The following is a 55,494-nucleotide window of genomic DNA, read 5'->3' as shown; positions in this document are numbered from 1 at the left end:
ATCAGCGATGACGTAGGCATCGCGGGCGTCGGTCTTCGCCGCACCCGGATGCAGATCAGCGATGCGCCGCATCGCCAGGCCGGGCAGGTAAGCAACCTGATGACCACACGCCCGAGCCACCGCTACCGGCAAGGCGCCGATCGAGGCCGGCTGGTCGACCACCACCAAGACCGTGCCGTGGCGGGCCAGCTTGTCGAACAGCTGCCGCAGGCGGGCCTCGGTGTTCGGCAGCGCCGCGTCATGCAGCCGCTTTCCGCCAGGAGCTAACCCGACCGCGTGGTGACCCTCTTTGCCGACGTCCAAGCCGAGGTAGACGCCGTATCCGTCGTGCACCGCACCTGCCTCCACGTATCTCATCGTGGCCTCGGCCGCTGGTCTGAGCGTCGGACTGCCGGCAGCCACGTTACGAAGAGACCTACCCCAACACGGGTGGCCGTGTCCCTATCAGCGGTCCGCCAACGCCACCCGACCCGGCGACAACACCCCCCGGATCATCGAAACGACAGGGGCAGGAAGTCATACCGGGCCGGGCAACCGAGGGTCCCCGGCTGGGGACGATCAAAAAGGTAACGGGCGGGGCGTTGTTGGGGATCTTGGAAGATTAGGGCCCCTCTGGCAGCCCCTCTGGCTGCCATTTCCTTCCAAGATCTCGCGTGGACGCGCGTCGGGCGACGCGCGTCCACGCGGGTGCGGGTGGCGTGCGTAGCCGAAGAAGTGCGCGCGTGTGCTGAGAAGAGCGTCTGAGCCGGGCAACTCGCGTGCGGTGGAAGCCACGCCCCTGTCCCCGAAGCTGCTGGTGTGCCCGAATCGGCACGTGCACCCAGAAGCCGTGCGCGTGCCCGGAACGCGCGCGCTCGTGTCTCCGACCCGGCAGGGGCGTGCCCCGCGAGGAGGCGCTGTCCCGCGAGGAGGCGCTGTCCCGCGAGGAGGCGCTGCCCTGCGAGAGGGCGCCGCGAGCGGGAGGAACGCGTCAGGGGGTGGCGCTGGCGTTGGCGGCGATCTCGGGCAGGTCCGCCGGGCCCGGGTCGGCCGCCGGCGCCGGCGTGGCGGCCGGGTTCTGGGCGGCGGCCCGCACCGCGGCGGCCACCGCCGGGGCGACCCGGGAGTCGAAGACGCTCGGCACGATCACCGTTGGGTTGATCTTGTCTTCGCCGACCACGTCCGCGATGGCCCGGGCGGCGGCGAGCGCCATCTCCTCGGTGAACTCCTCGGCGTGCGCGTCGAGCATGCCGCGGAACACGCCGGGGAAGGCGAGCACGTTGTTGATCTGGTTGGGCTGGTCGGAGCGGCCGGTGGCGACCACGGCGGCGTACTTGCGCGCCTCGCGCGGGTCCACCTCCGGGTCGGGGTTCGCCAGCGCGAAGACGATCGAGTCCTTCGCCATGGCGGCGACGTCCTCGCCGGTGAGCAGGTTCGGCGCGCTCACGCCGATGAACACGTCCGCGCCGCGTACCGCACCGGCCAGGTCACCGGAGTAGTTCTCCTTGTTGGTGTTCTCGGCCAGCCACTGCCAGGCCGGGTTGAGGTCCGGCAGGCCGCGGTGCAGGGCGCCCTGGCGGTCGTACGCGATGATGTCGCCCACGCCCTGGCGCAGCAGCAGCTTCATGATCGCGGTGCCGGCCGCGCCGGCGCCGGAGACCACGACCCGGACGTCCGCGAGCTGCTTGCCCACGACGCGCAGCGCGTTCGTCAGCGCGGCCAGCACGCAGATCGCGGTGCCGTGCTGGTCGTCGTGGAAGACCGGGATGTCCAGCGCCTCGCGCAGCCGGGCCTCGATCTCGAAGCAGCGTGGCGCGGCGATGTCCTCCAGGTTGATCCCGCCGTACGCGGGCGCGATCGCCTTGACGATCGCCACGATCTCGTCGGTGTCCTGGGTGTCCAGCACCACCGGCCAGGCGTCCACCCCGCCGAAGCGCTTGAACAGGGCGGCCTTGCCCTCCATCACCGGCAGCGAGGCGGCCGGGCCGAGGTTGCCCAGGCCGAGCACGGCGGTGCCGTCGCTGACCACGGCGACGGTGTTGCGTTTGATGGTGAGCCGGCGCGCGTCGGCCGGGTTCTCCGCGATGGCCATGCAGACCCGGGCCACGCCCGGGGTGTACGCGCGGGACAGCTCGTCGCGGGTGCGCAGCGCGACCTTCGGGGTCACCTCGATCTTGCCGCCGAGGTGCAGCAGGAACGTGCGGTCGGAGACCTTGCGGACGTCCACCCCGTCGAGCGCGGTGAGCGCGTCGACGACCTGGTCGGCGTGCCCGGCGTCGGCGGTGTCGCAGGTGAGGTCGACGATCACGTGCGCGGGGTCGGAGTCGACCACGTCCAGCGCGGTGACGATGGCCCCGGCCTCGCCGGCGGCGGTGGTGAGCCGGCCGATGGAGGAGGCGTCGGCGGGTACCGCGATCCGGATGGTGATGGAGAATCCGGCACTCGGCAGTCGTGTGTTGGCCACGAGAAACTCCTCCGTCGGCGCTGAGCGGCTCGACTGGCATTTCTACTCGCCCGCGCAGGTCGCCCGGCATCCGCCCCCGCTACCGGTCAGTAGCGTCACGGGCATAAGGCAGGTGCGCCGGGCGTTGTCACATGTCAGGATTGCTGTCACGCGCCGAAAATTCTCGGCGATGCACATAACGGACAGGAGACGCAGTTTGCGCGAGCAGGAGACCTTCCATCCCTACACCGACGACGAGCTCGAGGCCACCACGGGCGAGTACGAGCTGTCGGAGCGGCAGGCGCTGCGGCGGGTCCCCGGCCTCTCCACCGAACTCACAGACATCACCGAGGTCGAATACCGCCAGCTGCGGCTGGAGCGGGTCGTCCTGGTCGGCGTCTGGACCGAGGGCACCCAGACCGACGCCGACAACAGCCTCACCGAACTGGCGGCGCTGGCCGAGACGGCCGGCTCGCAGGTGCTCGAAGGGCTGATCCAGCGCCGGCACCGGCCCGACCCGGCCACGTACATCGGCCGCGGCAAGGTCGACGACCTGGGCGCGGTGGTGCTGTCCACCGGCGCCGACACCATCATCTGCGACGGTGAGCTGTCGCCGTCGCAGCTGCGCAACCTGGAGCAGCGCACCAAGGTCAAGGTGGTCGACCGGACCGCCCTGATCCTCGACATCTTCGCCCAGCACGCCAAGAGTAAGGAGGGCAAGGCGCAGGTCGAGCTGGCCCAGCTCGAATATCTGCTGCCGCGCCTGCGCGGTTGGGGCGAGACGCTGTCCCGGCAGACCGGCGGTAGCGGTCGCGGCGGTGGCGCCGGCGGCGGCGTGGGCCTGCGCGGTCCCGGTGAGACCAAGCTGGAGACCGACCGTCGGCGTATCCGCCACCGCATCGCGCGGCTGCGCCGCGAGATCAAGAGCATGGCGACGGTACGCCAGACCAAGCGCTCCCGGCGCACCCGTAACGCGGTGCCGGCGGTGGCCATCGCCGGCTACACCAACGCCGGCAAGTCCAGCCTGCTCAACCGCCTCACCGGGGCGGGCGTGCTGGTGGAGAACGCGCTGTTCGCCACGCTGGACCCGACCACCCGCCGCGCCACCACGTCCGACGGGCGGCTCTACACGCTGTCCGACACGGTCGGCTTCGTCCGGCACCTGCCGCACCAGATCGTCGAGGCGTTTCGCTCGACGCTGGAGGAGGTCGCCGACGCGGACCTGGTCGTGCACGTGGTCGACGGCACCCACCCGGACCCGGAGGAGCAGGTCCGGGCGGTACGCGAGGTGCTCGCCGAGGTGGGCGCCGACCGGCTGCCGGAGCTCCTGGTGGTGAACAAGACCGACGCCACCGACGAGGAGACGATGCTGCGGCTCAAGCGGCTGTGGCCGGACGCCGTGTTCGTCTCCGCGCACAGTGGCCGCGGGATCGACGAGCTGCGCGAGGCGGTCGAGCGCCGGCTGCCCCGGCCGGCCGTCGAGGTGCGCGTCGTGCTCCCGTACGACCGGGGTGACCTGGTCGCCCGGGCGCACCGGCAGGGTGAGGTGCTCAGCACCGCTCACCTGCCCGAAGGCACGCTGCTGCACGTACGGGTGGGCCAGGGGCTCGCCGCCGAGCTCGCGCCCTACCGGGCGGGGGATCGGCTGACCAGCGACGAGCGGGTGGGCGCCGGACGGTGAGCCGTCCGGCGTCACCCGCCGGAAACCCGCGTCGTGCGACACTGAGCGTCATGCGGCACGTTGTCTCCTCGGTCACGCTCGCGCTCGGCCTGGTCGGCGCGGTCGTGGCGCCGGCCGGGCCGGCCCCGGCGGCTCCCGCCGCGGCCCCCGTGCTGGCCGCGGCTCCCAAGAAGAAGTGCACGGTCGAGGACAACCGCCTCCGCGAGCTGTCCGGCCTGATCGCCACCAGCAGCGGGTACGTCGTGATCAACGACGGCACCGACGACCCCAGCCGCAAGCGGGTCTTCTACCTGGACGCCAAGTGCAAGGTCGAGAAGGAGGTCCGGTACTCCGGTGACGGGCCCTTCGACACCGAGGACCTGGCGCTCAGCCCGGACCGCAAGACGCTCTGGATCGCCGACACCGGCGACAACGTGGAGAAGAAGACCCGCCGGGAGCGGGTCGCGGTCTGGACGATGCCGCTCAGCGGCGCGAAGCAGCCGGTGCTGCACCGGCTCAGCTACCCGGGCAAGGAACCGCACGACGCGGAGGCCCTGCTCGTCGGCGACGACAACATGCCGCTGGTGATCACCAAGGACCTGTCCGGCAAGTCGGAGATCTTCACCCCGACGGTGAAGCTGAAGACCGCCGGCGACCCCGAGCCGATCCCGATGAAGAAGGTCGGCGAGGTCACGCTGCCGAAGACCGACACCGAGAACAAGCTCGGGTCGCCCGGGCGAGCGCTGGTGACCGGCGCGGCCCGTTCACCCGACGGCAGCAAGGTCGTGCTGCGCACGTACGCCGACGCGTTCGAGTTCGACGTGTCCGGCGGCGACATCGTCAAGGCGCTGACCACAGGTAAGCCCCGGATCACCCCGCTGGCCGACCCGTTCGGCGAGGCGATCTCGTACACGCCCGACGGCAAGTTGTTCGTCACCGTCTCCGACGGCGGGACGCTGGACGACTCGGATCCGATCGACATTCTCAGCTACACGCCGTCCACCAGTGGCGCGGAGGCGCTCCCGAACGGCGGCAAGGCCGAGACGAAGGCGGCCGCCGAGAAGTCCTGGCTCGAAGGGCTCTCACTCGACGAGATCACGTACCTGATCGCGGCGGTCGGGGTGATCGGCGCGCTCCTGGTCGGCGCGGGCGTCTTCGGGATCCTGCGGTCGCGGCGCAAGCCCGCGCCGCGGGCCGAGGAGCCGGAGCGCAGCGGCGAGTTCCCGGTGAACGGCGGGTTCCCGTCGGCGGAACGGCCGGAGGCACCGCGCGGCGGGGTCTACGGCGGGGGCCAGGGCGGCGTCTACGGTGGCGCGGCGAACGGCGACCGTCCGCCCTCGGGCGGCGTCTACGGCGGTGGCCGGCCGGGTGGCGGCGTGTACGGCGGCGGCCCTCAGGAGGGCGGCCGTGGCCAGGGCGGTGGCCGTCCCCCGGGCGGCACCCGTCCGCAGGGTGGTGGGGTGTACGGCGGTGGCGCCCCGGCCGGCGGCGGAGGTCGCGGTGGCGGTGTCTACGGCGGTGGCCAGGGCGGCGGCGGCCAGGGCGGTTCAGGTCGTGGCGGTCAGGGTGGCGGCTACGGCGGCGGCCCGGGCGGGCCCGGTTACCGCGGGCAGCCCGGTGGCGGGCCGCGCGGAGGCGGCGGCCGGGCCGAGCCGCCGCGTCGCGGCCAGGACCCGCGTGGCGCGCGCCGCGACGACGGCTACGACGACCGGGGCCAGTACGGCCCGGTGTCCGGTGGTGGCCGGGAGTACCGGGGCGACCGCTACTGAGACGACATGGAAAAGGGGGTGACCGCGACGGTCACCCCCTTTTCGCGCTGCTGTGGGGTCAGATGCGGCGCAGCACCGCCACCACGCGACCCATGATGGTGGCGTCGTCGCCGGGGATCGGGTCGAAGGCCGGGTTCTGCGGCATCAGCCAGACGTGCCCGTCCCGCCGCCGGTAGGTCTTGACCGTCGCCTCGCCGTCGAGCATCGCGGCGACGATGTCGCCGACCTCGGCGTTGGGCTGCTGCCGGACGACCACCCAGTCGCCGTCGCAGATCGCCGCGTCGAGCATCGAGTCGCCCTTGACCTGGAGCATGAAGACCTCGCCCTCGCCGACCAGCTCGCGGGGGAGGGGGAAGATGTCCTCCACCGCCTGCTCGGCCAGGATCGGCCCACCGGCGGCGATGCGGCCCAGCATCGGCACGTACGCCGGGGTGGGGCGCTGCGCGCGGGCGGCCTCGTCGTCGGCCTCGCCCGGGGCCCGGACGTCGACGGCGCGTGGCCGGTTCGGGTCGCGGCGCAGGAAGCCCTTCTTCTCCAGCTCCTTGAGCTGGTAGGCGACGCTGGACGGGGAGACCAGGCCGACCGCCTCACCGATCTCGCGCACGCTCGGCGGGTAGCCGTGCCGCTCGACCCAGGTGCGGATGAACTCCAGGATCCGCCGCTGCCGGGCGGTCAGGTCGACGCTCGTCGGGTCGGGGAAGCTGCTCACCACCGGCGTGACCGGGCGTACCGCCGCCGGGGCGGTGCGGCTGCGGGCGGCGCGGGGGCGGCGGGTCGCCGGAGGACCCGCCCCGTCGTTCGGCTGCGGGTTCTTCTGCCGGCTGGCCCGGTCCTCGGTCACGTCCGTCCCTCCCTGGTCGGCGCTGGGGTGCCTCGTCGGCTCGTGGTGCGTGTGGTCTGACCGTATAGGTGAGATCGGTCATTTTCAAACATCTGTACGACCTGCTGTCGGCGTGTCGTGCCGAATTCCTGGATTTCCGAACTGTTGTTCTGATAGAAGAGTACGCCGCTCGTACAGATGTTCCATTGCGGCGGGCCGTGTCCAGCGCGGGAGGCCGTCCGTTGGGCTCCTCGGCGGGGTCGCGCCGACCGTGATTCTGATGACGCGCCGGACACGCCCGCCAACTTGACCTCGCTTGGGGTTCGGCATACGGTCGACCCCTAGATGTAGTAGTCACACGGGCGTAAGTCGCCCACAGGTTGGGTTCAACTACCGAACGCACTCCCGCACCGCGCATCCGGCGACGGTCATCGGACGATGACTCCGCCGTGCCGACGTGTGCCCGGGGGCCGGTAGGTGTGCCCGCGATCGACGGAGGAGGTCGGGCCCATGCGCTGTCCGTACTGCCGGCACGCCGACTCCCGGGTGGTCGACTCGCGGGAGGCCGACGACGGCCAGCTCATCCGGCGGCGGCGGTCCTGCCCGGAGTGCGGCAAACGGTTCACCACCGTCGAGGAGGCGGTGCTCGCGGTGGTCAAGCGCAGCGGGGTGACCGAGCCGTTCAGCCGTACGAAGATCATCGGCGGGGTGCGCAAGGCGTGCCAGGGGCGGCCGGTCGACGACGACTCGATCGCGCTGCTGGCACAGAAGGTCGAGGAGACCGTACGGGCCAAGGGGGCGGCCGAGATCCCCAGCCACGAGGTGGGCCTGGCCATCCTCGGCCCGTTGCGCGACCTCGACGAGGTGGCCTACATGCGGTTCGCCAGCGTCTACCGGTCCTTCGACTCGCTCGCCGACTTCGAGCGGGAGATCGAGACGCTGCGGGCCGCCGCGCGCGCCCGGGAGGGCGCCGGTGCCGGTGCGGCGGACGCCGCCGGCGCGATCAGCTGACATTTTCGGGTTTCTGACAGGTACACGAGGCGCGGTGGGTGACCGTGCCGACGAGGGGGGCGAGGGCGTGACGACCAGCAGGTCACGGAACAAGGCCGGGGCGGGGCTGAAGATCGAGCGCGTCTGGACGACCGAGGGGGTGCATCCCTACGACGAGGTCACCTGGGAGCGCCGCGACGTCGTCATGACGAACTGGCGGGACGGCTCGATCAACTTCGAGCAGCGCGGGGTGGAGTTCCCCGAGTCCTGGTCGGTGAACGCGGCGAACATCGTGACCACCAAGTACTTCCGGGGCGCGGTGGGGACCCCGGAGCGGGAGTGGTCGCTGCGGCAGCTGATCGACCGGGTGGTCGACACCTACCGCACCGCCGGTGAGGAGTACGGCTACTTCGCCACCCCGGCCGACGCCGAGGTGTTCGCGCACGAGCTGACCTGGATGCTGCTGCACCAGGTGTTCAGCTTCAACTCGCCGGTGTGGTTCAACGTCGGCACGCCGTCGCCGCAGCAGGTCAGCGCCTGCTTCATCCTGTCGGTCGACGACTCGATGGACTCCATCCTCGACTGGTACAAGGAGGAGGGGCGGATCTTCCAGGGCGGCTCGGGCGCCGGGGTGAACCTGTCCCGCATCCGTTCCTCGAAGGAACTGCTCTCCTCCGGCGGCACCGCCTCCGGCCCGGTCAGCTTCATGCGCGGCGCGGACGCCTCCGCCGGCACCATCAAGTCCGGCGGCGCCACCCGGCGCGCGGCCAAGATGGTCATCCTCGACGTCGACCACCCGGACATCGAGGAGTTCGTGGCGACCAAGGCGCGCGAGGAGGACAAGATCCGCGCGCTGCGCGACGCCGGGTTCGACATGGACCTGGGTGGCGCCGACATCGTCAGCGTGCAGTACCAGAACGCCAACAACTCGGTCCGCGTCTCCGACGAGTTCATGACCGCCGTGGAGAACGGTGGCGGCTTCGACCTGCGCGGCCGGCTCGACGGGCAGACCATCGAGACGATCGACGCGAAGAAGCTGTTCCGCACCATCTCCCAGGCCGCGTGGGAGTGCGCCGACCCGGGCCTGCAGTACGACGACACCATCAACGACTGGCACACCTGCCCGGAGACCGGGCGGATCACCGCGTCGAACCCGTGCTCGGAGTACCTGCACTTGGACAACTCCTCGTGCAACCTGGCCTCGCTGAACCTGATGAAGTTCCTGCGCGCCGACGGCGGCTTCGAGGTGGAGAAGTTCGTCAAGTCGGTCGAGTTCGTCATCACCGCGATGGACATCTCGATCTGCTTCGCCGACTTCCCGACCGAGAAGATCGGTGAGACCACCCGCGCCTACCGGCAGCTCGGCATCGGGTACGCCAACCTGGGCGCGCTGCTGATGGCCTCCGGCCTGCCGTACGACTCGGAGCAGGGCCGGGAGGTGTCCGCCGCGATCACCTCGCTGATGACCGGCACCGCCTACCGCCGGTCCGCCGAGCTGGCTGGCATCGTCGGCCCGTACGACGGCTACGCCCGCAACGCCGAGCCGCACAAGCGGGTCATGCGCAAGCACGCCGCCGCCAACGACGCGATCAAGCCGACCGGCACCGTGGGCACCGCCGTGCAGCGCGAGGCGACCAAGCAGTGGACGCTGGGCAACAAGCTCGGTGACAAGCACGGCTGGCGCAACTCGCAGGCCAGCGTGCTCGCCCCGACCGGCACCATCGGCCTGATGATGGACTGCGACACCACCGGCGTCGAGCCGGACCTGGCGTTGGTGAAGTTCAAGAAGCTGGTCGGTGGCGGCTCGATGCAGATCGTCAACCAGACCGTGCCGCGCGCCCTGCGCAGCCTCGGCTACCCCGAGGAGCAGGTCGAGGCGATCGTCGAGCACATCGCCGACCACGGCCACGTAGTGGACGCCCCGGGCCTCAAGCCGGAGCACTACCCGGTCTTCGACTGCGCCATGGGCGAGCGCTCGATCGCGCCGATGGGCCACGTGCGGATGATGGCGGCCGTCCAGCCGTTCATCTCCGGCGCCATCTCCAAGACGGTGAACATGCCGGAGCAGGCCACCGTCGAGGACGTCGAGAAGATCTACTTCGAGGGCTGGAAGCTCGGCCTCAAGGCGCTGGCGATCTACCGGGACAACTGCAAGGTCGGCCAGCCGCTGTCGGCGGCGAAGAAGAACAAGAGCACCGTCGAGACCCAGGCCCCGGCCGCCGAGCCGGAGAAGGTCGTGGAGAAGGTCGTCGAGTACCGCCCGGTGCGCAAGCGGCTGCCGAAGAAGCGCCCGTCGGAGACCATCTCCTTCTCGGTCGGCGGCGCGGAGGGCTACCTCACCGCCTCGTCGTACCCGGACGACGGTCTCGGCGAGGTCTTCCTCAAGATGTCGAAGCAGGGCTCGACCCTGGCCGGCGTGATGGACGCCTTCTCGGTGGCCATCTCCATCGGTCTCCAGTACGGCGTCCCGCTGGAGACGTACGTCAGCAAGTTCACCAACATGCGCTTCGAGCCGGCCGGCATGACCGACGACCCGGACGTGCGGATGGCCGCCTCGGTGATGGACTACATCTTCCGTCGCCTGGCGCTGGACTTCCTGCCGTACGACCGCCGCGCCGAGCTGGGCATCTTCACCGCCAAGGAGCGGGCCGCCCAGCTCGCGGCCGAGGCGGAGGCGGAGGCGAGCGGTGCGGACCTCACCGCGATGGCCGCCTCCGCCCCGGTCGAGGCGCCGGAGCCGAAGACCGGCCCGGTCGCGCAGCCGGCGCAGGAGATGGCCGACGTCGCCGCGGTCAAGCCCGCTCCGGTGGTGGGTTCCAGCACGGAGCTGCTGGAGGCCGTGATCGGCAAGGCCGCCGACGCGCCGCTCTGCTTCACCTGCGGCACGAAGATGCGGCCCGCCGGTAGCTGCTACGTCTGCGAGGGCTGCGGCTCCACCAGCGGCTGCAGCTGACGACCGACCGAAGACGCGAGCGCGGCAGGGACCTCCCTGCCGCGCTCGCGCGTGCTTTGGCGAGTCGGGCTCAGCGCAGGGTACGGAGGAACACCTGCCACGGCTGACGCCCAAAGCGCAGAACCGGGCCGGACGCATCCTTGCTGTCGCGGATCAGGATGCTCCCGTTGACTGCGGCAATCTCAACGCACGCTCCGCCGTTGTTGTCGCTGCGACTCGATTTGCGCCACTTGATGCCGATCCGGTCTGTCATGCCACCTCCATTTCCTGCCAGCGCCTGGCACGAGCACCGCCGAGGTGGGCGCTCAGCGCAGGGTGCGGAGGAACGCTTGCCACGGCTGACGCTTGAAGCGTAGAACCGCGCCGCCTGCATCCTTGCTGTCGCGGACTTCTACTGCCTGGTCGGCGTATCTCGCTTCGACGCAGGCTCCGTTGGTGCCGCTCCGGGTGCTCTTGCGCCACTGCGAGTCCACGTCCGCCTCCTACTCCACGGGCAGCGCGCCTCGGATTGCTTTGATCATTGCCGCCGAGTCGGTTGGCGACAGGGCCGCGGCGCGCAGGCTGTTGAACACCACCGTACAGCGGCGCACATCCTCGCCCTCCGCGTAGAGATCGCCCGTCAAACCCTCGATGTACACCACGCTGGGGCCGTCAGCGAAGTTGAGGATGTGGAAGCTCGACAGCATGGAAGCGTAGGCACCTTCCCGGAACGGGATCACCTGGACCGTGACGTTCCATCGGCTGCCGGCGTCGAGCAAGGCGGTGAGCTGGTCGGCCATGACGGCTGCACCACCGATCTGGCGGTGCAGGACTGCTTCGTCCAGTACAGCTACCAGGCGGAGCTTGCCCGACGAGATCAGCTCCTGGCGGTGCGTCCGGACGGCGACTCGCCTCTCGACCGCCTCGGGTGAAGGTTCGAAGGCATCCTCCGCCATCATCGCCCGCGAGTATGCCGGTGTCTGGAGCAGGCCCGGCACGACAAGCGTCTCGAAGGTCTGCACCTCCTCGGCTGCGGATTCCAATCCGATGTACTGCCGATACGACGAGGGCAGATCCCCGTACTTCGCCCACCAGCCGCGCTGCTTCCCGGTGCGCGCCATCGACAGCAGCGTGTCGCGCAGCTCGGCATCGGTGACGCCGTAGCGATCAAGCAGCGCGTTGAGCGCAGGGCCTTTGATACCGACCCGACCGGCCTCGATGCGGCGCAGGGTGCTCGCGGTCACCTCGATTGCCGCCGCTGCTTCCTCGGCGGTGACATCGGCCTGCTCTCGCGCTTTGCGTAACTGCGCCCCGAGCTGGAAGCGAACGAAGGTCGGACTTTCCATGCCGGTGATTGTGCCGCCGGCCGGCGTGCGGTGGACACGCGACACGCCCGCACGACATGCGCGCACATCGTTGACTGACTGAAAATGCGCGCGCAAAATTACCCGCGCATGAACAAAGTAGGAGGCGGCATGCGTGCTCGTGTGTCGTACGAGGAGTACGTGTTGGCGGTCGCGCTGACCCTCGCCCGGCGGCACCGTCCGGTGTGGTCCTGGCGACGCTGGCGGTGGATCTGCCGCTGCGGTGCGGAACTGCCGTGCCGCGCACGCCATCGCATCCCGATCCGTCGCGGCCACTGGCCGGGTGAGGAGCAGACGTGACGGAGCCGCAGGTCCGGCAGATCCTGTCGGTACACGTACCCGGCGTCGACGGCTTCTGCGCGGGGTGCCGGGCATGGTGGGCGCGTCTGTGCCCGTACCCCTGTCAGCAGGTCGAATGGGCGGCCCGCAGGCAGGCGTGGACCGCCACCCGGCGCTTCCTGGACGGCCTCCGGTGACCACCCACGGGCCGGTTCTTCCGGTGTGGAGCTGCGGTGGGTGTGGCGCTCCGTGGCCCTGCCCGACGCGGCGTCGCGAGCTGCGGGCCGAGTTCGCCGGAGCGCCGGTGTCGTTGAGCTTGTACATGGGGTCCTATCTGGTGTGGGCGGCGGAGGATCTGACCTGGGTACCGGCCGGGGTGTTGCATCAGCGCTTCCTCGGGTGGGTGCGATGAGTGTCATTCGGCCGGGCGACGAACGGTTCCACTACTGCGACGGCTCGCACCGGTGGGTGCCGCTCGATCCGGACTTTGACCAGGAGGTCTGGGAGGCCATGGTGCGCGAGCACCAACAGCGGCACCTGGAGGGGATCTCCCGAGGGCTTCGTCCCCGTCGGCCCAAACTTCCGTAGGTGCCCACTGTCACAGCCCATCGCGTACGCGAGCTGGAATGCTCGGGGGATGAGCACGACCGACATCTATCGGGTCTTCGCCGAGCGTGAGACGCGCGGCGTGTCCCCGGCGTACGAGCGGTTGTCGCGGGTGGTCGCCGGTGACCCGGAGTTGCTCGCCCTGCTCGACACGCTGCCGCCGGCCAAGCGTCAGCCGAACCTGCTGTTCGGGGTGGTGCGGCTGCGCGGCGGGCCGGTGGACGACCCGGCGGCGTTCCGCGCGTACGTGATGGGGCACTGGCCGGACGTGGCGGCGCAGATGCGGGTGCGGGCGACGCAGACGAACGAGGCGGGACGCTGCGCGGCTCTGCTGCCGGTGCTCGCCGCGTTGCCGCAGCCGCTGGCGTTGCTGGAGGTCGGCGCCTCCGCCGGGCTGTGCCTCTACCCGGACCGGTACGCCTACCGCTACGGCGATCGGCGGATCGGCGACGGCGAGCCGTTGCTCGACTGTGACCTGACCGGCGCCGAGCCGCCGGAGAGGCGTCCGGAGGTGGTGTGGCGGGCCGGGCTGGACCTGAACCCGCTCGACGTCACCGACCCGGCCGACGTGGCCTGGCTGGAGGCGCTGATTTGGCCGGAGCACCGGCACCGCCGGGACCGGCTGCGCGCCGCGGCGGCGGTCGCGGCGGCCGATCCGCCACTGCTGGTACGCGGGGACCTGGTCGACGACCTGCCCGCCCTGGCGGCGCAGGCCCCGCCCGGGGCGACGCTCGTGGTGTTCCACAGTTCGGTGCTCTACCAGGTGCCGCAGCCACGGCGGGACGCGTTCACCGCGCTGGTCCGGACCCTGCCCGGCCACTGGATAGCCAACGAGGACCCGTCGGTTCTGCCCCACGCCGACCTGCCGGAGCCGCCCACCGACGGATTCCACAACGTCCTGGCCCTCGACGGCCGTCCCGTGGCCTGGACGACAGGCCACGGCCAGTCCCTCACCTGGTTCCGCTGACCGCCCACCTCCCGCCCGGCCCGCCGTCCTCGTCGATCATGAAGTTGACGGCGCGACACGCCGATGCGGTGGCCGCTAACTTCATGGTCAACCAAGGCGGGCGGGCGGGGCGCGGGCGGGCGGGGCGCGGGCGGGCGTTGAACTAGGGTCGGCGGGCGTGACCGAACCTGCCTGGCTGGTCGAGACGCGTGCCGCCTACGACGCCGTCGCCGAGGACTACGCGCGGCTGCTGCCCGATGTGGTGGAGCCGCCGCTGGATCGGGCGCTGCTGGCCGCGTACGCCGAGACGGTCGGGCCGGGCCGGCCGGTGCTGGAAGTGGGCTGCGGCACCGGTCGCGTCACCGCCCACCTGCACCGGCTCGGCCTGGACATCGGCGGCGTCGACCTGTCGCCCGGCATGGTGGCGGTGGCCCGCCGCGCGTACCCGGAGCTGCGTTTCGAGGTGGGCTCGCTGACCGAGCTGACCGTGCCCGACGCCTCGCTGGCCGGGCTGGTCTCCTGGTACTCGATCATCCACATGCCACCGGAGCTGCTGCCCGGGGTGTTCGCCGGTTTCCACCGGGCGCTCGCCCCGGGCGGTCACCTGCTCCTCGCGGTCAAGGCCGGTGACCGGTGCGTACGGCTGGAGCGGGCGTACGGCCACGACGTCGCGTACGACGTGCACTGGCTGCCGCCGGAACGGCTGGCCGCGCAACTCGCGACGGCCGGGTTCACGGTCTCGGCGACGCTGGTCCGCGCGCCGGTCGCCACGGAGCGGCAGTCCCAGGCGTTCCTGCTGGCCGAGCGGACCATCCGTGGGGGATGTTAAAAGGGGGCCCCTCCTATGCAGAAAACGTTAAGCAGGGGCCCTTCCTTACACTTCAGCGGTGCGTGACGAGCTGGCGGACCGGCCGCTTACCGAACCGCACCCGTCGCGGCTGTCGCCGGATCATCCGGGGCGGGAACGCATCCTGGCCGCGCACGCGGCCGCCCTGGCCGCCGGGGAGGCCGGCTACCTGGACCCGGAGACCGGACTGTTCGTGCTCAGCGCGGGCTTCCTGGCCCGGCGAGGGACGTGCTGCGGGCGAGGATGTCGGCACTGTCCGTACGTAACCGATTAGGGGCTTCCGTCCCCGCGCGGGCACGCCGTACGGTGTCCGACGGAACTCCGGCGGGTCGGACCCGCCGCCGACCGCGGAGGTCTCCCGTGCGTGCCCGAATCTGGCTGGCCGTGCCGGCCGTCCTGCTCGCCGCCGGCTGCGCCGAGGAAGCCCCGACGGTCGACGTGCCGACGGAGCCGCGCCCACCGGTCGCGGTCGCGGCCGCCTCCTCGGGCGGCGCCTGCCGGCTGCTCGACTTCGCGGTGATCGCCGAGCACACCGGTGGCGAGTTCGACGTGGCCGCCGCCACCGAGCGGGGCGACACGCACACCTGCGTGGTGCGCGCGGCCGGGGCGGTGCTGCCGGAGCTGACGCTGTCGGTCACCGAGACGTCGATCGACGCGGCCACGTTCACCCTCGACGTGCAGCCCAGCGGCGCCACGAAGATCACCAAGCTGGGTAAGGCCGGCTACCGGCGCACGCTGCCCAAGACCGCGAAGGCGGGCCCGGTCGCCGAGGTCGGCTGGCTGGCCACCGAGGGCCGGCTCGCCACCCTGCGCTGGACCGCCCCCACCGGCACCGCCAAGGCGGAGGCGGACAAGACGGCCGGCAAGCTGGTCACGCTGGCCAAGGTGATCGACACCCGCCAGCTCTGACCCGGGTCAGCGGGCCGCGACGAACACCCGGGACGCCACCTCGCGGGGCAGGCGGACCCGGTCGCCGGAGCGGTCGATGGAGACGCCGTCGCGTTCCTGCGCCACGGTCACCGTCGCGCCCGGGTCGACACCGGCGGCGTGCAACTGCCGGAGCACGTCCGAGTCGGTCTGCACGCTCTCGCAGATGCGGCGCACCACGACCTGGCCGGACAGGCCCGGGAAGGCCAGGTTGCGCTCGCTCTCGCCGGCCTCGACCGTCGGCTGGCCCGGGTCGCCCAGCTCCTCCAGGCCCGGGATCGGGTTGCCGTACGGCGAGCGGGTGGGGCGGTTGAGCAGGTCGAAGACCCGCTTCTCCACCGCGTCGCTCATCACGTGCTCCCACCGGCAGGCCTCTTCGTGGGCCTCCTCGTAGGGCATCCCGATCACGTTCACCAGCAGCAGCTCGGCCAGCCGGTGCTTGCGCATCACCGACACGGCGGTGTTGCGACCCGCCGGGGTGAGGCTCAGGTGCCGGTCGCCCTCGACCGTGAGCAGGCCGTCCCGCTCCATCCGCGCGACGGTCTGGCTGACGGTCGGGCCGCTCTGCTTGAGCCGCTCGGCGATGCGGGCACGCAGCGGCGGCACACCCTCCTCCTCGAGTTCGAGGATGGTGCGCAGGTACATCTCGGTCGTGTCAACAAGGTCGTGCTTCACGTCAGCGGCCTCCCGGGCACCGATGGTACCCGTTACCACCGACCATCGACGGCAGGCGAAGCCGGAGGTGGCGGCCCGGATGGTGTTGACTGGACCGCATGTCCGCCACCGCAGACCTGCTGGTCGAGCCCGACCGGCTCGCCGCCGAACTCGATCATGCCGACCCGCCGACCCTGCTCGACGTCCGCTGGCGGCTCACCGGGCCGCCCGGCCGCGCGGACTACGCTGCCGGCCACCTGCCCGGCGCGGTCTTCGTCGACCTGGACACCGAGCTGTGCGGGCGGCCCGGCGCCGCCGGCCGGCACCCGCTGCCGGACCCGGCGGCGTTGCAGGCCGCGCTGCGGGCGGCGGGCGTCCGCGCCGGTCACCCCGTTGTCGTGTACGACGGCGGCGACGGGATGTCCGCCGCCCGGGCCTGGTGGACGCTGCGCTGGGCGGGCCACCGGCAGGTGCGCGTGCTGCACGGCGGCTACCCGGCCTGGACGGCAGCCGGCCTGCCGGTCGACACCGGCGTACCCGCCCCGGCGCCGGGCGACGTGACGGTGACGCCGGGCGCGCTGCCGGTACTGGACGCCGCGCGGGCCGCCCGGCTCGCCGCCGCCGAGCCCGGGGTGCTGCTCGACGTACGGGCCGCGCCGCGCTACCGGGGCGAACACGAGCCGGTCGACCCGGTCGCCGGGCACGTGCCGGGCGCGGTCAACCTGCCCGCCCCGGAGTACGTCACGCAGGGCCGGTTCCCCGGCGCGGACGCGCTGCGGGAGCGGTTCGCCGCCGCCGGGGTGGACGCGGACGCGCCGGTCGGAGCGTACTGCGGCTCCGGGGTGACCGCCGCGCAGGCCGTGCTCGCGTTGCACCTGGCCGGCCGCCCGGACGCCGCGCTGTACGTCGGCTCGTGGAGCGAGTGGGTGGCCGACCCGGACCGTCCGGTCGCCACCGGTGGCACGTCCGGCCGGTGAGCGTACGTCAGGTGGGCGCACCCGGGCCCACGTGCGACGATGGCCGCATGGCCGACGACACGGTGGTGGTGTGGGACGAGGCTCTCCTCACCTACGACATGGGCGACCATCCGCTGGACCCGGTCCGGGTCGAGCTGACCATGGCGCTCGCCCGCGAGCTGGGCGTGCTGGACCGGCCCGGCGTGCGGCTGGTCAAGCCCGAGCCGGCCGACGACGCGCTGCTCACCCGCGTCCACGATCCGGCCTATCTGGACGCGGTCCGGGCCGCGCCGCGCGACCCGCTGTTCGCCGGGTTCGGCCTGGGCACCTCGGACAATCCGGTCTTCGACGGCATGCACGAGGCGAGCGCGCTGATCGCCGGCGCCACAGTGGCCGCCGCCGAGGCGGTCTGGCGCGGCGACGCCCGCCGCGCCGTGAACGTGGCCGGCGGGCTGCACCACGCCATGCCCGCCCGCGCCGCCGGCTTCTGTGTCTACAACGACCCGGCCGTGGCCATCGCCCGGCTGCTCGACCTCGGCGCGCAGCGGATCGCGTACGTGGACGTGGACGTGCACCACGGCGACGGCGTGCAGGAGATCTTCTACCGCGACCCGCGGGTGCTCACCATCAGCCTGCACGAGACGCCGCTCGCGCTGTTCCCCGGCACCGGGTTCCCGGACGAGACCGGCGGGCCGGGCGCGGAGGGCACCGCCGTCAACGTGCCGCTGCCGCCCGGGGTCGGCGACGCCGGTTGGCAGCGCGCGTTCCACGCGGTCGTGCCGTCGGTGCTGCGCGCGTACCGGCCGCAGGTGCTTGTCACCCAGTGCGGCGCCGACGGGCACCGCAAGGATCCGCTGGCCGACCTGCACCTGTCGGTGGACGGGCAGCGGGCCACCTACCGCTCGCTGCGCGCGCTCGCCGACGAGCTGTGCGACGGCCGCTGGATCGCCACCGGCGGCGGCGGGTACGCGCTGGTCGAGGTGGTGCCGAGGGCCTGGACGCACCTGCTCGCGATCGCCACCGGCGAGCCGGTCGACCCGGCCACGCTGACCCCGCCGGGCTGGCGGGACCTGGCCGCGCGGCGGCGACCCGGGCACGAGGTGCCGCTGCGGATGACCGACGACGTCGACCCGTCGTACCAGCCGTGGCAGCCCAGCGGCGAGCCGAACGCGGTGGACCGGGCCGTCGCGGCCACCCGCAAGGCGGTCTTCCCGCTGCTCGGGCTCGACCCGCACGACCCGCGCGACTGAGCCGGCGGCAGGGAGGACCGACCGGTGACCACCGTCGAACAACCGGTGGACGTGCTGCTCAGCGACGGTACGACCGTCCAGCTGCGACAGATCCGTCCCGAGGACGCGCCCGAGATCGTGGCGATGCACGGCCGCTTCTCCGAGCGCACCCGCTACCTGCGCTACTTCTCGCCGTACCCGCGTATCCCGGAACGCGACCTGAAGCGCTTCGTCAACGTCGACCACCGCGACCGGGAGGCGTTCGTGGTGCTGGCCGGCGAGCGGATCGTCGCCGTCGGCCGGTACGAGCGCCTCGGCCCCGCCTCGCCGGAGGCCGAGGTGGCGTTCGTGGTCGAGGACGCCTACCAGGGCCGGGGCATCGGCTCGGTGCTGCTGGAGCACCTGGCCGACGCGGCCGGACGCAACGGCATCGTGCACTTCGTCGCCGAGGTGCTCCCGGCCAACGGGGCGATGTTGCGGGTCTTCGCCGACTTCGGCTACCAGGTCCAGCGCCAGTACGCCGACGGCGTGGTGCACCTGACCTTCCCGATCGCGCCGACCGAGGCGACGCTCGAGGTGCAGCGCGGCCGGGAGCACCGTACCGAGGCCCGCTCGATCGCCCGGCTGCTCGCGCCACGCGGCATCGCCGTCTACGGCGCCAGCACCACCGGCCAGGGCGTCGGCGCGGCGCTGCTCGGGCACCTGCGCGACGGCGGGTTCACCGGCGCGATCGTGCCGGTGCACCCGAGCGCGGCGACGGTGGCGGGGCTGCCCGCGTACCCGTCGGCGGCCGACGCCGGCCAGGACATCGACCTCGCCGTGGTGGCGGTGCCGCCGGACGCGGTGACCGACGTGGTGCACGACGCCGCACGCGCCGGTGCGCACGGCCTGGTGGTGATCTCGGCCGGGTTCGCCGAGTCCGGCCCGGCCGGTGCGGCGGCGCAGCGCGCGCTGGTCCGCGCCGCGCACCTGGCCGGCATGCGGGTGGTCGGCCCGAACTGCCTCGGCGTCGCCAACACCGACCCGGCGGTACGCCTCAACGCCACGCTCGCCCCGGTGCTGCCCGCGGCGGGCCGGGTCGGCGTGTTCAGCCAGTCCGGCGCGTTCGGGGTGGCGCTGCTGGCCGAGGCGTCCCGGCGCGGGCTCGGCCTCTCCAGCTTCGTCTCGGCCGGCAACCGGGCCGACGTGTCCGGCAACGACCTGCTCCAGTACTGGCAGGACGACCCGGCCACCGACGTCATCACGCTCTACCTGGAGACGTTCGGCAACCCGCGCAAGTTCGCCCGGCTGGCCCGGCGCATCGGCCGCAGCAAGCCGGTGGTGGCGCTCGCCTCGCTGGCCCGGCCGCCGGGCGTGGGGGAGGCGCCCGCGCTGGACGCGGCGGCGGTGAGCGCGCTGTTCGCCCAGTCCGGGGTGATCCGGGTGGACACCGTGTCCGAACTGCTCGACGTGGGTGTGCTGCTGGCCCACCAGCCGCTGCCGGCCGGGCGGCGCGTCGCCGTGGTGGGCAACTCGTCGGCGCTGACCGGGCTGGCCGCCACCGCCTGCGCCGCTCAGGGACTGACGGTCGCCGACGGGTACCCGCGGGACGTCGGGCCGAGCGCCGGGGCCGCCGCGTACGCCGCCGCGCTCGGTGACGCGGTCGCCGACGAGCGGGTCGACGCCGTGGTGGCGGTGTTCGCGCCGCCGCTGCCGGGCCAGCTCGCCGACCCGGTGGCCGACTTCGCCTCGGCGCTGCCCGACGCGCGGGTCACCGGCAAGCCGGTGGTGGCGACGTTCCTCGCCGGGCTCGTGCCGGCCGGGGTGCCGGCGTACCCGAGCGTGGAGGAGGCGGTACGCGCGCTGGGCCGGGTCACCGCGTACGCGGACTGGCTCCGGCGGCCCGCCGGCGTGCTGCCGGAACTGGCCGACGTGGACCGCACGGCGGGGCACGCCGCGCTGCGGCCCGACGGGGCCGACGCGGCGGCGTTGCTGCGCGCGTACGGCATCGACGTGGTGGAGTCGGTCCCGGCGACCACGACGGAGGAGGCGCTGGCCGCCGCCGAGCGGCTCGGCTGGCCGGTGGCGCTCAAGGCCGCCGCCCCCGGGCTGCGGCACCGCCTCGACCTCGGCGCGGTACGCCTCGACCTGGCCGACGCCGCCGCGCTGCGCCGCGCGTACGCCGAGATGGCACCGGCGTTCGGCGCGGAGGTCCTGGTCCAGCCGATGGTCGCGCCCGGCGTGGCGTGCGTGGTGGAGCTGGTGGAGGATCCGGCGTTCGGGCCGGTGGTCGGGTTCGGGCTCGGTGGCGTGGCGACCGAACTGCTCGGCGACCGGGCCTGGCGGGCGGTGCCGCTGACCGACCGGGACGCCGCCGAACTGGTCGACGAGCCCCGGGCCGCGCCGCTGCTGCACGGGCACCGGGGCGCCGCGCCGGTGGACCGGGCGGCGCTGGTCGACCTGCTGGTGCGGGTCGGGCGGCTCGCCGACGAGCAGCCCCGGGTGCGGTCGCTCACGCTGAATCCGGTGCTGGCCCGGCCGGACGGCATCTCGGTGCTGCACGCCACCGTGCGCACCGGCGCGGAGGTGGCGCGCCCCGACACCGGCCCCCGCCGCTTGTAAGGAAGGGCCCTTTATTAACGCCTCCGGTAGAGGAAGGGCCCCTTCTTAACAGCGCCCGCCCGCGCGACCCGCAGCGCCCGCCCGCGCGACGGCCGCGCGCCGCAGCGCCCGCCCGCGGGCGCCGCAGCGCTCAGCCGCGGGCGGAGATCTGCTGCACCGACCACCCGTTGCCGTCGGGGTCACGGAAGAAGACGAAGCCGACGTTGTCCAGCGGGTGCGGCACCGGGTGCGGGTTCTGGCCCATCACCTGGATCTCGCTCACCTCGACGCCCCGCTCGACCAGTTCGGCGCGCGCCCGTTCCAGGTCGGCCACGACGAGTTGCAGGCCCTTGAGTGAGCCCGGCGGCATCTCCGGTACGACGCCCCGGCCGAGGACGATCGAGCAGCCGGAGCCCGGGGGAGTGAGTTGCACGATCCGCCCCATCCCGCCGAGATCGGTGTCGTGGTCGACGGCGAAGCCGAGCCGTTGCGCGTAGAACTCCTTGGCCCGGTCCAGGTCGGAGACCGGTACGACCACCACTTCCAGCGTCCAGTTCATGTTGTCGCTCCTGTTGTCGAGTCGGTGTGCAGCACGGCGGTGAGCCGGTCGAACGCCTCGCTCAGGCCGCGGATCATCGGATAGCGCAGGACGGTGTCGCGGCCCTGCGGGGTGGCGTAGCGCAGGTGGGTGACGACTGTCGTCCGGTCCGCCGAGCCGGTGAAGTCGTGCCGCACCAGCGTCTCGCCCGGGTAGGACTGGTCGTCGAAGAGTTCGGTGCAGACCAGCCGCGCCGGCGGGTCGATCTCCCGGTACGTGCCGCCCTGGGCCATCAGGTCGCCGTCCGGCCCGCGGGAGACGAACCGCCAGCGTCCGCCCACCCGCAGGTCCACCTCGCATTCGACGAGATGCCAGCCGCGTGCGCCCCACCAGCGCATCAGCAGTTCGGGGCGGGTGAAGGCGGCGAACACCAGATGCCGGGGAGCGGCGAAGTCGCGGCTGAGCCGGATCTCCCGGTCGCCGTGCAGGGTCACGGTCAGGTCGGTCACCGCTGCTCCTCGGCGGTCAGTTCGGCGAGCACCTCGTCCAGGCGCGCGTAGCTCTCTTCCCAGTAGTCCCGGTAGTTCGCCAGCCACGCCACGGCCTCCCGCAGCGGCCGGGCGTCGAGCCGGCAGGGGCGGCGCTGCGCGTCCCGGCCGCGGGTGACCAGGCCGGCGCGTTCGAGCACCTTGAGGTGCTTGGAGACGGCCGGCTGGCTCATCGCGAACGGCTCGGCCAGCTCGGTGACTGTGGCCTCCCCGGCGGCCAGCCGGGCGAGGATGGCCCGCCGGGTGGGGTCGGCGAGCGCGGCGAAGGTGGCGTCGAGCACATCCGGGGGCACTTTCATAACCTCCTGGCTGTTTAACCATTCGGTTCTATACGCTGGGAGTGCCCGGGTCAAGCGCGACAGGCCCCGGCGAACCGCCGGGGCCTGTCGGGGTAGGGGTGGCTCAGCAGGCGTACGCCTCCAGCCGGTTCGCCCGCTCCGGGTCGCGCAGCTTCAGCAGCGTCACCTTCTCGATCTGCCGGATCCGCTCCCGGGACAGCCCGAACTCGCGGCCCACCTCGTCCAGCGTGCGCTGCCGGCCGTCGTCCAGGCCGAAGCGCAGCCGGATCACCGCCTGCTCCCGCTGGGACAGCGTGGCCAGCACGATCCGGACCTCGTTGCGCAGCTCGCCGTTGGTGGCGGCGTCACCGGGCTCGGTACGCGGGTCGACGGCGGCGACGAAGTCGCCGAGCGCGCTCTCGCCGTCCTCGCCGACGGCCTGGTCCAGGCTGACCGGCTCCCGGTCGTAGGAGATCAGCTCGATCACCTGGAACTCGGGGATCTCCAGCGCCACGGCCACCTCGCTCACGGTGGGCTCGCGACCCAGCGACACGGACAGCTCACGGCGTACCCGGACCATCCGGTTGACCTGCTCGACCATGTGCACGGGGATGCGGATGGTGCGGGCCTGGTCGGCCATGGCGCGGGTGATGGCCTGGCGGATCCACCAGGTGGCGTAGGTGGAGAACTTGTAGCCCTTGGTGTAGTCGAACTTCTCGACGGCGCGGATGAGGCCGAGGTTGCCTTCCTGGATGAGGTCGAGGAAGGCCATGCCGCGACCGGTGTAGCGCTTGGCGATGCTCACCACCAGCCGCAGGTTCGCCTCCAGCAGGTGGTCCTTGGCGGCGCGGCCCTCGGCCGCGATCAGCGCCAGGTCCGCGCGCAGCTCGGCGGAGACGGGGGTGCAGGTGGCCAGCTTCTCCTCGGCGAAGAGGCCGGCCTCGATCCGCTTGCTCAGCTCGACCTCCTGCGCCGCGGTGAGCAGCTTGGTGCGGCCGATGCCGTTCAGGTACGCCCGGACCAGGTCGGTGGAGACGCCGCGCTCGTCGGTGGCGTCGAGGTCCGTGAGGGTGACGTCCATGTCCTGGTGCTCGATCATCTGCTGGGTCATCTCTGTTCTCCCCGTGTCCGACGTGCCTACCGGTCCCGTGCCGCCCACGCGGTGGGGGCCGATGACAAACAGCTTGGCGGTCGGGGCGTGAGACGGGAGTGAGGCGATCGGGGACCCGACAGGAATCCACGTGGGAATCCGGCATTCCCTTGTCCGGCGCGGTTACCGTGCCACCGACCGGCCGTCGGGGCCGGCCCGGCACTGATGATCGGAGAACGTGGTGGTCTTCAAGCGGCTCATGCAGGCGATGGGTGTGGGCGGACCGTCGGTGGAGACGGTCCTGGCCAACCCGAACTGTCGCCCGGGCGGCGTTCTGGAGGGCCGGATCCAGGTGGTCGGCGGCGACCACCCGGTGGACGTGAGCTACGTCGCGCTCGGTCTGGTCACCCGGGTCGAGGTGGAGAGTTCCGATTCGGAGTACGACGTCAACCAGGAGTTCGGCCGCGCCCAGATGACCGGCGCGTTCCGGCTGGAGCCGGGGCAGCGCTACGACGTGCCGTTCCGCTACCAGGTGCCCTGGGAGACCCCGCTCACCGACCTGTACGGCCAGCACCTGCACGGCATGACGATGGGTCTGCGTACCGAGCTGGAGGTGGCCCGGGCGGTGGACAAGGGCGACATGGACGCCGTGTCGGTGCACCCGCTGCCCGCCCACGAGCGGCTGCTGGAGGCGCTGCTGCGGCTGGGCTTCCGCTTCGCGCGCGCCGACGTCGAGCGTGGGCACATCTACGGCGTACGCCAGCAGTTGCCCTTCTATCAGGAGATCGAGTTCTACCCGGCGCCGCAGTACGCGGGCGCGATGAACCAGCTCGAGGTCACCTTCGTCACCGATCCGCAGCAGGTGCACGTGGTGCTGGAGCTGGACAAGCGGGGCGGTCTGTTCACCGAGGGCCGCGACGCCTTCGGCCGGTTCACGGTGGACCACGCCACGGCGGAGCAGACCGACTGGGCCGCCCAGCTCGACGGCTGGCTGCGGCAGTCGCTGTCCCGCCGTGGGCTGTTCTTCTAGAGATCGAGCACGAGGGTCCGGGGACCGACGTTGACGCTCTCCACCAGCATGTGGGCGCGGAAGCGGCCGGTCTCCACCTTCGCGCCCCGGGCGCGCAACTGTTCGACCACCGCGTCCACCAGAGGTTCGGCCACCTCGGCGGGAGCGGCGGCGGTCCAGCTCGGCCGCCGGCCCTTGCGCGCGTCGCCGTAGAGCGTGAACTGGCTGACCACCAGCAGCGGCGCGCCGACGTCGGCGGCGCTGCGTTCGTCGTCGAGGATGCGCAGCTCGTGCAGCTTGCGGGCCATCGTGGCGGCCACCTGCGGGGTGTCGGTGTGGGTGACGCCGAGCAGCACCAGCAGCCCGTCGGTGATCTCACCGGTCACCTCGTCGTCGACTGTCACCCGGGCCCGGCCGACCGTCTGCACCACCGCCCGCATCAGTCGGTCACCGGCTCGATGATGCCGCGCTCGACCAGGTGCGCCACGATCGGCCCGGCCGCCTCGGCCAGCTCGTCCGGCGTCACGTCGTGCGCGGCGGCCAGCAGCGAGAGCTGGTCGCGCAGCGGCAGCCGGCCGTCCGCGCCGCCGACCAGGGCGAGCACCAGCGGGTCGATCTCCTCCGACCAGCGCAGCCCGCGCGGCATGGCCAGGACCTGCCGGTCCACCGCCCAGCCGTCGTCGCCCATGGTGGCCTCCTGCCGGAGCTGGAGCCCTTCGGCGGCGCGGTAGCGGGCGGCGAGCAGGCCCTCGGTGTCCCGGGCGCGCAGCCAGTCCTGCCTGGTGAACCACTCGCCGATCCGGTCGCCCAGCGGCGGCTCGACCCGCTGGCGCAGGTCCTCCACCCGGACGACCGGCTGGGCGTGGCCGGAGCGGCGTAGCGAGACGATGCCGAAACCGATCGCCTCCACCTTGTGCGCGTCGAACCAGTCCAGCCAGGCTGCCATCCGCTGCGGGTCGGCGCTCTCGCCGACGTCGGTCAGCCAGAGGTTCACGTACGCCATCGGGTCGGCCACCTCGCGCTGGATGACCCAGGCGTCCAGGCCGGTGCCGGCGAACCAGCCGGTGACCCGCTCGGCCCAGTCCTCACCGGTGACGTGCACCCAGTTCGCCAGGTACTGCATGGTGCCGCCCTCGGTGAGCAGGTCCGGCGCGGCGGCGGCCAGTTCCGCGCCGATCGCGTCGCCGACCCGCCCGGAGTCCCGGTAGACGTGCGTGGTTGTGCCCGGCCCGACCACGAACGGCGGGTTGCTGACCACCAGGTCGAAGCGGCGTCCGGCCACCGGGGCGACCATGTCGCCGCGCAGCAGTTCCCAGTCCTGTCCGTTGAGGGCGGCGGTGGTGGCGGCGAACCGCAGCGCCCGCTCGGAGACGTCGGTGGCGGTGACCCGGCGGGCGTGGGTGCCCAGGTGCAGCGCCTGTACGCCGGAGCCGGTGCCGAGGTCGAGCGCGGTGTCCACGACCGGGCGTACGGCCGCCGAGATCAGCGTCTGGGTCGCGCCGCCGATGCCCAGCACGTGCTCGGCGTGCAGCGGACGGCCGGGCCGGGCGCTGGCGGGCACGTCGGCGAGCACCCACCAGTCGTCGCCGTACGGCTCCAGGTCGACAGCGGCGCGAAGGCCGTCGCCGTGCCGCTCGACGATGCCCCCGGCCAGCGCCTCGTCCAGCGCCAGCGGGGCCAGCGCGTCGGCGACCGCCGCCTCCGGCTCGGTCTGGTCGCAGATGAAGACGCGGATCAGCGTGGCCAGCCGGTCCCGGTCCTCGGTGGCGCGCAGCGCGGCCCGGTAGTCGTTGCGGGCCACGCCGCCGGTGCCCTGCGGGCCCAGGCGGTCGGCGATCCCGTTGGCGGTGAAGCGGGCGAGTGTCAGCGCGGTGCGCAGCGCGTCGACCCCGGCGGGGGAGAGCAGCATGTCGTGACGGTCCACGTGCTCATCCTGCCTCGGGCGCCGTCCGGCGTGGCGCGCACCCGCCGATCCATAACGTGGACCGTATCTATCGGCAACTATCTCTTTCATGTTTGTCGATCTCTGGTTAGCATTCCTGCCAACATCCGTCGATGGGGTGATCCGGCCACAAACCGGGCTGCCCCGGTAGGGAGCCAGACGATGCCCGACGTGTCCCTTCCCCGGCGCCGCGCGCTGCGTGCGCTCGCCGTCACGGCCGCCGCCGCGGCCTTCGCCGCCGCCGCCTCCACGCCCGCTCTCGCCGCGCCCACCGGGGAGATCCGGTACGCCGGTGCCGCCGACGCCGTCAGCGGCAGCTACGTGGTCGTGCTCAAGGGCGACGCGGTCGGCACCGCGAACACCCTCGCCGCCCGTACCGCCGTCCCGGACCGGGCCGCCGGCCTGGCCAAGCGCTACGGCGGCAACGTCGGCACGGTGTGGAGCTCCGCTCTCACCGGCTACAGCGCGAAGATGACCGCCGCCCAGGCGCGCCGGCTCGCCGCCGACCCGGCGGTCGCGTACGTCGAGCAGGACCGCGTCATGACCACCCAGGGCACCCAGACCGGGGCCACCTGGGGCCTGGACCGGATCGACCAGCGCAACCTGCCGCTGAACAGCACCTTCACCTACCCGAACACCGCCAGCAACGTGCGCGCCTACATCATCGACACGGGCATCCGCACCACGCACAGCGACTTCGGCGGCCGGGCCACCTGGGGCACCAACACGGTCGACACCAACAACACCGACTGCAACGGCCACGGCACCCACGTCGCCGGCACCGTCGGCGGCACCAAGTACGGCGTGGCCAAGGGCGTGCGCCTGGTGGCCGTCAAGGTGCTCAACTGCTCCGGCAGCGGCACCACCGCCGGCGTGATCAGCGGCGTCAACTGGGTCACCTCGAACGCGGTGAAGCCGGCCGTGGCCAACATGAGCCTCGGCGGCGGCGCCAGCACCACGCTGGACAACGCGGTGGCCAACTCGATCAACTCCGGCATCACGTACGCGCTCGCGGCCGGCAACTCCAGCGCCAACGCCTGCAACTCGTCGCCGGCCCGGGTCGCCGCGGCGATCACGGTGGGCGCCACCACCAGCACCGACGCCCGTGCCTCCTACTCCAACTACGGCTCCTGCGTGGACATCTTCGCCCCGGGTTCGTCGATCACCTCGGCGTGGCGGACCAGCGACACCGCCACCAACTCGATCAGCGGCACCTCGATGGCGTCCCCGCACGTGGCCGGCGCGGCGGCGCTCGTGCTGTCCGCCAACACCTCCTACACCCCGGCTCAGGTGGCCAGCTACCTGACCAGCAACGCCACCACCGGCAAGGTGACCAGCCCGGGATCGGGCTCGCCGAACCGGCTGCTCTTCGTCGTCAACTGACGACACGGGTGACCTGACCACACCGTGGGCCGCGGCCCGGTGGACCTCCAGGGGTCCGCCGGGCCGCGTCACGTCAGTGAGCGGACTGACAGATCGGCAGGCTCGTCAGCCGCTGGGAGTAGTGGTCGGCCAGGGCCGGAAAACGGGCATGAGTCTCGTTCATCAGGCCGCTGTGCCACGCCTCGCGGAGGCGGTCCACCGTCCGGGCGACCGTCTCCAGTGTGCGGCCCGGATCACCGCCTGCACCGTCCGCCAGTCGGTGGAAGTGCTCCTGGTCGATGAGCGCCGGGACGGTCTCGGCGCCGAGGCTGAGCGCCAACGGCGACCAGCGGTAACGGGAATAGACCGACAGTGAGTGGAAGTCGTAGACCGGAGCCAGGCGTGGCGTGCGGCCGTCCGGATAGATCAGGGCCCAGTTCTTCAGGTGCCCGTCGGTGTTTCCGACCACCAGCATCGCGACCAAGCGGCTGATGAAGTCGAGGTAGCCGTCCTCTCCGGTGAGTTGGAGGATCGCTGCGGCCAACGTGTCGTAGCTCGCGCCCGACTCGCTGTACTTGAACATCGGCCCGATGTCCGCAACCTGGGCGAAGTCCTCCACGTGGATACGCCCGGTGGTCGACCGGTCGAACCGCCGGATGAGGTAGACGAGGTCACCGGGATCGATCATTCCGTCGGGGAGACCCTTCACGGCATCCGCCCGGATCAGGTCCACCGGCGGCACCGGGAAGTCAGCCGCGCGAAGCCAACTCATCGTGAGGTACTCGTTGACGGGAAGATTTCGCAGGCCCTGGTCGGGCAGCTTCACGATCCACCAGGAACCCTGCCCGCTCACGGGAACAGCCAGGCGGTCTGCGGAGATCGAATACTTGAGCTGCACGCCTGCCAGAGAATGCCGCAGAGGATGGTTCGCTTCATCCAGCGCGTTGGAGATCACGTCATCCGCCGGCTCGACATCGGCGTGAACCGTCACCGCCCCCGGCAGGTTGCCGCCCACACGTAGCAGCAGCGTGAAGTCGCCGATGTTCCCCCCGCCCAGTTCCCGGACGATCTGGCGGCGGAGGGCACCCTCCGGCAGGAGGTTGGCGAACCAGGCGGGCAGGCCCACCCTCGCCCGCCGGATCGCCCGCGGATCGTCCTCGAAGACCTGCCCCAGCACTTGGTGCCGGGGCGAGGCGAGATCGTCGTCGTAGCTGAACTCCGAGCCGCCCTGCCGGAACCTCAGCTCGCCTACCTGTCTACCGTGCAGCCGTACTTCGGCAGTGACGACTGCCATGTCAGGCGACCGGTCGGAGAATGTCAGCCATCGCGCGGCCGTCCCGCGCGCCCCACTCGGCCATGCGGTTGACGTGCTCGGTGATGGTCCGCTCGCACGACCTGCCGCGTAGCTCGAGGAAGGCTGGCCAGTCTTCGCGCGCCAATCGTTCCTGCGCTTGCTCGTCGATCAGGTGGCTGGCGGCGACGGCCGGTTCAGCCGACGCGAGGAGCTGCGGTGACGGGCGTTCCCCGGGCGGCAGGATGAACCGGTTGGCGATCGTTCCGCCAGCGTGTCCACTGACGGCCAGGAGTGGTCTCAACGGGCTCCCTTGGTCGAGCAGGCGGCTGACGTCCAGAATCTCGCCCCGGAACGGGTCGCGAGGTTCGGCAGAGAGCAACCCGAGCGTGTTGAGCTTCGCCATCGCGTGATTGAAGTGGACCTTGTCCAGTTCCGCGACGAAATCCGGGAACTGCTGCACCTGCCGCAGCAGGTTCGTTGCCGCAGCTTGCGCGGTGGAGGTGCCGACTGCCTCGACCTGGCTGCGGATGTCCGCGACGCTCACTGCGCGGGCCCGCGTTCCAGCGACCGCGCTCCGCCAGACCCAGCGTCGAAGCAGAGTCGCCGGCCGGCCGGCCGGTACGCCGTGCAAGCGGATGAAACGGACCAGGATCGGCAGCACGTGGGAGTAGGGCAGCAGCCTGATGTGTGGGATGCCGCAGGTACCGCGGAGGAATTCGACGGCCTCACGCAGTCGTGCGGCGACCTCGCGCAGCGTCTCGCCCGGGTCGTCTCGCGGCCCGAACTCCTGGCGGAAGTCCTCCCGGAAGATGTCTCCACCTCGGTACGCCAGGACGCAGCGGAGGGTCAACCGATCGTCAAGCGCGCCGAATCCCAGGACGGCGGGAACCTGACCCAGTTCGTGCAGGCTGCTCAACTCGTCGCCGACGGCGCCGGCATGCAGAGCCTGGAAGACCTCGGACTTGGTCAGGCGTTTGCCGGTCGAGTTCATCCGCGTGAAGATCTCGAGCAGCGCGTGCTCATCGGCGGAGTGCACCACGTAGGTCGGGATCTGGTACTCGCGGATCGCTTTGGCGGCTTGGTCGGCCAGCGCTAGCTGACTCTCTGACAGCCACGAGTTGTCGCGCATCCAGCGGAGCAGGACCGCGGTGTCGAGCAGGAAGCTGACGGGCACCCAGGTACGTGGGGGCCGTTGACGGGTGCCGGCGGTGTGAAATTCGCCGGTGTCGAGATCGAGGTGGATGCGAAATCGTGGATCGACAGCTTGGTCAGCCATGGTCAGCGCGCCGACGATGGACACGATGCGCTGCTGCCCGTCCACCACCCAGAGGGCGGCGGTTACCTCGGGAGCCTCGATGTCGAGCGGCCCCACCTGGAGCCGCTGGGCCGGTGCGGGGCGTTGCCAGAGAAGCAGATTCCCGATTGGAAATCCGCGCAACAGACTGTCGAAGAGCCGGACGATGTCCGATCCCTCCCACTTGAAGGAGCGCTGAAAGGGGGGAATCCGCACCAGCCCTGCCGTGACGTCCCGGACCAGATCTTCGGGCGTGCGGTACTCGACGCGGGGCCTCTCCAGACTCGGCACGGCAACCTCCGTTGGGACGACGCACCGAGGGTAACCGTTCTGCTCCTCGCGGCTTGTTCAGGCACTCGATGTCTCCTGTCGGAGAGTCGGCACCCACGACCGCCGACCAGAGCGGCAACCCAGGGAGACGTTCACGGGCCGCTGACGCTGTGCCCGTCCGGGCCGAAACTCCAGATGTTGCCCACGGGACGGCCCCCACGGCGGAGAACGGTTCCGAGCAGGGCGGTGAGGTCGGCCTCGACCTCGGCGAGCAGATCACCGCCGAAGACGCAGAGCGATTGGCCCCACGGGTCGCCGAACGTGCCCAGCCGCAGGTCGGCTGTGGTGAAAAGGCGGTGGTCGCCGCGGTCCGGGAAGGCGCAGCGCGGCGTAGGCGGTTGCCCCGGCCCGCCGGTCCGTCGCGGGTCGAAGTGGTATCCCTGGACGAACGGATGAAGGGCATACACGCGCTCGCCGGGGCGAACGGTGGCCCGCAGGCCGCGCTGGACGATCGACTCCAGTGCCGCGATGCCTGCCTCGTCCTCCTCGATCGCGGCGAGGTGCCAGGCCACCGACTCCGGCGGCTCCACCAGCCGAGGATGAGCCTGCGTCGCGGCCGAGAACTCCCACTGAGAGGCGAAGCGCCCCCAGATCTCATCCCCCTGCGGATCGTCGAAGACCAGCACCACCGGACGCTCCCGTGCCGGCGGGTTCGGGGGAGACCAGTGGTAGGAACGGACCGTCGTCACATCATGGAAGCCCACGCCGAGAAGCATCGCCCGGAGATCACCGGTGGCCTCCGCGACAACGTATCGCCATCGGCAGCCATCCGGCGGACGAGAATCCCCCGGGTGCCGGGTACGCAGGTCGATCCAGGCCCGCCAACCGGGCAGGAATGCGGGCTCAGGCAAGGTCATGCCGCCGATGGAGACGAACTCGGTGCCGTCGACGAGGATGGCCCAGCCGGCTGCCAGAGCCCATCCGTCGAGTTCTCGCACCGCCAGGTTTCGGCACCAGCCGATGGCGTCGCCGTCCGCCTCCGACTGCGCCAGCGTCGTCCGGTGCGGGCCGGAGGCCGCAGCCATCGCCTGTACCCGCGCCAGCAGTGGGTGCTCCCCGAACGTGACCTCCCGGACGCGCTGTCCGACGGGAAGCGGAAACGGTGCGGAGGGCAGGGAGTCGATCGGAGCCACCAGCACGTGACGTTCCCAGCCGGGGGTGAATCGGGCGGCGACGAGGTGCTCGGCGAGCTGCGGTGGATCGTACGCGTGGACCTTCCACTCGACCGGCTCGCCGCTTGCGGCGAAGGCTTCTTGCTGCCGCCGGATCAGGGCGCCCAGCCCGGCCCCGGGCAGGTCACGGTGGTCCACCGTGCCGTGGGTGCTGAAATGCGCCCGTACGACGGGTCCGTCCTGCTCGAAGACGACTCCGAGTGGGCCGAGGGCCGGCGGTGTCCAGGCCCGCAACTGAGTGTCGTAGGCGGCGAGCAACTCATCGGCCACGGACGGCACCGGCTGTTCCCCCGTTCCCGTACTGGATCCGTAAGTATTCCTCCTGTGTGCCGTACGCGTGTCCCCGTCGTCGGCCGATGCGGGGTGACAGCATGTTCGCCATGACGCTGTCACTGCCCATCGACCCGCAGGCCAACGAACTGCTGGCGCGCAGCCCGCTGGCCCTGCTCCTCGGCATGGTGCTGGACCAGCAGGTGCCGATGGAGAAAGCGTTCTCCTCCCCGTACGTGCTGGCGCAGCGGCTCGGCCACGAGCCGGACGCCGCGGAACTGGCCGGGTACGACCCGGAGGCGCTGGTGGAGCTGTTCGCCCGACCGCCGGCGCTGCACCGCTTCCCGAAGGCGATGGCGGCCCGCGTGCAGGAGGTGTGCCGGATGCTCGTCGAGCGCTACGACGGCGACCCGGCCCGGCTCTGGTCGGACGTGGCCGACGGGCGGGAACTGCTGCGCCGGGTCGGCGAGCTGCCCGGGTTCGGCCGGCAGAAGGCGCAGATCTTCGTCGCGCTGCTCGGGAAGCGGTTCGGAGTCACCCCGGACGGCTGGCGCGAGGCGGCCGGTGACTACGGCGACGCGGACGCCCACCGGTCGGTGGCGGACGTGACCGATCCGGAGTCGCTGCGCCGGGTACGCGAGTTCAAGCAGCGGATGAAGGCGGAGGCGAAGGCCGCGAAGGGCTGATCCGCCGCCCGCCGCCGCAACCGGCCCGCCGCCCCTGTCGTTTGTTGCCAGGACGGGGGACGGGGGCGGACGATGACCGAGCAGCGGGGCGGGGCGCTGCTGCGTACCGCGTCCAGCCCCGGCCGGGCCACCTTCCTGGAGCTCTTCTTCGACCTGGTCTTCGTGTTCGCGCTGACCCGGGTCTCGCAGCGCCTGATCGACGGGCTCGACGGCTCGGCCGGTGCGGTGGCCGCCGACGTGGGCAAGACCCTGCTGCTGTTCCTGGTGCTCTGGCAGGTCTGGACCCTCACCACCTGGGTGACCAGCCGGTACGAGCCGGAGCGCACGGTCATCCAGGTCGTGGTGGTCGGCACCATGTTCGGCAGCCTGGTGCTGGGGGTGACGCTGCCCCGGGCGCTGGAGGAACGGGCGCTGCCGTTCGCGCTCGCGTACGTCGCGGTGATGGTCGGCCGGCCGCTGCTGATCGCGGTGGCGCTGCGGGGGCATCCGCGCCGCATGGTCCCGCTGCGGCTGGCCGCCTGGGCGGGATTCAGCGCCCCGCTCTGGCTCGCCGGCGCGCTGATGCCCGGTCCGCGCCTGGCGCTGTGGGTCGTCGCGCTGGCGGTGGACCATCTCGGCACGCTCCTGGGCTGGCCGCTGCCCCGGCTCGGGGCCTCGCGGGTCCGGCAGTGGCTCGTCGCCGGGGAGCACCTCGCCGAGCGCTACCAGCAGATCTTCCTCATCGCGCTCGGCGAGTCGATCCTGGTGATCGGCGTGACCTACAGCGGCAAGGAGTTCTCCGGCGACGCCGCGGTGGCGTTCGCGATCTCGTTCGTGATCACGGCGTTGCTCTGGCGGATCTACTTCTACCGGGCCGGCCACCTGCTCGCGCAGGCGCTGCGGACGGCCGGCACGCCGGGACGGCTGGCCGAGTCGGCGGCGCAGACCCACCTCTTCATGGTGCTCGGGGTGATCGGCGCGGCGGTCGGCTACGAGTTGGTCATCGCCCACCCGTACGACACGGCCCGGCCCGACTGGCTGGTCTTCGTGGTGGGCGGTCCGGCGCTGTTCCTGGCCGCCCGCTCCCGGTTCGAGTACGAGATCTTCGGCCGGGTGTCCCGCCCCCGGCTGGCCGGGCTGCTGGCCCTGGTGCTGCTCCTGCCCGCGCTGGTGGCCGTGCCGGCGATGTTCGCGCTCGGCGCGGTGGCCGTCCTGCTGGCGCTCGTCGCGTTCGCCGACGCCCGCCGGGCCTGGCACCGGCCGCCGGAGTCCTCCGCCTCGCCGATCGGGCGGGAGGCGCTCGGCGAGGGTGGCCCCGAGGCGTGAGTTGTCAGGCGGCGGTCGGGCGGGAGAGCGAGGCCAGCGCGCGGCGTACGTCGGCCAGCGAGACGGTGGCCGAGTCGTCCAGGTCGGCCAGGCCGGCCTCGATCCACTGCCGCATCAGCGTGGTCACGCCGATGCCGCGCGCGTCGGCGGCGGCGCGGACGCGCTCGTACGTCTCCAGCGGCAGCCGGACCGACCGGCTGACCATCGGCACGTCGGTGTCGGGGGTGGGCAGTTGGGCCGGTGACGTGTCGTCGATCAGGTCGGCGAACGTGTCGCCCCCGGCGTGGAACCGCTTGGTCGCCTCGTCACGGTGCATCGTGACCGCCTCCTCGTCGGCGTGAGTTCCGCACCGCCTCGTCGTAGCGCTTGGCCTCGACGTCGCTCAGTTCGCGGGCGGAGAGGATGTCCCAGTCGTTGTCGGTGCCGTCGGCCTCGGCCAGCAGCACGGCGAGTCGCCGGCCGCGGTGCTCGGTGGCGTAGACCACCATCACGTCGTCACCGAGGTGCCGGATGACCCGGTGCCTGCTGTGCAGGGCCTCCCAGACTTCCCCGGGTGTGACGTCGTAGACCCGCAGGTTCGCCAGCGCCTCGTCGGTGAAGCTGAACCGGTTGGCCACGGATCGAAGCGTACCACCCACGTAACACGCGACCGCTCGTCACGAATTTCGCCGATCATCCGTCCGGAGTGACAGGATGGGCCGTATCCCCTCGTAGGAGGTCCGTGGTGAAGCGTCAGGCGTACCAGCCGATCCTGATCACCGACGCCCCGCGCAGCCAGGACGACCAGCTCAACAGCCGGCAGAAGCGTTACGTGCTGATGATGGCCATCCGGGTCGCGTGTCTGGTGGCGGGCGCGATCCTGGTCGGCGCGAAGGCACCGCTGCTCTGGCTCTGGCTGCCGCTGTGCGCGCTCGGCATGGTGCTCGTGCCCTGGCTCGCCGTGCTGCTCGCCAACGACCGGCCGCCCAAGGAGGAGCACCGGCTGGCGAACCGGTTCCAGAACCGGCGCCGCGAGGAGCCCGCGCCCACCGCCCTCACCGCCGAGGAGAACCCGCACAAGATCATCGACGCCGAGCCCTGACCGGCCCGGGCGGAGCACCCGCCCGGACCGGCCACCGCGTCAGGGCGCCGGGCGGGCGCCCACCGTCGTCACGGCGAGCGCGCCCAGGTCACCGGCGCGGGCCAGCGCGGCACGCGGGTCGGCCCCGGCCAGCCACGCGGTGAGCAGCCCGGCGGCGAACGCGTCCCCGGCGCCGGTCACGTCCACCACGTCCACCCCGGGTGCCGGCGCGAACTCCACCACACCGCCGCGCTCCACCCACACCGCGCCCGCCGCGCCGCGCTTGACCACCACCCGGTGCGCCACCGCGGTCAGCGCCCGCGCCTGCGCCGCCGGGTCCAGCCCGCCGGCCAGCACCGTCGCCTCGTCCGTGTTGACCAGCAGCAGGTCGACGTCGCGTACCCAGGTCAGGAACGCCCCGCCGACGCGCCGCAGCGGCGCCGCGGACGCCGCGTCGACGCTGACGGTCAGCCCGCGCTCGCGGGCCGTGGCCAGCGCGCGCAGGCCGGCGCCGCGCGACCCGACGTCCAACAGGGTGTACGCGGACAGGTGCAGATGCCCGGCGTCGGGCGCGGCGGCCAGCGCCGCGTCCACGTGCGCGGCGGTCAGCCGCAGGTTCGCGCCCCGCTGACTGATCATCGTGCGCTCCCCGTCGTGGGCGAGCACGATGACGGTGCCGGTCGGGTAGCCCTCGTGCCGCTCCACCGCGCAGTCCACACCGATCCGGGTCAGCTCGGCCACCCGCTCACGGCCGGTCTCGTCGTCGCCGACGGCGGCGACCAGCGTCACCGCCGCGCCCTGCCCGGCGAGCCAGGCCGCGGTGTTCGCCGCCTGCCCGCCGCCGCTGAACCGGATCCCGGCCGCGGTGTCCGAGCCGGTCGCGAGCGGCCCGGACAGCACCGCGAGCACGTCGGTGATCACGTCGCCGACGACGACGATGCGCGGCGTGGCGCTCATGGGGCGCGACGGGTCGCCGCGGCGACCGCGATCCGGGCCGCGAGGTCGGCGTTGCGCAGGATGATCCGGACGTTCACCGCCAGGCTGGCGCCCTCGGTCGCCGAGTGGAAGTGCGACAGCAGGAACGGGGTGACCGCCTTGCCGGTGATCCCCTCGCGGGCCAGCGCGGCCAGCCCTTCGGCGAGCGTCCGGTCGTGCAGCGCCGGGTCGAGCTGCTCGTCGGCGGGCAGCGGGTTGGCCACCACCAGGCCGCCGTGGTGCACGCCGTGCGCCGCGCGGGCGGCCAGCACGTCCGCCACCTGCTCCGGCGACTCGACCGACCAGTCCAGGTCGAAGCCGGCGTCGGTGAGGTAGAAGCCGGGGAAGCGGCGGGTGCGGTAGCCGACCACGCCCACCCCGAGCGTCTCCAGCCGCTCCAGCGTGGCGCCCACGTCGAGGATCGACTTCACCCCGGCGCAGACCACCGCGATCGGGGTCCGGGCCAGCGTGACCAGGTCCGCCGACTCGTCGAACGTCTGCGCCGCCTCCCGGTGCACGCCGCCGAGCCCGCCGGTGGCGAACACGCCGATCCCGGCCGCCGCAGCGACCGCGCTGGTGGCCGCGACGGTGGTGGCGCCGTCCGCGCCGGTGGCCGCCGCCGGGGCCAGGTCGCGGACCGAGAGCTTGCTCACGCCGTCGACGGTGGCGAGGCGGGTGAGCTGGGCGTCGTCCAGCCCCACCCGCAACTCGCCGGCGACCATGCCGATGGTGGCCGGCACCGCGCCCGCGTCCCGTACCGCCTGCTCGATCTCGCGCGCCACGCGCAGGTTGTCCGGCCGGGGCAGCCCGTGCGAGACGATCGTGCTCTCCAACGCCACGACCGGGCGGCCGTCGCGCAGGGCGTCGGCCACCTCACTACCGAGACTGATGTGAAAGTTGGTCACGTCGGCTACCGTACGGCCCGCTCCCGCCCGGGGCCCAGGTGGACCAGGACGGACCGACCTGGAAAACTGGAACGCCGGAGGTGGAGTCGTGAGCACAGAGGTTCTCGAGCGTCCCGAGCTGAAGGACGCGGACACTGGTCCGGAGATGTTCCACTACGTCCGTAAGGAGAAGATCGCTGAGAGTGCCGTCATGGGCACCTTCGTGGTCGCGCTCTGCGGCGAGACGTTCCCGGTCACCAAGGCGGCCAAGCCCGGCTCGCCGGTGTGCCCGAAGTGCAAGGAGATCTACGACTCGTACGCCGAGTGACAGCGGGCGGCTCCGCCGCCCCTCGACGTAACCTGCGGCGGTGACCACCTCCACCGCCCTGCTTGTCGCCGACCTCACCGGCGTGGCGGTCTTCGCCGCCTCCGGCGCCTCCGCGGCGGTGGCGAAACGGCTCGACCTGTTCGGCGTCGTCTTCGTCGGCGTGGTCGCCGCGCTCGGCGGAGGAATCTTCCGTGACCTGGCGATCGACGAGGTGCCCCCGCTGGCGTTCGCCGACTGGCGGTACGCCGCCACCGCGTCCGTCACCGCCGCCGCCGTGTTCTGGCTTCACCCGCAGCTCGCCCGGCTGCGCACCACGGTGCTGGTGCTCGACGCCGCCGGCCTCGGCCTGTTCACCGTCATCGGCACGCTCAAGGCCCTCGACGCCGCGGTGCCGCCGGTCGGCGCCTGCATGATCGGCATGCTCACCGCGATCGGTGGCGGGCTGGGCCGCGACCTGCTCACCGGCGAGATCCCGGTGGTGCTGCGCCGGGAGATCTACGCCCTCGCCGCGCTCGCCGGCGCGGTCACCGTGGCGCTGCTGTCGGCGTCCGGACAGGCGACCGCCGTGCCGCTCACCGCCGCCGCCCTGCTCGTGTTCGGGCTGCGCCTGATCGCGCTGCGCCGACGCTGGTCCGCACCGGTGGCGACGCTGCGGCCGCCGCGCACCGGCACCCGGGGACCACTGCCCTGACCCGCTTCCCACCGGGGTGGGCGGATGTGACAGGCGTGGCGTCGAGTGGGGCGTACGGCCCGCGCTGGTTATGCTGAGTCCGCCTTCGCGGCACCGGATGCGCGAGGGCGTTTTCATGGGCGGCGGCTCCCGTGGCCCCGGTCGGGCCCGCCGCCGTCCGCGGCGGAGAGGAGCTACGCGTGCCACCGCGGATGCCGGCGCTCGACACGTTCCCGCCCCTGCGCGCCTGGCAACGCAAGGCGCTCGTGGAATACCTGCGCCGCCGGACCGAGGACTTCACCGCGGTCGCCACGCCCGGCGCCGGTAAGACCACGTTCGCGCTGCGCATCGCCGCCGAGCTGCTCGCCGACGGCACCGTCGAGGCGGTCACCGTGGTCGCGCCGACCGAGCACCTGAAGACCCAGTGGGCGCAGGCCGCCGCCCGGGTCGGCATCCAGCTCGACGCCGCGTTCCGCAACGCCGACCTGCACTCCGCCGCCGACTTCCACGGCGCGGTGGTCACGTACGCGCAGGTGGGCATGGCGCCGCAGGTGCACCGGCGGCGCACCATGACCCGACGCACGCTGGTCATCCTCGACGAGATCCACCATGCCGGCGACTCGCGTACCTGGGGCGACGGCGTCAAGGCGGCCTTCGAGCCCGCGGTACGCCGGCTGATGCTCACCGGCACGCCGTTCCGCTCCGACGACAATCCGATCCCGTTCGTCAGCTACGAGCGCGGCGGCGACGGGCTGCTGCGCTCCCGCGCCGACTCGGTCTACGGCTACTCCGACGCGCTGCGCGAGGGCGTGGTCCGGCCGGTGCTGTTCCTGGCGTACTCGGGGGAGACCCGGTGGCGCACCAACGCCGGTGAGGAGCTGGCGGCCCGCCTCGGCGAGCCGATGACGCAGGACCTGATCGCCCAGGCGTGGCGTACCGCGCTGGACCCGGCCGGCGACTGGATGCCGCAGGTGCTGCGCGCCGCCGACGCCCGGCTCAGCGTGCTGCGCGACAACGGCATGCCCGACGCGGGCGGCCTGGTCATCGCCAGCGACCAGCAGGTGGCCCGCGCGTACGCGAAGCTGCTGGAGCAGGTGACCGGTGAGAAGGCCGCCGTGGTGCTCTCCGACGACCAGGGCGCGTCCGCGCGGATCGCGACGTTCGCCGCCTCGCAGCAACGGTGGCTGGTCGCGGTGCGGATGGTGTCCGAGGGCGTCGACATCCCCCGGCTCGCGGTCGGCGTGTACGCGACGAGTGCCAGCACCCCGCTGTACTTCGCGCAGGCGATCGGCCGGTTCGTCCGGGCCCGCCGTCCCGGTGAGACCGCGTCGGTGTTCCTGCCCAGCGTGCCGCACCTGCTGGGGCTGGCGAGCGAGATGGAGGCCGAGCGGGACCACGTGCTCGGCAAGCCGAAGGACCGCGAGGGCTTCGACGACGACCTGCTGGAGCGCGCCCAGCGCGACGACGGCGCCAGTGGCGAGCTGGAGAAGCGCTTCGCCGCGCTCTCCGCGACCGCCGAGCTGGACCAGGTCATCTTCGACGGCGCGTCGTTCGGCACCGCCGCCCAGGCCGGTACGCCGGAGGAGGAGGAATATCTCGGCCTGCCCGGTCTGCTCACCGCCGACCAGGTCTCGCTGCTGCTGACCAAGCGGCAGGCCGAGCAGCTCGCCGCGCAGAAGCGCCGGGCCGCCCAGCGGACCGCTGAGCCGGCCGCTGCGGCCCCGGCGGCGGCGCCCCCACCGATGAGTGCCGCCCAGCGCCGGGTGGCGCTACGGCGGCAGCTGAACGCTCTGGTGGCCGCCCGGCACCACCACACCGGCCAGCCGCACGGCAAGATCCACGCCGAGCTGCGCCGGATCTGCGGCGGCCCACCCAGCGCGCAGGCGACGATCGAGCAGCTCGAAGAGCGCATCGCCACCGTGCAGACCCTGTAAGGAAGGGCCCCCTGTTAACGCCTCCGGTAGAGCAGGGGCCCCTTCTTAACACCGGGCGGCGCAGGCGGCACCGGCACGAAAAACCGGCCGGAGGCGACCCGTGTGGGTGCCTCCGGCCGGTTATGTCGTGATGTGGATTCCTGTCGGACCTCAGTTCGCCATGAGATCGGCGCCACGCCAGCTGAACTCCGGGTCCGACGCGTAGCGCACGGTGATCTTCACGAGATCCTCCGCGTACTTGTTCGCGTGGTGCCCACAGAACACCAGCTCACTCCCACCCGCCAGAGTGATCCGGAGCTTGCCGGCAGCATTGCAGCGGTCGCACCGTTCATCGGCGGCCGGGGGGCTCACCGTCTCGGGCGGCGGCGTGAGGGTCGGGGTCATCGCCTTCCTCCTCTGGTCGTCACCGATGAACACTCTCTTCGGTTGCTCACCTATCGTGCAACACCCATCTCGGGCCCTGCCTTCCCTGTGTGCCCGCGGGGGACCGAGGTCACACATGGCGTGGGGGACAGTGTGCCGTGCACCAAGGGTGCCACGTCAACGATCACAAACAGGCAACCGATCGATCACTGATGAGTGTTCTACGGCTGGTGATCAAACCGGCACGAATTGTTGACGTACGCGGTCAGTCCAGGTAGTCGCGGAGCACCTGGGAACGCGAGGGGTGCCGCAACTTGGACATGGTCTTCGATTCGATCTGCCGGATGCGTTCCCGGGTCACGCCGTACACCTGGCCGATCTCGTCCAGGGTGCGCGGCTGACCGTCGGTGAGGCCGAAGCGCAGGCGCACCACGCCCGCCTCACGCTCGGACAGCGTCTGGAGGACCTGCTGGAGCTGGTCCTGCAGCAGCGAGAACGACACCGCGTCGACGGCGACGACCGCCTCGGAGTCCTCGATGAAGTCGCCGAGCTGGCTGTCACCCTCGTCACCGATGGTCTGGTCGAGCGAGATGGGCTCCCGGGCGTACTGCTGGATCTCCAGCACCTTCTCCGGTGTGATGTCCATCTCCTTGGCCAGCTCCTCCGGGGTGGGCTCGCGGCCCAGGTCCTGGAGCAGCTCGCGCTGGATCCGGCCGAGCTTGTTGATCACCTCGACCATGTGCACCGGGATGCGGATGGTGCGGGCCTGGTCGGCCATGGCGCGGGTGATGGCCTGGCGGATCCACCAGGTGGCGTAGGTGGAGAACTTGTAGCCCTTGGTGTAGTCGAACTTCTCGACGGCGCGGATGAGGCCGAGGTTGCCTTCCTGGATGAGGTCGAGGAAGGCCATGCCGCGACCGGTGTAGCGCTTGGCCAGCGAGACCACCAGGCGGAGATTGGCCTCCAGCAGGTGGTTCTTGGCGCGCTCGCCGTCCCGGGAGATCCACATCAGGTCGCGCTGCAGGTCGCGGACCAGCTTCTCCTCGCCCTCGTCGGCGGCGCGCAGCCGCTCGGCGGCGTAGAGGCCGGCCTCGATCCGCTTGGCCAGCTCGACCTCCTGCTCGGCGTTGAGCAGCGGAACCTTGCCGATCTGCTTGAGGTACGCCCGCACGGAGTCGGCGGAGGCGGTCAGCTCGGCGTCCCGGCGCGCCTGCTTGAGCGCCTCGGACTCCTCGTCGTCCCACTCGAAGTCGTTGTCGGTGGCGGAGCTGGCCGCGTCGGCCTCGGCGGCCTGGGTCAGCTCGGCCGGCTCCTCGACCACCACGTCCTCGATCTCGGCGGCCAGCTCCTCCGGGTCGATCTCGCCCTCGGGGCCCTCCGCCTTGCCGCCGGCCTTCCCCGGCTTCGCCGCGGCGGTCTTGGCGGCCACCGTGGCCTTGGTGGCGCGGGTCGCCTTGGTGGCCTTCGCCGGGGCGGCGGCCTTGGCGACGTCGGCCGTGGTGGCCTTGCGCGCGGTCGCCTTCCGGGGGGCCGGGGCGGCGGGCGCCTCCTCGGCGGCCGGCGCCTGCTTCGGGGCGGGCGCGGCGGCCTTCTTCGTGGTCTTGGCGGTGGTCGCGCGGGAGGCCGGGGTGGCGGACCGGGCGGCGGCGACGCGGCGGCGGGTGCTCGCCGAGCCGTCCACCACCACCGTCACGCCCGCCTCGGAGAGCGCGCGGAGGATCTTCTTGGCCTGGGCCGGGGTCACCTCAGCGGACTCGACGGTGCGCGCGAGCTGGGCCGACGTGAGCTGACCGCCGGCGCTCTGCGCGTGGGCGATCAGGGTGTCGGTGAGCGAGCGAACGTCGGCGCCGGTCTGGCGGGGATCTGTCACGAAGACCTTCCGGAGGCGAAAAGAGCGAGCACGGCCGGGTCGTCCGGCGCAGCATGGGACGGCCGTGCCGGGCGAGTCGTTGAGGACCCCCGTGTCCCGGGCCGTCCGGTCGCTGGCGGTCCGTGGCGCGTGGGCAGGGTGAATTGTAACGCCGTCTGCCGCGATCATCCCGCGCCGCACGGCGGACCGGCGGTCCGGGACCGCCGAATCGGCGCAGATGTGGACTTTGTAAGGATGATACCCGCGCACGGGTGGGCCGGTCCCGATCGTGCGGGAAGGGGACAAACATGATCACCGCGACGCCTACGGCGCGGGAGTTGCTCACGATCGCGGTCGAGGTGGCCCGGGAGGCCGCCGCCACCGCGTACCGGATGCGGGTCGAGGGTGTCTCGGTGGCCGCGACGAAGAGCACGGTGACCGACGTGGTCACCGCCGCCGACCGGGCGGTGGAGCGGCAGGTGCTGGCCGCGCTGCGGCAGCGGCGGCCGGGCGACGCGGTGCTGGGCGAGGAGTACGGCGCGGGGGAGACCGGCCCCGCCGGCGCCGACGGGGTGCGCTGGATCCTCGACCCGATCGACGGCACCGTCAACTACCTGTACGGGCTGCCCTACTGCGCGGTCTCGCTGGCCGCTGAGGTGGCCGGCGAGGTGGTCGCCGGGGTGGTCCGCAACGTCGTCACCGGCGAGGAGTGGACCGCGACGCTCGGCGGCGGCGCCTGGCGCGACGGGCAGCGGCTGAGCGGCTCGACCGCGACCGATCTCGGTCAGGCGCTCGTGGCCACCGGCTTCGGCTACGACGCCGGCCGCCGGGCCCACCAGGCGCGGGTGGTGACGGAGCTGATCCCGCACATCCGGGACATCCGCCGGATGGGCGCCGCCGCGCTCGACCTCTGCCTGGCCGCCGAGGGGCGGGTGGATGCGTACTACGAGAAGGGCCTGGCCGACTGGGACCTGGCCGCCGGCGGGCTGGTCGCCCGGGAGGCCGGGCTGCTGGTGACCGGCCTGTCCGGCCGCCCGGCCGGACCGGACCTGGTGCTCGCCGCGCCGCCGGCGCTGCACGGGCCGCTGCACGCCCGGCTGGTCGACCTGGACGCCTCCGGCGGGCCGTGACCTGACCCGCACACGCGACAGGGCGGCCCTCCCGGAGGAGGACCGCCCTGCGTCGTCGGGCCGCCGGCCGCCTACTTCTCGACCGGCTTCGGGCAGGTCTCCGGCGGCGCCTGCGGGGCGCCCAGGTCGCCGAGCGACTGGTTGACCTCGGTGGTGGTGGCGAGCTGCTGGAACTGGTTGCCCAGGACCACGTCGACCACGTCGTCCTTGCGGTTCGCGTCGAACTTCTGGCTGGCCTCGTTCAGGAAGTACGCGCGCAGCAGGTGCGCCGACCCCACGGCGTTGGGACCGAACCGCAACTCGGCCACGCCGTCGAACGCCTTCTTCTCGTTGCCGACCTTCTTGACCTGGAACTTGCGGTTGCGGAAGTCGTCCGCGACGCTGCCGGCCCGGCCGGCCTCGTCGGTGGCGTTGTAGACGTTGATCTTGACGTCCTTCTGCTCCCGCAGCCGCAGGTCGACCAGCGGCCAGCCGTCCGGGCAGGCGGCCGCCGTACCGGCTGTGCCCTGACTGTCCTTCAACACGGCGACGACCACGACGACCAGGGCGACGACCGCCAGCAGTCCGACGACAACGAGTGCCCGCACTCGCGCAAAACTCATCCTGGGCGCTCCCCGGACAGTGATTGGGTGGTGGCGGGCGACGCGGTCGGGCCGCGACCGGTCGGCCGTCCAGTACGCCGCTGAGGTTAACCGTTGTCCGGCTCAGGCGTGGAAACAGTCCGACATACCGGCGCGCCACGCGGTGAACCGGTAGGACTACCCCTATCTTCGTGTCGCCTGAGTCACATTGGGAACAACTTCGGGCGCCGAGGCGTACATCTCCCCCGCGAGGGCGGTATACATGCCTCGCCCACAGGGGGGGTAAGGTTCCGCGCTCACCGGGGGCATTTCGCACCGGCGAGCCCGGCCCACCGCTCGTCGGGTCGGGTGCCCGACAGAGATGGTGGCCGGTCAGGGGAACCGAAACGGCGTCGTCCGGCGTTACAACCGGCAGCGACAATATCGATATTGGAGAGTGAAACCGATGGCCACCGACTACGACGCCCCGCGTCGCGACGAGGTCGACCTCGGCGAGGACAGCCTCGAAGAGCTCAAGGCCCGGCGGGTCGACTCACAGTCGGGCGCCGTGGACGTCGACGAGGCCGAGGTGGCCGAGAGCTTCGAGCTGCCCGGCGCCGACCTGGCCGACGAGGAGCTCACGGTCAAGGTCCTTCCGATGCAGCAGGACGAGTTCCGGTGCGCCCGCTGCTTCCTGGTCCACCACCGCAGCCAGCTGGCGGTCGAGCGCAACGGCGACCTGATCTGCCGCGAGTGCGTCTGATCCCGACCGGGGACACCGGCGGCGGCCTCCTCGACGGGGCCGCCGCTGTTCGAGCCGCCGCCGTGCGCCGGTGGCCGGTTGCTGCTTGACTCGTTACGGGCGGCTGCCACGCCGCGCGGAGCAAGGAGGGCGGACGGGTGAGCGAGCGCAGCGAGGGGACCGGCGCCGACCGGACCCCGGCTCCAGCGGCGAGACCGGCGCCGACCGGGCCGGATGCGACACCGACCGGCTCCGCCGTGCCCGCACCTGGCGGCTCGACCGTGCCGCCGGCCTCCACCGAACTCGCCGCGACGGCGGCCACTACCGGCTCCGGTTCGACGTCCGGTGAGCCGGGCGCGGACGCCGGGGAACTCGGCGCGACGGTCGCCGCCCTGACCGCCGACGACATCGCCCCGGCCCGCCGGCGGCAACTGCTGACCCGGCTGGTCGGGCAGGCCCGCGCCCGGGGGATCACCGACCTGTTCAAGCCGCGGGCGGCGGTGCGCTGGATGACCGACACGGTCGCCGAGATCGCCCCGCACGTGCCGATCCGCGACCTCGCCACGCTGCGGCGGCACTTCCCCGGCCTGGACGACGACGCGCTCGCCGACCGGCTGGTCCGCAACGCGTCCCGGGCCACCGCCGGGGTCGGCGCGGCCGGCGGCGGAGTGGCAGCCGTCGAGTGGGCGGTGACGCCCACGCTGCTCTCCGCCCCCGTCCTGCTGGCCGCCGAGACGGTCGCGGTGGTGGCGATCGAGCTGAAACTCATCGGCGAGCTGCACGAGGTCCACCGGGTGCCGCTGCCGGCCGGCGGCACCGGCCGCGCGGTGTCGCTGGTGCAGTCCTGGGCCACCCAGCGCGGGGTCAACCCGATGATGCCGGGCGTCGGAGTGAGCGCGGTGCTCGGCACCGCCGCCCGCCGCGAGCTGCGGGACAGTCTGATGCGCCGATTCGGGCGCAACCTCACCACGCTCGGGCCGTTCCTGACCGGCGCCGCCGTGGCCGGCTACCTCAACCGTCGGGCCACCCGCGCGCTCGGCGAGCAACTGCGCAAGGACCTGCGGCGGACCGCCCGGGCACTGCCGGACAAGCCGTCCTGACCGGCGGCGGACCGGCCGTTCGCGGGCGGCGTCGGGTCAGGCCGCCTCGGGGCGGCGTCGGATCAGGCCGCGTCGCGGGCGGCCAGGACGGCGACCGCCAACTGGACCGGGTGCCGGGTGCTGACCACCCAGAACGGGGTCGGGTCCTCCGGGTCGTCCAGCACCACCTGCACGGCGCCGTCGATCCACGGACGCTGCACCACGAAGGCCAGCGGGTCGGAGCCGACGCCGAGCACCTCGCGCCGGCCGGCCGCGTCCAGCGGCACCACGTCCGCGACGTACCGCACCGGGAGGTGGGCGTCGTCCACCCGCAGCTCGCCGTCGCGCACCTCGACCCGGATCCGGCCCAGCCACCACAGGGCGGCCACCGCGGCGGGGATCAGCAGCACGAACGGCAGCCAGGCGCGGACGCCGGTCGCGCCCATCCACAGTTCGACCGCGAGCAGCGCGGCCGCGGCCAGCCCGAGCGGCCAGGCCCACCAGGGCAGACCGAGGCGCTCCGCGTACGGCGCGGCGGTGGCCGGCGGCGCGGCCGGAGATGACGACTGACGCACACTGACGAGGGTACGGCGCGTCGCGGGCCCGGCAACCGGCAGGATGACAGGGCACCCCCGCAGGACCGGACGGAAGAGGATGACCGTGACAGACGTCGTACCCGTGCCCGTGCGACTGCTCGACCCGGAGCTGCCGCTGCCGGCGTACGCCCATCCCGGTGACGCCGGCGCGGACCTGGTGGCCGCCGCGGACGTCGAGCTGCCCCCCGGCGGCCGGGCCCTGGTGCCCACCGGCGTGTCGGTGGCGCTGCCCGACGGGTACGTCGGGCTGGTCCACCCCCGATCCGGTCTGGCGGCGAGGCTCGGCGTGACGGTGCTCAACGCGCCCGGTACGGTCGACGCCGGCTACCGGGGTGAGATCCTGGTCAACCTGATCAACCACGATCGGGACATGCCAGCCAAGATCAGCCGGGGCGACCGCATCGCGCAACTGGTGGTCCAGCGGGTCGCCCGGGCCGAGTTCCGGCCGGTGGCCGAGCTGCCCGCGTCCCGGCGTGGCACGGGCGGGCACGGGTCCACCGGCGGGCACGCCGGCCTGGTCCCGGCGCCGTCCGGCGGGCAGAGCGAAGAGGTGGCAGGGTGAGTGCGAACAGCGGAGGGTGGGCGCAGTGATCTTCTCCCGGAAGCGGGCCGACGAGGCGCGTGACAATGGGGTCCTCGACGCCGAGGAGACCCCGTCGGCGCCGGACCGCGGGCCGTACGACGTCAGCGAGGCCCCCGACGCGCCCCGGCTCGACCTGGGCAGCCTCCAGATCCCGGCGGTGCCGGACGTGGAGGTGCGCGTCCAGGCCGACCCGCAGGGCGTGATCCAGCAGGTGGTGCTGGTGCACGGGCAGAGCGCGCTGCAGCTCGGCGTCTTCGCCGCGCCCCGCTCCGAGGGCATCTGGGACGAGGTGCGCGAGGAGATCCGCCAGTCGCTCGTCGCCGACGGCGCCACCGTCCAGGAGGTCGACGGGGAGCGCGGTCCCGAGCTGCGCGCCCGGGTGCGTACCCCGGACGGCCCGACCGACCTGCGCTTCGTCGGCATCGACGGCCCGCGCTGGATGGTGCGCGGCGTCTTCCAGGGCCTCGCGGCCACCGAGGCGGCCACCGCCGGGCCGCTGACGGCCTGCCTGGACGGCCTGGTGGTCGACCGCGGGCAGGAGGCCAAGCCGGTGCGCGAGCCGCTGCCGCTGCGGCTGCCCCGCGAGGTCGCCGAGCAGCAGGCCGCCGCCGAGCAGCAGGAGGTCTGATCCACACGTGCCCGGGCCCGGCGTCGAACGGCGCCGGGCCCGCGGCGTGCCGGCGTCCCGGGCGGCGGTACGCGTACCACGGCGCTCCCGCCGGCGGGCCGTGTCGGCGTACGCTGGCGGGACGGTTCCGCCACCAGCGGGGCCCCGCTGTGGAGAGGGTGACGCGGAGGTCATGACGACCGACGAGAGCCGGGGGTCGCTGCGGCGGCTCCTGCACCGGCTCACCGCCAGCGAGGCCGAGATCGAGGCGCAGGAGCTGCGCCGGGAGAGCGCCGAGTCCGGCGGCACGCCGGCCCGCCAGTGCAACAGGGGCCAGGTGGTGTCGGTGGCCGGGCGGCTGCGCACCGTCGTCTACACGCCGCGGACGAACCTGCCCACGCTGGAGGCGGACCTCTACGACGGCACCGACGTCGTCACGCTGGTCTGGCTGGGCCGTCGGCACATCGCCGGGATCGAGCCGGGCCGGCACCTGACCGCGCGCGGCCGGGTGGCGGTGCGTGACGACCGCAAGGTGATCTACAACCCGTACTACGAGCTGGAGTCGCCGAAGTGACGACCGGACAGCAGCACACCCCGTCGGGTCTCGGCCCGCAGGACGAGGAGCGGCTGCCCAGCCTCGCCGAGCAGATGGCCGATCAGCTCGGCGGATGGCGGGGGCTGGTCGAGTCGAGCATCCCGGTGGTGGTCTTCGTGGTCGCCAACGTGATCGGCGAGCTGCGCCCCGCCGTGTACGCCTCGGTGGCGGTGGCGCTGCTGATCGCCGGCCTGCGGCTGGCCCAGCGCAAGCCGGTGCGGCACGCGGTGAACGGCCTGTTCGGCGTCGGCATCGGCGCGCTGCTGGCCCTGCGTACCGGCGACGAGCGCGACTTCTACCTGCCTGGCATCCTCTACGGCATCGGCTACGGCCTGGCGCTGCTGCTCTCGGCCGCGATCCGGCAGCCGCTGGTCGGCTGGATCTGGTCGGTGCTGGTCGCCAAGGGCCGCTCCGAGTGGCGCGACGACCCCAGGCTGGTCCGCACCTTCACCCAGCTCACCGTGCTGTGGGGCGTGGTGTGGCTGGCCAAGGTCGGCGTACAGGCCGGGCTCTACCTGGCCCACCAGGACACCGCGCTGGGCGTGGCCCGGCTCGCGCTGGGCTACCCGCCGTACGCGCTGCTGCTGCTGATCACCGTCTGGGTGGTGCGCCGGGTCACCCGGGAGGGCGCGCCCACCCCGCTGCCGGGCGCCTGAGGCCGCTTCAGGAACGGTGGCGGTCCGCGCTGGCCGGGCCGAGGATCACCGCGCGCACGTCGTCCTCCACCGCGGCGGTGCAGACGAACACCAGTTCGTCGCCGGCCTCGATCGGGTCGTCCGGGGTGGGGACCAGCACCCGCTTGCCGCGCACGATCGCCACCAGCGCCGCGTCCCGGGGGATCGGCACCGCGTGGATCGCCTGCCCTACGTAGGGCGCGGTCGGCGGCAGGGTGATCTCGACCAGGTTCGCCTCGCCCTGCCGGAATGTCATCAGCCGGACCAGGTCGCCGACGGTGACCGCCTCCTCGACCAGCGCCGCCATCACGCGCGGCTTGCTGACCGCGACGTCGACGCCCCACTGCTCGGTGAACAGCCACTCGTTCTCCGCCCGGTTGACCCGGGCCACCACGCGGGGCACCGCGAACTCGGTCTTGGCCAGCAGCGACACCACGAGGTTGACCTTGTCGTCGCCGGTGGCCGCGACGACCACGTCGCACCCGGCCACGTCGGCCTCCTCCAGGCTGGCCAGCTCGCACGCGTCGGCGAGCACCCAGTCGGCGGCGGGCACGCGGTCGGGCCGCAGCATCTTCGGCTGCCGCTCGATCAGCATCACCTGGTGGCCGTTGTCGATCAGCTCCTGGGCGATCGAGCGGCCCACGTTGCCGGCGCCGGCGATGGCGATCCGCATGGCTCAGTGCCCCCCTTCCGGCGGCGCCGCCGCCACCGACGTGACCGGGCCGTTGATGTCGTCGGTCACCAGCATGAAGACCTGGTCGCCCTCCTGCACCACGGTGGAGGCGGTGGGCAGGGTGCCGATGCCGAACCGGTTCAGGTAGGCCACCCGGGCGCCGGCGGCCTGCTCCAGCTGCCGCAGCGGCCGGCCGATCCAGTCCTTGTGCACCGGCACCTCCATGATCGACACGGTGCTGGTCGGGTCGCGGAAGATTTCCACGTTGCCCTCGGGGACCAGGTGGCGCAGCATCCGGTCGGCCGTCCACCGGACGGTTGCCACGGTGGGGATGCCCAGCCGCTCGTAGACCTGCGCCCGGCGCTGGTCGTAGATGCGGGCCGCGACCCGGGACACGCCGAACGTCTCCCGCGCCAGCCGGGCCGAGATGATGTTGGAGTTGTCACCGCTGGAGACCGCCGCGAACGCGTCGGCCCGCTCGATGCCGGCCTGGCGCAGCACCTCGCCGTCGAAGCCCGCGCCGGTCACCGTGATGCCGGCGAAGTCCGGCCCGAGACGGCGGAACGCGTCCGCGTCCTGGTCGATCACCGCCACCGAGTGGCCGCGCGACTCCAGGCTGTGGGCCAGGGTCGACCCGACCCGGCCGCAGCCCATGATCACCACATGCACGGTGTCCGCTCCTCCCACGGCGCCGCCCGCCGACCCGTCGCCTGCGAGCCTGCCACGTCCCCCTGCCGGACGGGGGACCGAACCGTACCGCGCGGACGCACGCGGGGGAGATCGACCACCCCCGCGCCCCGGATCCGGTGGTCGTACGCTTGGCGGTTGTGGCCCGACCCACCTCGCTGCTGAAGCGACTCCTCCTCGGTCGACCGTTCCGGTCCGACCGCCTGCAGCACACGCTGCTGCCGAAGCGCATCGCGCTACCGGTCTTCGCCTCCGACGCGCTCTCCAGCGTGGCGTACGCGCCGGACGAGATCCTCCTGACGCTGTCCATCGCCGGCGCCTCGGCGTTCTTCTTCTCGCCGTGGGTCGCGCTCGCGGTCGTCGTGGTCATGCTGACCGTGGTGGCGAGCTACCGGCAGAACGTGCACGCCTACCCCTCCGGCGGCGGCGACTACGAGGTCGCGACGGTCAACCTCGGTCCCAAGGCCGGCCTGGCGGTGGCGAGCGCGCTGCTCGTCGACTACGTGCTCACCGTCGCCGTCTCGGTCTCCTCCGGCGTGGCGAACCTCGGCTCGGTGGTGCCGTTCGTGGCCACCCACAAGGTGCTCATCGCGGTCAGCGCGGTGGTGCTGCTCACCGCGATCAACCTGCGCGGCCTGCGCGAGTCCGGCACCGCCTTCGCCATCCCCACGTACGGCTTCGTGATCGTCATCGGCGGCATGCTGCTGACGGGGCTGGTCCGCGTCTTCGTGCTGGGCGACGACCTGCGCGCGCCGAGCGCCGGCCTGGAGATCCAGGCCGAGCACAGCGTCACCGGGTTCGCGCTGGTGTTCCTGCTGCTGCGCACGTTCTCGTCGGGCTGCGCGGCGCTCACCGGCGTGGAGGCGATCTCCAACGGCGTACCCGCCTTCAAGGCCCCGAAGTCGAAGAACGCGGCGACCACGCTGCTGCTGCTCGGCGGCATCGCGGTCACCATGCTGGTCGGCATCATCTGGCTGTCCCGGCTCACCGGCCTGCAGTTCGTCGAGGACCCGAGGACGCAGATCGTCTCCGGCCCGGTCGACTACGTGCAGAAGACGGTGACCGTGCAGCTCGGGGAGACCGTGTTCGGCGGCGGCTCGGTGCTGCTCTACGTGGTCGCCGGGATGACCGCGCTGATCCTGTTCCTGGCCGCCAACACCGCCTTCAACGGCTTCCCGGTGCTCGGCTCGATCCTGGCGCAGGACCGCTACCTGCCGCGCCAGCTGCACACCCGAGGCGACCGGCTGGCGTTCTCCAACGGCATCCTCTTCCTGGCCGTCTTCGCGGTGGTGCTGATCATCGGCTTCCAGGCCGAGGTGACCAAGCTCATCCAGCTCTACATCGTCGGGGTGTTCGTCTCGTTCACGCTCTCCCAGGCCGGCATGATCCGGCACTGGAACCGGCACCTTCGCAACGAGCGGGACCCGGAGGCGCGCCGCCGGATGCTGCGCTCCCGGGCGATCAACACGTTCGGCATGGTGATGACCGGCGTGGTGCTGGTCATCGTGCTGGCCACGAAGTTCCTGCTCGGGGCGTGGATCGCGATCGTCGCGATGGCGGTGATGTACGTGGTGATGCTCGGCATCCGCCGGCACTACGACCGGGTCGCGGAGGAGCTGGAGCCGACCGAGCAGCGGGGCGTGCTGCCCGCCCGCAACCACGCCATCGTGCTGGTCAGCAAGCTGCACAAGCCGACGCTGCGGGCGGTCGCGTACGCGCGGGCGACCCGGCCGGACACGCTCACCGCGGTCACCGTGAACGTGGACGAGCAGGACACCCGGGAACTGCAGGCCGACTGGGAGCGCCGCGAGCTGCCGGTGCCGCTCACCGTGATCGACTCCCCGTACCGGGAGATCACCCGGCCGATCCTCAACTTCGTCGCGTCGGTGCGCCGGGAGTCGCCGCGCGACGTGGTCACCGTCTTCATTCCCGAGTACGTGGTGGGGCGCTGGTGGGAGAACCTGCTGCACAACCAGAGCGCGCTGCGGCTCAAGGGGCGGCTGCTGTTCGAGCCGGGCGTGATGGTGACGAGCGTGCCCTGGCAGCTCGCCTCCACCGCCAGCAAGAACCTGGACCGCCTGGACGCCACGCTCAGCCGGGGTCCGGCGCGCGGCCCCCGGGTGGCGCCGCAGAGCACACTGCCGCCACCGGTGGCGTCCACCCCGTCCGCGCCGTCCGCGCCCTCCACGCCGTCCGCGCCCTCCGCCGAGCGGGAGGAGCGGCCGTGAGCGCCGACGAGCGTCCCGGTCCGGTGCCGACGGCGGAACGCCCCGGGCTGGAGGAGGCCGAGCGGGTCGAGCTGACAGTCGACGCGGTCGCGCCGGGCGGGCACTGCGTGGCCCGCGTCGGCGGGCAGGTGGTCTTCGTCCGGCACGCGCTGCCCGGCGAGCGGGTGATCGCCGAGGTGACCGAGCTGCACCGGGGCTTCGCCCGCGCCGACGCGGTGGAGATCCTGGACGCCGCACCGGACCGGGTCGCCCCGCCGTGCCCGTACGCCCGGCCGGGCCGGTGCGGCGGCTGCGACCTCCAGCACGTCGCCCCGGCCGCCCAGCTCGACTGGAAGCTCGCCGTGGTGCGCGAGCAGCTCACCCGGCTGGGCGGGCTCACCACCGCGCAGATCGACGCGCTCGGCGTCCGCGTCGAGGCGCTGCCCGGCGGGCCGCTGGGCTGGCGTTCCCGGGTCCGGTACGCGGTCGACGCGGCCGGGCGGGCCGGGCTGCTCAAGCACCGCTCGCACGAGGTGGTGCCGATCGAGCGGTGCCTGATCGCGCACCCGGCGATCCAGGAGCTGCCGGTGCTCCCGCCGACCGGCGCCCGCTGGCCCGACGCCGACGCGGTGGAGACCGTCGCCAGCACCGGCGGGGACGTCGCCGTGGTCGCGTACGCCGAGGGGGTTCCGACGGCGGTGAGCGGGCCGGAGCGGGTCCGGGAGACGGCGGCCGGGCGGTCCTTCACGCTGCCCGCCTCCGGGTTCTGGCAGGTGCACCCGGCGGCGGCGGACGCGCTGACCGGCGCGGTGCTCGACCTGCTCGACCCGCAACCGGGCGAGACGGCCTGGGACCTGTACGGCGGCGCCGGGCTGTTCGCCGCCGCGCTCGCCGAACGGGTCGACGGGGCCCGGGTGACGCTCGTCGAGTCCGCGCCGGACGGGGTGGCCGCGGCCCGGGAGAACCTCGCCGACCTGCGCGGCGTCGAGGTGGTCGCGGCGCGGGTGGAGACCGCGCTGGCCCGGCGCCGGATCACCGGCCCGGTCGACCTGGTGGTGCTCGACCCGCCGCGCTCCGGCGCGGGCGCGCCGGTGGTCCGCGACGTGGTGGCCGCCGGGCCGCGCGCGGTCGCGTACGTGGCGTGCGACCCGGCCGCCTTCGCCCGGGACGTCCACACGTTCCGCGAGGCGGGGTGGCGGCTGGCCGAGTTGCGCGGGTACGACCTGTTCCCGATGACCCAGCACGTGGAGCTTGTCGGCCTGTTCCTGTCCGCGCACGGCCCCGGCCCCGCGCGTTAAGAAGGGGCCCTTTTACTACCGGATCCGTTAAGAAGGGGCCCTTCCTTGCGCATCGTCGGGCTGATGTCGGGCACGTCCTACGACGGCGTGGACGTGGTGGCCGCCGAGTTCACCGCCGACGGCGACACGCTGCGGCTGCGGCCGCTCGGGCACCGCGAGCTGGCGTACCCGGACGACCTGCGGGCCGAGATCAGCGCGCTGCTGCCCCCGGCGGCCACCACCATCGAGGCGGTCTGCCGGCTGGACAACCGCCTCGGCGAGGTGTTCGCCGAGGCGGCGGCGGCCGGCGTCGAGCTGGCCGGGGGCGCTGCCGACGCGGTCGTGTCGCCCGGGCAGACGGTCTTCCACTGGGTCGAGGCGGGCCGGGTGCGCGGCACGCTCCAGCTCGGCGCGCCGGCCCGGGTGGCCGCCCGGGTGGGCGTACCCGTGCTGCACGACCTGCGCTCGGCGGACGTGGCGGCCGGCGGCCAGGGCGCGCCGCTGGTCCCGGCGTTCGACGCGCTGCTGCTCGACCCGGCTGCCGGCCCACGTGCGGCGTTGAATCTCGGCGGGATCGCGAACCTCACCGTGGTCGCGCCCGGCGCGCCCGTCCTCGGGTACGACGTGGGCCCGGCCAACGCGCTGCTGGACGCCGCCGCCCGGCGCTTCCTGGACCGGCCCTGCGACGTCGACGGAGCGCGGGCCGCGGCCGGGCGGGTGCACGAGGCGCTGCTGGCCCGGCTGCTCGCCGAGCCGTACTACGCCGCGCCGCCGCCCAAGTCGACAGGCAAGGAGCTGTTCCACGGCGGCTACCTGGACGCGGCGCTGGCCGCGCTCGGCGAGCCGGTGGCCGCCGACGACGTGCTGGCCACGCTCACCGAGCTGACCGCCCGCACGGTGGCCGACGCCTGCGACCGGCACCGGGTCACCGAGGTGGTGGCCGCCGGCGGGGGAGTGCGCAATCCCACACTCCGGGCGCGGCTGGCCGCGCTGGGCGTGGGACGCTGGCGGCTGCGCACCACCGACGAGCTGGGCGTACCCGCCCAGGCCAAGGAGGCGTACGCGTTCGCGCTGCTCGGCTGGCTGTCCTGGCACGGCCTGCCGGGCGCGGTGCCGTCGGTGACCGGCGCTTCCCGGGCCACCGTGCTCGGCTCCTGGACGCCGGCCGGCCCGTCCGCCGCCGCGCCGCGCCCACCCGCGCCCCGGCGGCTGGTGGTCGACGCCTGACCTGGGTCGATGCACGGCCGGGCTGCGGACTGTCGCGCGGCCGATAGACTCTCCGGTCATGAGTGTTGAAGAGGGCACGGCCAACCACGGTCGGCTGCTGGGCACCGTCCGCGGCCCGCAGGACGTGAAGCGGATGACCGCCGAGCAGCTGGACATCCTCGCCGCCGAGATCCGTGACTTCCTGATCGCCAAGGTCTCCCGCACCGGCGGCCACGTCGGCCCCAACCTGGGTGTGGTCGAGCTGACCCTGGCGATGCACCGGGTCTTCGACTCCCCCCGCGACCGGCTCCTCTTCGACACCGGCCACCAGGCGTACGTACACAAGATCCTCACCGGCCGGCAGGAGGGCTTCGACAAGCTCCGCCAGCGCGGTGGCCTCTCCGGCTACCCCAGCCAGGCGGAGAGCGAGCACGACCTGATCGAGAACTCGCACGCCTCCACCGCCCTGTCGTACGCCGACGGCCTCGCCAAGGCGTACGCGCTGCGCGGCGAGAAGCGCTCCGTGGTCGCCGTGGTCGGCGACGGCGCGCTCACCGGCGGCATGTGCTGGGAGGCGCTGAACAACATCGCCACCGCCGGCAACCCGCTGGTGATCGTCGTGAACGACAACGGCCGGTCCTACTCGCCGACCATCGGTGGCCTCGCCGACCACCTGTCGTCGCTGCGGCTCAACCCCGGCTACGAGAAGGTGCTCG

59 protein-coding genes (2 of these 59 running past the window's edge) are annotated in these 55,494 nt (G+C 72.7%); 33 read left to right on the top strand and 26 right to left on the bottom strand.

The window, feature by feature from the left end:
- Together O7542_RS18195 and O7542_RS18190 are read right to left on the bottom strand one after the other, a co-directional pair.
- Nucleotides 1-357, bottom strand: partial view of an IS110 family transposase gene (locus O7542_RS18195; RefSeq protein ID WP_141707693.1) — the 5' portion only. Its footprint begins 867 nt before the window's first position; only the first 357 of its 1,224 coding nucleotides appear in the window; the start codon lies at nt 355-357; the stop codon falls past the left edge of the window.
- Nucleotides 358-970: 613 nt separating this feature from the next.
- Nucleotides 971-2,443 (bottom strand): NAD-dependent malic enzyme, encoded by a 1,473-nt coding sequence (locus O7542_RS18190; protein ID WP_013284747.1) that lies wholly within the window; start codon nt 2,441-2,443, stop codon nt 971-973.
- A gap of 169 nt (nt 2,444-2,612) precedes the next feature.
- Between O7542_RS18190 and hflX the strand changes: the two genes are divergently transcribed.
- On the top strand, nt 2,613-4,103 hold the full coding sequence (gene hflX, locus O7542_RS18185; protein ID WP_231915529.1) for a GTPase HflX: 1,491 nt from the start codon (nt 2,613-2,615) through the stop codon (nt 4,101-4,103).
- A gap of 50 nt (nt 4,104-4,153) precedes the next feature.
- On the top strand, nt 4,154-5,851 hold the full coding sequence (locus tag O7542_RS18180) for a hypothetical protein (protein WP_281604938.1): 1,698 nt from the start codon (nt 4,154-4,156) through the stop codon (nt 5,849-5,851).
- A gap of 58 nt (nt 5,852-5,909) precedes the next feature.
- Here the strand turns inward: O7542_RS18180 and lexA are convergent, their stop codons facing one another.
- Nucleotides 5,910-6,692, bottom strand: coding sequence for a transcriptional repressor LexA (gene lexA, locus O7542_RS18175; RefSeq protein WP_043325711.1), 783 nt, complete (start codon nt 6,690-6,692; stop codon nt 5,910-5,912).
- Nucleotides 6,693-7,181: 489 nt separating this feature from the next.
- On the opposite strand from lexA, the gene nrdR reads away from it, so the two are divergent.
- Nucleotides 7,182-7,682: a transcriptional regulator NrdR gene (gene nrdR / locus O7542_RS18170; protein WP_013284751.1), complete on the top strand. Its 501-nt coding sequence runs from the start codon at nt 7,182-7,184 to the stop codon at nt 7,680-7,682.
- Nucleotides 7,683-7,716: 34 nt separating this feature from the next.
- A complete protein-coding gene (locus O7542_RS18165) occupies nt 7,717-10,614 on the top strand; it encodes a vitamin B12-dependent ribonucleotide reductase (RefSeq protein WP_043325710.1) in 2,898 nt (965 codons plus the stop codon).
- A 70-nt stretch (nt 10,615-10,684) separates the two neighbouring features.
- On the opposite strand, the gene O7542_RS18160 is transcribed toward O7542_RS18165, so the two are convergent.
- Genes O7542_RS18160 through O7542_RS18150 form a run of 3 tightly spaced genes read right to left on the bottom strand, consistent with a single transcriptional unit; the run spans nt 10,685 to nt 11,939 of the window.
- Entirely contained in the window at nt 10,685-10,867 is a 183-nt protein-coding gene (locus O7542_RS18160; protein ID WP_082931023.1) for a DUF397 domain-containing protein, read from the bottom strand.
- Nucleotides 10,868-10,919: 52 nt separating this feature from the next.
- Nucleotides 10,920-11,087, bottom strand: coding sequence for a DUF397 domain-containing protein (locus O7542_RS18155; RefSeq protein ID WP_082931024.1), 168 nt, complete (start codon nt 11,085-11,087; stop codon nt 10,920-10,922).
- A 9-nt stretch (nt 11,088-11,096) separates the two neighbouring features.
- Nucleotides 11,097-11,939, bottom strand: a complete 843-nt coding sequence (locus O7542_RS18150; protein ID WP_047891729.1) for a helix-turn-helix transcriptional regulator — start codon at nt 11,937-11,939, stop codon at nt 11,097-11,099.
- 129 nt (nt 11,940-12,068) lie between these two features.
- On the opposite strand from O7542_RS18150, the gene O7542_RS18145 reads away from it, so the two are divergent.
- The 7 genes from O7542_RS18145 (at nt 12,069) to O7542_RS18115 (ending at nt 15,544) form a co-directional block, all read left to right on the top strand.
- On the top strand, nt 12,069-12,257 hold the full coding sequence (locus tag O7542_RS18145; protein WP_064447123.1) for a hypothetical protein: 189 nt from the start codon (nt 12,069-12,071) through the stop codon (nt 12,255-12,257).
- Entirely contained in the window at nt 12,254-12,433 is a 180-nt protein-coding gene (locus O7542_RS18140; protein ID WP_281604937.1) for a hypothetical protein, read from the top strand. The genes O7542_RS18145 and O7542_RS18140 overlap by 4 nt, the downstream gene beginning before the upstream one ends.
- A gap of 211 nt (nt 12,434-12,644) precedes the next feature.
- Complete coding sequence (locus O7542_RS18135; RefSeq protein ID WP_281604936.1) at nt 12,645-12,824, top strand: hypothetical protein; 180 nt, start codon at nt 12,645-12,647, stop codon at nt 12,822-12,824.
- A gap of 49 nt (nt 12,825-12,873) precedes the next feature.
- Nucleotides 12,874-13,809 carry a DUF2332 domain-containing protein gene (locus O7542_RS18130; protein ID WP_281604935.1) on the top strand — a complete coding sequence of 312 codons (936 nt, stop codon included), beginning with the start codon at nt 12,874-12,876 and terminating at the stop codon, nt 13,807-13,809.
- 157 nt (nt 13,810-13,966) lie between these two features.
- Nucleotides 13,967-14,617, top strand: coding sequence for a class I SAM-dependent methyltransferase (locus O7542_RS18125; protein WP_281604934.1), 651 nt, complete (start codon nt 13,967-13,969; stop codon nt 14,615-14,617).
- Between the two features lie 58 nt (nt 14,618-14,675).
- Entirely contained in the window at nt 14,676-14,909 is a 234-nt protein-coding gene (locus tag O7542_RS18120; RefSeq protein WP_281604933.1) for a DUF5522 domain-containing protein, read from the top strand.
- A gap of 86 nt (nt 14,910-14,995) precedes the next feature.
- Complete coding sequence (locus O7542_RS18115) at nt 14,996-15,544, top strand: hypothetical protein (RefSeq protein WP_064447128.1); 549 nt, start codon at nt 14,996-14,998, stop codon at nt 15,542-15,544.
- 6 nt (nt 15,545-15,550) lie between these two features.
- Here the strand turns inward: O7542_RS18115 and O7542_RS18110 are convergent, their stop codons facing one another.
- Nucleotides 15,551-16,237, bottom strand: a complete 687-nt coding sequence (locus tag O7542_RS18110) for a metal-dependent transcriptional regulator (RefSeq protein WP_030502956.1) — start codon at nt 16,235-16,237, stop codon at nt 15,551-15,553.
- A gap of 98 nt (nt 16,238-16,335) precedes the next feature.
- On the opposite strand from O7542_RS18110, the gene O7542_RS18105 reads away from it, so the two are divergent.
- Genes O7542_RS18105 through O7542_RS18095 form a run of 3 tightly spaced genes read left to right on the top strand, consistent with a single transcriptional unit; the run spans nt 16,336 to nt 21,002 of the window.
- Nucleotides 16,336-17,193, top strand: coding sequence for a sulfurtransferase (locus O7542_RS18105; protein WP_281604932.1), 858 nt, complete (start codon nt 16,336-16,338; stop codon nt 17,191-17,193).
- 47 nt (nt 17,194-17,240) lie between these two features.
- Nucleotides 17,241-18,422, top strand: a complete 1,182-nt coding sequence (locus tag O7542_RS18100) for an acetoin utilization protein AcuC (RefSeq protein WP_064447130.1) — start codon at nt 17,241-17,243, stop codon at nt 18,420-18,422.
- Nucleotides 18,423-18,446: 24 nt separating this feature from the next.
- On the top strand, nt 18,447-21,002 hold the full coding sequence (locus O7542_RS18095) for a bifunctional GNAT family N-acetyltransferase/acetate--CoA ligase family protein (protein WP_281604931.1): 2,556 nt from the start codon (nt 18,447-18,449) through the stop codon (nt 21,000-21,002).
- Nucleotides 21,003-21,132: 130 nt separating this feature from the next.
- Here the strand turns inward: O7542_RS18095 and O7542_RS18090 are convergent, their stop codons facing one another.
- From O7542_RS18090 to sigB, 4 genes are all read right to left on the bottom strand, one after another.
- Nucleotides 21,133-21,540 (bottom strand): VOC family protein, encoded by a 408-nt coding sequence (locus tag O7542_RS18090; RefSeq protein ID WP_043325703.1) that lies wholly within the window; start codon nt 21,538-21,540, stop codon nt 21,133-21,135.
- A complete protein-coding gene (locus O7542_RS18085) occupies nt 21,537-22,028 on the bottom strand; it encodes an SRPBCC family protein (RefSeq protein ID WP_051611190.1) in 492 nt (163 codons plus the stop codon). The genes O7542_RS18090 and O7542_RS18085 overlap by 4 nt, the downstream gene beginning before the upstream one ends.
- Complete coding sequence (locus O7542_RS18080; RefSeq protein ID WP_281604930.1) at nt 22,025-22,366, bottom strand: metalloregulator ArsR/SmtB family transcription factor; 342 nt, start codon at nt 22,364-22,366, stop codon at nt 22,025-22,027. Before O7542_RS18080 ends, O7542_RS18085 begins: the two co-directional genes overlap by 4 nt.
- A gap of 103 nt (nt 22,367-22,469) precedes the next feature.
- Nucleotides 22,470-23,456: an RNA polymerase sigma factor SigB gene (gene sigB / locus O7542_RS18075; protein ID WP_043325701.1), complete on the bottom strand. Its 987-nt coding sequence runs from the start codon at nt 23,454-23,456 to the stop codon at nt 22,470-22,472.
- Nucleotides 23,457-23,676: 220 nt separating this feature from the next.
- Between sigB and O7542_RS18070 the strand changes: the two genes are divergently transcribed.
- Entirely contained in the window at nt 23,677-24,465 is a 789-nt protein-coding gene (locus O7542_RS18070) for a sporulation protein (protein WP_043330535.1), read from the top strand.
- Here O7542_RS18070 and dtd read toward each other — a convergent pair.
- On the bottom strand, nt 24,462-24,884 hold the full coding sequence (gene dtd, locus O7542_RS18065; RefSeq protein WP_069089362.1) for a D-aminoacyl-tRNA deacylase: 423 nt from the start codon (nt 24,882-24,884) through the stop codon (nt 24,462-24,464). The genes O7542_RS18070 and dtd overlap by 4 nt on opposite strands.
- Nucleotides 24,884-26,368 (bottom strand): methyltransferase, encoded by a 1,485-nt coding sequence (locus O7542_RS18060; protein ID WP_281604929.1) that lies wholly within the window; start codon nt 26,366-26,368, stop codon nt 24,884-24,886. Before O7542_RS18060 ends, dtd begins: the two co-directional genes overlap by 1 nt.
- A 180-nt stretch (nt 26,369-26,548) precedes the next feature.
- On the opposite strand from O7542_RS18060, the gene O7542_RS18055 reads away from it, so the two are divergent.
- Nucleotides 26,549-27,769 (top strand): S8 family peptidase, encoded by a 1,221-nt coding sequence (locus O7542_RS18055; protein ID WP_043325696.1) that lies wholly within the window; start codon nt 26,549-26,551, stop codon nt 27,767-27,769.
- A gap of 73 nt (nt 27,770-27,842) precedes the next feature.
- Here O7542_RS18055 and O7542_RS18050 read toward each other — a convergent pair whose 3' ends face one another.
- The 3 genes from O7542_RS18050 to O7542_RS18040 all read right to left on the bottom strand — a co-directional run bounded on the left by O7542_RS18050 (nt 27,843) and on the right by O7542_RS18040 (nt 32,108).
- Nucleotides 27,843-29,042 (bottom strand): HipA domain-containing protein, encoded by a 1,200-nt coding sequence (locus tag O7542_RS18050; protein WP_043325695.1) that lies wholly within the window; start codon nt 29,040-29,042, stop codon nt 27,843-27,845.
- Nucleotide 29,043: 1 nt separating this feature from the next.
- Nucleotides 29,044-30,627 carry a DUF262 domain-containing protein gene (locus tag O7542_RS18045; RefSeq protein WP_069089363.1) on the bottom strand — a complete coding sequence of 528 codons (1,584 nt, stop codon included), beginning with the start codon at nt 30,625-30,627 and terminating at the stop codon, nt 29,044-29,046.
- A 131-nt stretch (nt 30,628-30,758) separates the two neighbouring features.
- Entirely contained in the window at nt 30,759-32,108 is a 1,350-nt protein-coding gene (locus tag O7542_RS18040) for a DUF2716 domain-containing protein (protein ID WP_281604928.1), read from the bottom strand.
- 101 nt (nt 32,109-32,209) lie between these two features.
- Here O7542_RS18040 and O7542_RS18035 point away from each other — a divergent pair, with 101 nt between their 5' ends.
- Both O7542_RS18035 and O7542_RS18030 read left to right on the top strand, forming a co-directional pair.
- Complete coding sequence (locus O7542_RS18035; RefSeq protein WP_043325693.1) at nt 32,210-32,794, top strand: HhH-GPD-type base excision DNA repair protein; 585 nt, start codon at nt 32,210-32,212, stop codon at nt 32,792-32,794.
- A 72-nt stretch (nt 32,795-32,866) separates the two neighbouring features.
- The gene (locus O7542_RS18030) at nt 32,867-34,099 is read left to right on the top strand and encodes a low temperature requirement protein A (RefSeq protein WP_064447136.1); all 1,233 of its coding nucleotides are present in this window, start codon (nt 32,867-32,869) and stop codon (nt 34,097-34,099) included.
- 4 nt (nt 34,100-34,103) lie between these two features.
- Here O7542_RS18030 and O7542_RS18025 read toward each other — a convergent pair whose 3' ends face one another.
- Together O7542_RS18025 and O7542_RS18020 are read right to left on the bottom strand one after the other, a co-directional pair.
- Entirely contained in the window at nt 34,104-34,415 is a 312-nt protein-coding gene (locus O7542_RS18025; RefSeq protein WP_030502972.1) for a hypothetical protein, read from the bottom strand.
- Complete coding sequence (locus tag O7542_RS18020) at nt 34,405-34,716, bottom strand: hypothetical protein (protein ID WP_043325691.1); 312 nt, start codon at nt 34,714-34,716, stop codon at nt 34,405-34,407. Before O7542_RS18020 ends, O7542_RS18025 begins: the two co-directional genes overlap by 11 nt.
- A gap of 107 nt (nt 34,717-34,823) precedes the next feature.
- On the opposite strand from O7542_RS18020, the gene O7542_RS18015 reads away from it, so the two are divergent.
- Nucleotides 34,824-35,180, top strand: a complete 357-nt coding sequence (locus O7542_RS18015) for a DUF3099 domain-containing protein (RefSeq protein ID WP_013284780.1) — start codon at nt 34,824-34,826, stop codon at nt 35,178-35,180.
- Between the two features lie 39 nt (nt 35,181-35,219).
- Here O7542_RS18015 and O7542_RS18010 read toward each other — a convergent pair whose 3' ends face one another.
- Both O7542_RS18010 and O7542_RS18005 read right to left on the bottom strand, forming a co-directional pair.
- Nucleotides 35,220-36,116 carry a sugar kinase gene (locus tag O7542_RS18010; protein WP_064447137.1) on the bottom strand — a complete coding sequence of 299 codons (897 nt, stop codon included), beginning with the start codon at nt 36,114-36,116 and terminating at the stop codon, nt 35,220-35,222.
- Nucleotides 36,113-37,039, bottom strand: a complete 927-nt coding sequence (locus O7542_RS18005) for a pseudouridine-5'-phosphate glycosidase (RefSeq protein ID WP_043325690.1) — start codon at nt 37,037-37,039, stop codon at nt 36,113-36,115. Before O7542_RS18005 ends, O7542_RS18010 begins: the two co-directional genes overlap by 4 nt.
- A gap of 88 nt (nt 37,040-37,127) precedes the next feature.
- Here O7542_RS18005 and O7542_RS18000 point away from each other — a divergent pair, with 88 nt between their 5' ends.
- The 3 genes from O7542_RS18000 to O7542_RS17990 all read left to right on the top strand — a co-directional run bounded on the left by O7542_RS18000 (nt 37,128) and on the right by O7542_RS17990 (nt 39,950).
- The gene (locus tag O7542_RS18000) at nt 37,128-37,346 is read left to right on the top strand and encodes a DUF3039 domain-containing protein (protein WP_030502976.1); all 219 of its coding nucleotides are present in this window, start codon (nt 37,128-37,130) and stop codon (nt 37,344-37,346) included.
- Between the two features lie 40 nt (nt 37,347-37,386).
- Nucleotides 37,387-38,037 (top strand): TRIC cation channel family protein, encoded by a 651-nt coding sequence (locus tag O7542_RS17995; RefSeq protein WP_043325688.1) that lies wholly within the window; start codon nt 37,387-37,389, stop codon nt 38,035-38,037.
- 191 nt (nt 38,038-38,228) lie between these two features.
- The gene (locus O7542_RS17990; RefSeq protein ID WP_043325686.1) at nt 38,229-39,950 is read left to right on the top strand and encodes a DEAD/DEAH box helicase; all 1,722 of its coding nucleotides are present in this window, start codon (nt 38,229-38,231) and stop codon (nt 39,948-39,950) included.
- A 150-nt stretch (nt 39,951-40,100) separates the two neighbouring features.
- Here the strand turns inward: O7542_RS17990 and O7542_RS17985 are convergent, their stop codons facing one another.
- Complete coding sequence (locus O7542_RS17985) at nt 40,101-40,334, bottom strand: hypothetical protein (protein WP_013284786.1); 234 nt, start codon at nt 40,332-40,334, stop codon at nt 40,101-40,103.
- A gap of 244 nt (nt 40,335-40,578) precedes the next feature.
- Nucleotides 40,579-42,183: an RNA polymerase sigma factor gene (locus tag O7542_RS17980; protein WP_043325685.1), complete on the bottom strand. Its 1,605-nt coding sequence runs from the start codon at nt 42,181-42,183 to the stop codon at nt 40,579-40,581.
- A 287-nt stretch (nt 42,184-42,470) separates the two neighbouring features.
- On the opposite strand from O7542_RS17980, the gene O7542_RS17975 reads away from it, so the two are divergent.
- Nucleotides 42,471-43,292, top strand: coding sequence for an inositol monophosphatase family protein (locus tag O7542_RS17975; protein ID WP_043325683.1), 822 nt, complete (start codon nt 42,471-42,473; stop codon nt 43,290-43,292).
- A 71-nt stretch (nt 43,293-43,363) separates the two neighbouring features.
- Here the strand turns inward: O7542_RS17975 and O7542_RS17970 are convergent, their stop codons facing one another.
- Nucleotides 43,364-43,879 carry a LytR C-terminal domain-containing protein gene (locus O7542_RS17970; protein WP_181373764.1) on the bottom strand — a complete coding sequence of 172 codons (516 nt, stop codon included), beginning with the start codon at nt 43,877-43,879 and terminating at the stop codon, nt 43,364-43,366.
- Between the two features lie 439 nt (nt 43,880-44,318).
- On the opposite strand from O7542_RS17970, the gene O7542_RS17965 reads away from it, so the two are divergent.
- Both O7542_RS17965 and O7542_RS17960 read left to right on the top strand, forming a co-directional pair.
- Nucleotides 44,319-44,615: a DUF4193 domain-containing protein gene (locus O7542_RS17965; RefSeq protein ID WP_013284790.1), complete on the top strand. Its 297-nt coding sequence runs from the start codon at nt 44,319-44,321 to the stop codon at nt 44,613-44,615.
- Nucleotides 44,616-44,875: 260 nt separating this feature from the next.
- Entirely contained in the window at nt 44,876-45,694 is an 819-nt protein-coding gene (locus tag O7542_RS17960) for a hypothetical protein (protein WP_069089368.1), read from the top strand.
- A 62-nt stretch (nt 45,695-45,756) separates the two neighbouring features.
- On the opposite strand, the gene O7542_RS17955 is transcribed toward O7542_RS17960, so the two are convergent.
- Nucleotides 45,757-46,248 (bottom strand): DUF3093 domain-containing protein, encoded by a 492-nt coding sequence (locus tag O7542_RS17955; RefSeq protein WP_140946386.1) that lies wholly within the window; start codon nt 46,246-46,248, stop codon nt 45,757-45,759.
- 85 nt (nt 46,249-46,333) lie between these two features.
- Between O7542_RS17955 and dut the strand changes: the two genes are divergently transcribed.
- The 4 genes from dut (at nt 46,334) to O7542_RS17935 (ending at nt 48,710) form a co-directional block, all read left to right on the top strand.
- Complete coding sequence (gene dut / locus O7542_RS17950) at nt 46,334-46,831, top strand: dUTP diphosphatase (RefSeq protein ID WP_181373763.1); 498 nt, start codon at nt 46,334-46,336, stop codon at nt 46,829-46,831.
- A gap of 25 nt (nt 46,832-46,856) precedes the next feature.
- On the top strand, nt 46,857-47,480 hold the full coding sequence (locus tag O7542_RS17945) for a DUF3710 domain-containing protein (RefSeq protein ID WP_043325677.1): 624 nt from the start codon (nt 46,857-46,859) through the stop codon (nt 47,478-47,480).
- 172 nt (nt 47,481-47,652) lie between these two features.
- Complete coding sequence (locus O7542_RS17940; RefSeq protein WP_043325675.1) at nt 47,653-48,033, top strand: OB-fold nucleic acid binding domain-containing protein; 381 nt, start codon at nt 47,653-47,655, stop codon at nt 48,031-48,033.
- Nucleotides 48,030-48,710, top strand: coding sequence for a DUF3159 domain-containing protein (locus O7542_RS17935; RefSeq protein WP_043325672.1), 681 nt, complete (start codon nt 48,030-48,032; stop codon nt 48,708-48,710). The genes O7542_RS17940 and O7542_RS17935 overlap by 4 nt, the downstream gene beginning before the upstream one ends.
- Nucleotides 48,711-48,717: 7 nt before the next feature.
- Here O7542_RS17935 and O7542_RS17930 read toward each other — a convergent pair whose 3' ends face one another.
- Both O7542_RS17930 and O7542_RS17925 read right to left on the bottom strand, forming a co-directional pair.
- Nucleotides 48,718-49,401 (bottom strand): TrkA family potassium uptake protein, encoded by a 684-nt coding sequence (locus O7542_RS17930; RefSeq protein WP_043325670.1) that lies wholly within the window; start codon nt 49,399-49,401, stop codon nt 48,718-48,720.
- Nucleotides 49,402-49,404: 3 nt separating this feature from the next.
- Nucleotides 49,405-50,070, bottom strand: a complete 666-nt coding sequence (locus O7542_RS17925; RefSeq protein WP_043325668.1) for a TrkA family potassium uptake protein — start codon at nt 50,068-50,070, stop codon at nt 49,405-49,407.
- Between the two features lie 158 nt (nt 50,071-50,228).
- On the opposite strand from O7542_RS17925, the gene O7542_RS17920 reads away from it, so the two are divergent.
- The 4 genes in view from O7542_RS17920 to dxs are tightly spaced (at most 58 nt apart) and all read left to right on the top strand, a layout consistent with a single transcriptional unit that may run on beyond the window.
- Entirely contained in the window at nt 50,229-52,316 is a 2,088-nt protein-coding gene (locus O7542_RS17920; RefSeq protein WP_043325667.1) for an APC family permease, read from the top strand.
- Entirely contained in the window at nt 52,313-53,593 is a 1,281-nt protein-coding gene (locus O7542_RS17915; RefSeq protein WP_281604927.1) for a TRAM domain-containing protein, read from the top strand. Before O7542_RS17920 ends, O7542_RS17915 begins: the two co-directional genes overlap by 4 nt.
- A 45-nt stretch (nt 53,594-53,638) precedes the next feature.
- Entirely contained in the window at nt 53,639-54,799 is a 1,161-nt protein-coding gene (locus O7542_RS17910) for an anhydro-N-acetylmuramic acid kinase (RefSeq protein ID WP_281604926.1), read from the top strand.
- 58 nt (nt 54,800-54,857) lie between these two features.
- A protein-coding gene (gene dxs / locus O7542_RS17905; RefSeq protein WP_064447144.1) for a 1-deoxy-D-xylulose-5-phosphate synthase crosses the window boundary here: on the top strand, nt 54,858-55,494 show its start. It continues 1,307 nt past the right edge of the window; the window shows 637 of its 1,944 coding nt (coding positions 1-637); its start codon is at nt 54,858-54,860; the stop codon falls past the right edge of the window.

Origin of the sequence: Micromonospora sp. WMMC264, assembly GCF_027497275.1 — a bacterium.
Classification (GTDB): Bacteria; Actinomycetota; Actinomycetes; order Mycobacteriales; family Micromonosporaceae; genus Micromonospora; species Micromonospora chalcea.
This window is presented reverse-complemented; position numbering and strand designations above follow the sequence as displayed.

What these genes read in the sequence shown, in the direction of transcription:
- O7542_RS18010 (WP_064447137.1), bottom strand. Translation starts at nt 36,116, where the DNA reads ATGAGCGCCACGCCGCGCATCGTCGTCGTCGGCGACGTGATCACCGAC.
- O7542_RS18105 (WP_281604932.1), top strand. Translation starts at nt 16,336, where the DNA reads ATGTCCGCCACCGCAGACCTGCTGGTCGAGCCCGACCGGCTCGCCGCC.
- O7542_RS18180 (WP_281604938.1), top strand. Translation starts at nt 4,154, where the DNA reads ATGCGGCACGTTGTCTCCTCGGTCACGCTCGCGCTCGGCCTGGTCGGC.
- O7542_RS18145 (WP_064447123.1), top strand. Translation starts at nt 12,069, where the DNA reads ATGCGTGCTCGTGTGTCGTACGAGGAGTACGTGTTGGCGGTCGCGCTG.
- O7542_RS17930 (WP_043325670.1), bottom strand. Translation starts at nt 49,401, where the DNA reads ATGCGGATCGCCATCGCCGGCGCCGGCAACGTGGGCCGCTCGATCGCC.
- hflX (WP_231915529.1), top strand. Translation starts at nt 2,613, where the DNA reads ATGCACATAACGGACAGGAGACGCAGTTTGCGCGAGCAGGAGACCTTC.
- O7542_RS17975 (WP_043325683.1), top strand. Translation starts at nt 42,471, where the DNA reads ATGATCACCGCGACGCCTACGGCGCGGGAGTTGCTCACGATCGCGGTC.
- O7542_RS18160 (WP_082931023.1), bottom strand. Translation starts at nt 10,867, where the DNA reads ATGACAGACCGGATCGGCATCAAGTGGCGCAAATCGAGTCGCAGCGAC.
- O7542_RS18090 (WP_043325703.1), bottom strand. Translation starts at nt 21,540, where the DNA reads ATGAACTGGACGCTGGAAGTGGTGGTCGTACCGGTCTCCGACCTGGAC.
- O7542_RS17985 (WP_013284786.1), bottom strand. Translation starts at nt 40,334, where the DNA reads ATGACCCCGACCCTCACGCCGCCGCCCGAGACGGTGAGCCCCCCGGCC.
- O7542_RS18035 (WP_043325693.1), top strand. Translation starts at nt 32,210, where the DNA reads ATGTTCGCCATGACGCTGTCACTGCCCATCGACCCGCAGGCCAACGAA.
- O7542_RS17990 (WP_043325686.1), top strand. Translation starts at nt 38,229, where the DNA reads ATGCCGGCGCTCGACACGTTCCCGCCCCTGCGCGCCTGGCAACGCAAG.
- O7542_RS18025 (WP_030502972.1), bottom strand. Translation starts at nt 34,415, where the DNA reads ATGCACCGTGACGAGGCGACCAAGCGGTTCCACGCCGGGGGCGACACG.
- O7542_RS18100 (WP_064447130.1), top strand. Translation starts at nt 17,241, where the DNA reads ATGGCCGACGACACGGTGGTGGTGTGGGACGAGGCTCTCCTCACCTAC.
- nrdR (WP_013284751.1), top strand. Translation starts at nt 7,182, where the DNA reads ATGCGCTGTCCGTACTGCCGGCACGCCGACTCCCGGGTGGTCGACTCG.
- O7542_RS18130 (WP_281604935.1), top strand. Translation starts at nt 12,874, where the DNA reads ATGAGCACGACCGACATCTATCGGGTCTTCGCCGAGCGTGAGACGCGC.
- O7542_RS17940 (WP_043325675.1), top strand. Translation starts at nt 47,653, where the DNA reads ATGACGACCGACGAGAGCCGGGGGTCGCTGCGGCGGCTCCTGCACCGG.
- O7542_RS18030 (WP_064447136.1), top strand. Translation starts at nt 32,867, where the DNA reads ATGACCGAGCAGCGGGGCGGGGCGCTGCTGCGTACCGCGTCCAGCCCC.
- O7542_RS17965 (WP_013284790.1), top strand. Translation starts at nt 44,319, where the DNA reads ATGGCCACCGACTACGACGCCCCGCGTCGCGACGAGGTCGACCTCGGC.
- O7542_RS18080 (WP_281604930.1), bottom strand. Translation starts at nt 22,366, where the DNA reads ATGAAAGTGCCCCCGGATGTGCTCGACGCCACCTTCGCCGCGCTCGCC.
- O7542_RS18135 (WP_281604936.1), top strand. Translation starts at nt 12,645, where the DNA reads ATGAGTGTCATTCGGCCGGGCGACGAACGGTTCCACTACTGCGACGGC.
- O7542_RS18050 (WP_043325695.1), bottom strand. Translation starts at nt 29,042, where the DNA reads ATGGCAGTCGTCACTGCCGAAGTACGGCTGCACGGTAGACAGGTAGGC.
- sigB (WP_043325701.1), bottom strand. Translation starts at nt 23,456, where the DNA reads ATGACCCAGCAGATGATCGAGCACCAGGACATGGACGTCACCCTCACG.
- O7542_RS18055 (WP_043325696.1), top strand. Translation starts at nt 26,549, where the DNA reads ATGCCCGACGTGTCCCTTCCCCGGCGCCGCGCGCTGCGTGCGCTCGCC.
- dtd (WP_069089362.1), bottom strand. Translation starts at nt 24,884, where the DNA reads ATGCGGGCGGTGGTGCAGACGGTCGGCCGGGCCCGGGTGACAGTCGAC.
- O7542_RS18150 (WP_047891729.1), bottom strand. Translation starts at nt 11,939, where the DNA reads ATGGAAAGTCCGACCTTCGTTCGCTTCCAGCTCGGGGCGCAGTTACGC.